The sequence below is a fragment of the Chryseobacterium sp. MFBS3-17 genome, from assembly GCF_020687745.1.
GTDB lineage: Bacteria > Bacteroidota > Bacteroidia > Flavobacteriales > Weeksellaceae > Marnyiella.
The window spans coordinates 115,343-173,013 of the sequence record NZ_JAJEWK010000009.1 but is presented as its reverse complement, the minus strand read 5'-3'; the positions used below and the strand labels follow the sequence as shown (position 1 = coordinate 173,013).

Genomic DNA, 57,671 nt, shown 5'->3' with positions numbered 1-57,671 from the left:
TCCTATAAATCCGGTGCGTGGATTTTTATTGTGTCCCGGCTGGTAGGAGCCACCGCAAGATTATACCTGGTAGTCAATATTTTACAAATTTCTATACTGGACAGTCTGGGCGTTCCGTTCATTGTGACCACGCTGGTTATTCTGGCCATGATCATCCTCTATACCTATGAAGGCGGGGTGAAAACCATCGTATGGACAGACACGCTGCAAACCACGTGTATGCTGCTGGGTCTTATTATCTGCTCCGCATATATGCTGAATCATCTGGATCTGGGCTTTATGGAAAGTCTGCAGGAGATGAACCGCCTGGGATATACAGAGGTGTTTAATACTGATGTAAACAGCAAGGCATTCTTCTTTAAGCAGATTCTGGCAGGAGCCTTTATCACGATTACCATGACGGGAATAGATCAGGAAATGATGCAGAAATCCCTGTCCGTAACCAAACTGAAAGACTCTCAGAAAAACATGGTGACCCTGGGCTTTATTCTGGTAGGGGTGATTTCTCTTTTCCTTTTCATGGGCGGATTGCTGCACCTGTATGGGAATACAGAGCACGTAACCAGCGCCGGCGACCAGCTTTTCCCGGATATTGCCTTGAATCACATGCCGCCGTTTATTTCCATTATATTCATCATCGCCCTTATTTCTGCGCTGTTTCCCAGTGCCGATGGTGCGATGACAGCGCTTACTTCTTCGCTTTGTATTGATATTTTCGGACTGAAGGATAAAAACATTTCGCAGAAAGAGCAGGAAAAATTCAGAAAAAGAGTGCATCTGGTAGTCGCTTTTGCCTTTTTGGTCATGGTGATTATCTTTAAAATCATCAATGACAATTCCATGATCGGACTGATTCTGAAACTGGCAGGATTCACCTACGGACCACTGCTGGGACTGTTTGCATTCGGTATTTTCACAAAATTCCGGGTAAAAGACCATCTGGTTCCTTACGTGTGTATTGCTGCACCGGTGATTTCCTATTTCATAGACAAATATCAGTCGGCGATTTTCGGGGAATTCCAGATTGGTCTGGAGTTGCTGATCATCAACGGCATGCTCACTTTCCTCGGACTGTGGCTGATCCGCAAAAAATAATCGCCACAATCATTTAGATTTACGGCATTTCCCATCCGGTTTACCGTGAATGGAAGTCCGGAGCATGCAAAGTTCCTGAGTTTTCCCTGATGTCTTTTGCTCTCAGGACAAGCCGATCTGCCGCCTGCAGTACATAAAGCCAGTTCCCCAGTCACGTGGGGTATTGGCATGGCCGGTGATTCCCGAAACAACAAAAGCCGGAAACGGTTTTGAACTTGACCCGCTGAAGTTTCCCTAACCCGTCAAAAATTTGTAATTTTGCGCGCAAATAAATCCAATAAAATGAGTAAAAGTATTGAAGAGCTGAAATCTCTTACAACACAAATCAGAAGAGACATTCTCCGGATGGTTCACGCGGTAAACTCCGGCCATCCGGGCGGCAGTCTGGGCTGTACAGAGTACTTCGCTGCGCTGTACGGCAGGGTCATGAACTACAGTCTGCCCTTCACCATGGAGGGAAAAAATGAAGATCTTTTCTTCCTTTCAAACGGACATATTTCACCGGTTTTCTACTCTACCCTGGCCAGATCCGGATTTTTCCCGGTGTCTGAACTGGCTACCTTCAGAAAGCTGGATTCCAGATTACAGGGTCACCCTACCACCCACGAAGGACTGCCGGGCGTACGCATTGCCTCCGGTTCCCTGGGACAAGGATTGTCTGTAGCCATCGGTGCTGCACTGGCCAAAAAAATGGACGGCGACCAGAGCCTGGTGTACACCCTGCACGGAGACGGCGAACTTCAGGAAGGCCAGATCTGGGAAGCACTCATGTTTGCCGCGCACAATAAAGTGGATAATCTGATTGCGACCATAGACTATAACAACCGCCAGATAGACGGTGATGTGGATGATGTGCTGAGTCTGGGCAACCTGCACGCCAAGCTGGAGGCTTTCGGATGGCATGTAATGAATGAGAAGAATGGCAATGATCTGGAAGCGGTGATTTCTATTCTGGAAAGAGCCAAAGCAGAATCCGGAAACGGAAAACCAATCGTGATTATTCTGCATACAGAAATGGGTCAGGGTGTGGACTATATGATGGGCACTCACGCATGGCACGGAAAAGCGCCAAATGATGAGCAGCTTACATTGGGCATTAAGCAACTTTATCTGGAAGCTCCGGAAGATTACTAATTTTTTTTGGGCAGCTGTTTCCGCCCTCCGTTCCCGCTTTTTCTTTTTTCAGAAAAAAAAGAAAAGAGCTCCACTCAGGTCGGGCTGCTGAAGACTTATAAACATTCACCTTTCAAATTACATTATGAAATATCAAATTATAGATAAAAAAGATACCCGGTCGGGTTTCGGAGCCGGACTGGCAGAGCTGGCAGATAAAAACCCCAATGTGGTTGCCCTTTGCGCAGACCTCATCGGTTCCCTGAAGATGGAAAAATTCATCGAAAAAGCACCGGAACGCTTCATCCAGGTTGGAATTGCCGAAGCCAATATGATGGGCATTGCGGCAGGCCTCACCATTAACGGAAAAATTCCGTTTACCGGAACATTTGCTAACTTTTCCACATCCCGGGTGTACGATCAGATTCGCCAGAGCATTGCGTACTCGGGAAAAAATGTAAAAATATGTGCTTCCCATGCCGGCCTTACCCTGGGTGAAGACGGAGCCACACACCAGGTACTGGAAGATATCGGAATGATGAAAATGCTGCCGGGAATGACGGTCATCAATCCGTGTGATTACAACCAGACCAAAGCAGCAACCCTAGCGATTGCGGATTTTGAAGGACCTGTATATCTGCGTTTCGGAAGACCGGTAGTTCCCAATTTTATACCGGAGGATATGCCGTTTGAAATTGGCAAAGGAATTCTGCTGCAGGAAGGAACAGATGTGACCATTGTAGCCACCGGACACCTGGTATGGGAATCACTGGTGGCTGCAGAAGAACTTGCCAAAGAGGGCATTTCATGTGAAGTGATCAACATACACACCATCAAACCGCTGGATGAGGAAATCATTCTGAAATCCGTAGAAAAAACCGGTAAGATTGTGACGGCAGAAGAGCACAACTATCTGGGCGGACTGGGAGAATCGGTAGCTGGACTTCTGGCCAGAAAAAGACCTACCAGACAGGAATTTGTAGCGGTAAATGACACCTTCGGGGAATCTGCTACTCCTGCAGAACTGATGAAGAAGTACAAGATTGATGCTGCCGCTGTACAGGAAGCTGTGAAGCGCATTCTTGAAAAATAAAACTCAGCTTCATACCAAAAAGAACACGCTTTCGGGCGTGTTTTTTTGTATATTTGAATCAGGAACGGATGATCAATTACATTCTTATGAAACCCATTCTCTTTCTTATACTTCTGATGGCAGTATCCTGCAGTACCGGCAAAACAGTGACCGGTAAAGAGCGCACTGCCATAGTTGCGGATCATAAATCTTATGGTGAATATGACCAGATGTTCCACATCAACCGTGCCATACAGCAGCAGGAAGAGGCCACCATTTATCTGCTGAACGGTAAAAAGATTTCGCCGGAAAAATTCCGGAAACAGCTGAGCCGCAAAAACACTTACTCCATGGAAGAAATCACCGCTCCCGGGCTCATCCGAACACGGGGCTATGACGCTGATGTGGTGAAGCGCATCATCAGCATCAGCCGGTGATTATTTTTTAAACACAAAAAATACCGCCATAATGAGGCAGACAGCGGCATACAGGTGGTTCATGCCCAATTTTACATTTTTGAAAAACAGTACTGCAAAGATTACAAATACGACCAGAGTGATTACTTCCTGAAGGACCTTGAGCTGAAACAGACTGAATGGCCCGCCGTTTCCGTCAAAACCGATGCGGTTTGCCGGGACCTGAAACAGATATTCGAACAAAGCGAGACCCCAGCTGAGCATGATGATGGTGAAGATGCCCGATTTCTTGAGCCAGCCCATTTCTTCAAATTTTAAATGTCCGTACCATGCCAGGGTCATAAACGCGTTAGAGATGATCAGGAATACGATGGTGAAAACAGCTTTGCTCATTTCCGTTCATTTTGTAAAAACTGAGCAAAAATACAGAAAATAAAAAACCGTTTCAGAAAAATATCTGAAACGGAATCCAAATTAAACAAACCAGTCACAACATTCCTATAAAGTTTTCTCCAGCGCTACTGCTTTGGGGAAGAGGATGTTATTCTCTATATGAATATGCTTGTGAAGATCTTTCTCAAAATCCTCCAGCATCTGATAGGTTACGCGATAAGTGTTACAGGCATCATCCGGATACTGATAATCATTGGTAAGTGCGGCAATTTTCCGGAACCGCTCGCCTTCCTGCTCGTGATCATGCATCATCATATTGACCGGGTTTTCTACCGTACCGAAGTTCGGGTGGTCCAGCGGCGTACCACTGCGTTGTACTGTGACCATTTTGCGGATGAACGGAAACAGAATTAATTCCTCCTTTTTCATATGCGCGGCCAGTTCCTGTGCGCTTTCCATGAAAAGTTCTGAAATTTCAAATAATTCCGGATGTCTGCCTCCGTGAACTTTGCACAGTTTATCCAGAAACTGAAGCAGCACTGCAGATTTTTCTTCCACATAACGGTGATGGGTTTTCTCCACATAATCTGCCAGCAAATCCAGCGGCCAGGAATTGAAGTCAATCTCCGCAGAATTACCTGCCTCCAGGTTATTAATTTCAGCGTAGATTTCTCCGGCATTCAGCCCCTTTCCTTCGCAGGCTTCCTCTAGTGTGCGTCCGCCTTTGCAGCAGAAATCTATTTTATGTTTCCGAAAAATAGCAGCCGTTCTGAAGTCTTCGGCCACGAAATCGCCTATGGTTTTTACTTGGGTCAGCATTTCAATCTGTTTTTAAATTACAGTTCAAAAGTACACAAAAATTTAATTCGGACAAAATTATCTTCTTTAAAATTAAATGAGAGAAATCAGTTTTCCAAACATCCGGCTATGATATTCTAATTGAATGTATCAATGAATGGGTGAGTGAATGACTGCCCCACAGCGTAAGCAGAGGTGTAAACCCGTTGTGCATACCACATCCGCCACATGGTGGTGAAAGCAAACTTACTGCAGGACAGGTAATGGATAAAATTTTACTTCAGCCAGGCAAGGCCGTGCTCGGTTTTCTGAGCCAGTTCGTAGAAGGAATATTTCTGCGTCATGAGAATGAGATTTTCCCGAACGATTTTAAAATCATCATGAACAGGGCACGGATTATCCCCGGAACATTCATGCAGTCCCAGTCCGCACTTGGTAAAAACGCCCAGACCATCTATAATGCGTACCACATCATAGATTTTAAAATGTTTCTGCTTTTCCTCATCTATAAAAAACCCGCCCATTTTTCCCCGGGCAGATTCCATAATTCCCTCCCGGCACAACTGCTGCAATATTTTGGCAGTAAAAGCCACCGGTGCTGCCACAGAAGCCGCTACCTCCTTTACATTGACACGGTTTCCTGCATAGCTCTGCTGAGCGATGTATATGGTAGCTTTTATGGCATACTCACAGGCTTTGGAAAACATGGTCATTACTTAAAAAACTGCCATTTCGGGATAAATGCCACCAGGCCGATTCCGGTATATATAAATAATGAAGTGACATCTGTGTACAGGAACGTATCCAGATAGTAAATGTGGAAATAGAAATGCAACGCCACCAGTAACGGGAAAAGGATGACTCCGATTTTCCGGTAAAAATAAATCAGAATAAGTGATGCGAACAACAGTACATCTACCGAAAAAATAAGATAGAAATACCAGCCCGGAATCTCTAGCAAGTCATGCTGCAGGTACTGATCCAGATCTACCCCGGCACCCATAATGGTAAAAACTAGCAGCGCCGCTAAAGAAATCATGAAACCGAGATCTTTTTTGGGGCTTTCATTGGCAAATTGGTTGCGTTCCATAGGTACAAAAATAAAGAAAACTTATGAATAACAATCATAAGTTTTCTTGTGATGGGGAATCAGCGTATGCGCGATTAAATCTTTACTGCGTCAATCAGTCTGTTCTTGTCACTCAGGTACTCTTCCATAGAGATCATACTTTCGGTTCTCATGACATCCTGAATGTCATCTATCATATAGATGATTCTCTTGGCATCCTCTGTGTTTTTTGCTCTTACCTTGCAGAAGATATTATATTTACCGGAGATGACACTGGCTTCTACTACATTAGGAATGGTAGAAAGTTCCTTCAAAACTTCCTGAGTTCTGTTGGACTTGGTTAAAAGAATTCCGATGAAAGCGGTGAAGTGATAGTCTAATTTACCGTAATCAATATTGAGAGATGATCCTAAAATAATCCCTGCATCTTCCATTTTCTTTACTCTTACGTGGATGGTCCCGGCAGATACGTCCATTTGCTTGGCAATTTCTGTAAAAGGCATTCTTGTGTTCTTCACCAGGAAATCCAGAATTTTCTTGTCTATTTCGTCTAACTGATAGTTCATTATGTTGATTATATAATTATTAATAAATTGCTTAATTTTTTGCAAATTTACAAAAATTTATTAAACCGACAATTTCCTGCAAAATATTAACGATAATTTAACCTCATAATCTTATTATGACAAAAGTCATAAACTAAGAGTGTCTTTTACTTGCGAATTAGTGTTTACTGAATCCGGCTTGTCTCCGGATTTATTTTCCTTTTTTTTCCTTTTAAGGATATTATTAAAACTTTTACTCCATACAACTCCTCCGCCATAGGTCTGGTTTGCAGCACCATTGGAGCCGCCGCCAATTCCCATCCCGATGTTCATAGGTTTGGAATAACCCCGCAGCACCAGAGTTCCGTCATTCTTTTTGGAGATATCTATCTCCACGGTTCCTTCGCCGGAAAGCAAATCGGTATCCGTGCCTTCGGCACCTCTGGAGAGCGGAATCCCTACGCCGGTCTTCACTTTCACCCGTGGCGACAAGTCAAAATTAACACCGGCATTAGCGCGGTCACCGGTATTGGAGGCTTCATCACCCCGCACATAATTCAGGTCAATCTGAAATTCGTTGCTGATGGTATTGAGTACGGATCCCAGTTGCTTGAAAAGCAGATTATATCCTGTATCTTCTGCGATATTGCCTACGTCCATTCCGGAAGAGGTGGTATTGAAACGGTTCAGCAGGAGTACGGAGCCGAACTGAATTACTTTTTCATCTTCCTGTGCCATTCGTGAGGCCAGCGTTTCCTTAATCTGACTGGATACGTCCATGGCCGATACCCCCAGTTCAATGCGCGGATTATTTAAAGTCTGGGTAATGCGCGTCTGAAGCAGCACATTAATCGGCTGCAGCTGGCCTACGCCCAGATAATCCCCGGCATTGGAAACCGTCCGCACATAATTTGCCGTAATATCCAGTGCGGGAGTCATGGCATTGCCGTCCCAGCGGATGCTGCTGCCCTGTACAATCTGGAAAGTCCGGTTCAGTACCGCCTTGGAAGTAAAGGTTCCGGTATCTACACTATAGGTTCCGTTGAGTTCTATATTTCCGGATCTGGACATTACAAAGCGCAGATCATTAGACTCGCCCCGCACCGAAATATCTCCGATATCATCTCCTACTAGCACATTCACCGTAGTACCTCTGTCCACGGCCAGATTGAAATCCACATGCATATTAGCGCCGGACTGGGCTTTTTGTTCCACAGAAATAATGCCGTCGTCTTCTTTCAGGAACCTCAGCATTTTAAATTCCTCTACCGAGGAAGTAGAATTGGAATTAAAAGTAAACACCGAATTGCTGAGGGCGCGCATATTGGGCGTCTGAATACTTAATGCCTTTACCGGCCCCGAGACGTACAGATCACCTTGCCCGTACACCCTTCCCCAGAACAGGTCATAGTCACTCTGACTGGTGTTCAGCATCAGCAGGTTGTCTGCACGCATAATGAGTTCCACAGCCATAGAAGACAGCGTTTCAAAATAAATAGCTCCCGAAATGGATCCCTGCGAATTGGAGCGGCCATCGCGCACCCCAATATTGTTCAGAATGGCTCTTCCGCGGGAGAGCGGCACCACCGTATCTTCGAAAGAATAATCCACACCGGTAAAATCCAGCTTCAAGCCAAACTGGTTCAGCGCAATATCACCACTGTAGTCCAAATCTTTCATGGTTCCGGTAACCAGCAAATCACCATTAGCCTTCCCTCTCATATTACTGAAGATTCCGGTGACAAACTGATTGGCAAACCGGAGATCAAAATCTTTCATCTCTGCTTTAATGTCCACCGTAGGCGATGCGGTATTATTATCTACCGTACCGCTCACCAATAAGTTATTACCGCCTAAAATTCCGGAGGAAATGACCTGAGCATTGATATCAAAGACATTCGGCACGGGACTGTTTTTGGCACTCAACACTATAGTGCCCATGCTTTCATCACTCATATATATATCCTCTACACGAAGATCTACCAGCGGCTCCAGATTGCTCTGATTCTTTACAATATTAAATTTACCTTGTGCAATACCCCTCAGATCCAGGGTATTCCCACCGGACTGCATTTCCAGCAACTTGGCAATCTGCAAATTCTTCACTTCGCCTTCTATCCGGAAATCATCTCCGGATTTTACCACTGCATTTTGTACCAGCAACTCACTATCCTCCGAAAAAATCCGCAGATTATTGATTTCTATATCTTTGGTTTGTTTCCGGTAAACTACCGAATGATTGAGCAAGGGACTGGTATCCACGCTCCAGGTCACGTCATTGAACTGCACGGAAGTGGGATCAAACCGCACCACGTAATCGCCAAATTCATTAGTACTCTGGTTGATATTGATGGCGTAGCTTTTCAGCTCTTCGCGGACTTCTTCTTTCGGGGTACCGTGCCGGAAACTGGTAGCAATACGCAGCAATTCGTTATTTTCTTTACGCCCGGTAACGGTAAAATCTCTGAGGACGTGTTCCTGATACTGTGCACGGTCTACTTTGGCAAAAATCTGCTCATCCAGATTGGCGGTATTGATCCGCAATGCCAGGGTGCTCACCATCACACTGTCTCTGGTGAGTGCAGGCTTTTCATCCAGAGCATAATCCGGATTTACGGCCGCAAGAGCCTGATCGGCCAGCGTGATTTCTTCCTGTGTGGTGATATAATATTTTAACTCTTCCGCATCTGCATTCAGAACCAGATTATTGGCATTTCCGTCATAGGAGCCGTTTACGAAAGCACCTCTGGGTATTCTGACATCCGGCACAAAATAATTGACCAGATCTTGTCTTACGTCAAACTCCATATTGAAGTGCTGCCCGCGGTATAATTTCCGGGGTGCAGGTCCTACCAGAATTTTATTAAGTCCGTTTTCTATCATCCCCGGCAAATCCCCCAGATTGTATTTCCCGGTAATTCTGCCGGTTACCGCTCCGGGCGCATCTACAGAAACCACCCTGTTTCCGTTTTCCAGGAATGCCTTCAACTGTGCATTGGGGATATAAAACTTCTGGCCGCCAGAAGCGAAGTTGATGTTATTAAACTGCGCATCCAGATTCAGATCATGCAGGGATGTCATGGCAATTTTCCCGTCCATTTGTCCGCTGACAATCTGATTTCCTTTGCCCCCCGTAAAATAATTGATATTCAGATGCCTGATGTCGGCCTTCACATCCGCAGCAATTCTGGAAGAGCGGAAATCTATAAAACCATTGACATCTGCACGCGCCTGTTCATCATTGACGGTAATGATTCCTCTATATGTACGTCGATCCAGTAATCCGTCCAGATGAACATTATTGATGACTTTGTCCATAATTTCAATACTGGCGATCTGGGACCGGGTTTGCAAACGCATGGTATTGACATCAAAACTCTGTCCGTCTATATTAAATTTTCCGGTAATAAGCCCAACCTCCCTGCTTTTGGTAATTGCGGTGGTGTTCAGGTCGTAGACTTCAGCATAACCTTTGTACCGGGGCATATCTGTACTGTAACCGGTGAGGTAAAAATCATGAATATTGGCCCGTCCGATCCCGGTGAGCAAATTGCCTTTCGGGATGTAAATCTGATCCGGGGTCACACGTGCACCTCCGGTATATCGTAAACGTCCGAAATCATCCGCAAAATTTTTCATTTTGGATGATATGAATTCCGGAAGCATGTCTTTGAGTCCTGCATACGTGAAATCTGTGGAAATATCATTGGTTTCTATCAGGAAATCACCTTTCAGCAGATTGGCAAATTTAATATTGCCCGAGCGGATGCTGACATCTTGGTTCCCGATGACAAAATTCCGCAGATGAAAATTATTCAGCGGCCCCTCCATGGTACCAAAAAGATTCACAGGTTTATGATTATCCCAGTCGGTTACAAAATAACTGATGTCATAACCACTGACATAACTGCCCTGTTTCAGGTTCATATCCCAGCGCACCTTGTCTGTAAAGTCTGACCATGAGCCATTGTTGAGATTGAATTTCAGATTTCCCTGCAGCAGGGTATGATCTGTGAAGAGTGTTAAATCCTGCAACTCAAGTGCTTTCCCGGTCAATGCCACGTTGGTGGAGAACGTATCTACAAAATGTCTTTTTCCCCAGCGGGTGGTAGCAAAACTCAGATTATTGACCTGAGCATATACATCACCCCCTTTCACTTTAATGCGGGGCGCATGCAGGTTAAACTGATCCGCATACAGCCATTTCCCCTGGTCGCCTTCACTGTTCTGATTAATGATGGACACTTTGGAATTGATGATATCTACTCTGGAATTCAATTCAAAGGGAGGTTTATTGGGATCCGGCGTTTTACCGGTATCAAAATTCCCCACATACCGGATGAAATTGGAGATACTGTCGCCTTTGTAGGTAATCACTTTGATATCCGCTTCTTTCAAGGTAAGTCCGTCAAAGCTTAAAGAATTGCTTTTGCCGGAAATGGCATTCCGGGCCAGCTCCAGCCAGTTGGAATTGGCCCGGAACTCCCGCACTTTGATGAACTCCAGACCGCGATAATCCTTGATGGTGAGGCCTTTGATGAGTACATCTCCGAAATAATCCACCCGTACATCTTCCGTGGACATCTCTGCTTTAAAATCCTGATTCAGTATCTGAAGTGCCTGATTGGCAGCCCATCGCTTGGTTACCGGCAAATTCACCGCTACGAGTGCCGCGGTGACAATGAATAAACCCAGCCAGAATATAATAAGCAACAGTTTCGCCCACCACTTATAACTGGTCACATCTTTTGCCGCCTGCTGTGCCAGTTCACCTGCGGTTTCTACCGGCCGGTTGATGGCGTCTGAGGCCAGATCTGCAGCACCCTTCACGGCCTCTTTTACAGAATCCTGCACGTTTTCCACGCCCTTCTGCACAGAGTCGGTGATATTCTCTGCTACAGATTTTTTATTTTCATTATCGTTATTATTCTCTAAATTTGCCATTGTATGATGAGCGACAAAATAATTTTAGCGATAGAATCGTCCTGCGATGACACTTCAGCTGCAGTAATCTGCGGGAACAAAATCCTGTCGAATATTGCAGCCAGCCAGGCGATACATAACGACTACGGCGGTGTGGTCCCCGAGCTGGCCTCACGCGCCCACCAGCAAAATCTGATTCCTGTGGTAGAAAAATCTGTCAGCCAAGCAAAGATACAACAAAAAGACATTTCTGCTATCGGTTTTACGCGGGGTCCCGGACTTTTAGGTTCACTGTTGGTAGGAACATCTTTCGCCAAGTCTTTATCCATGAGCCTGAACGTTCCATTAATTGAGGTAAACCACCTGCAGGCACATATTTTAGCGCATTTTATTGCAGATGCAAATCCTGTGCCGCCCAAATTCCCCTTTCTGTGTCTTACGGTCTCCGGCGGACACACCATGATTGTGCTGGTCCGGGATTATTTCGACATGGAAATCATCGGCAAAACCATAGATGATGCTGCGGGCGAAGCCTTTGATAAAATCGGTAAAATTTTTAATCTGGATTATCCGGCCGGACCCATCGTGGACAAACTCGCAGCCAAGGGTAATCCCGATGCTTTCTCCTTTAACAAACCGAAAATGGCGGGGTACGATTACTCCTTCAGCGGCATCAAAACTTCGGTATTATATTTCATCCAGAAAGAACTGCGCAAGAATCCCGACTTCATCAAAGAAAATCTGGAAGACTTGTGTGCATCAGTACAAAAATCCATTGTGGAAATCCTGATGGACAAACTGGAAAAATCTGCCACAGAACTGCAGATTGATGAAATCGCTATTGCCGGCGGCGTTTCTGCCAATTCGGAGTTGCGTTCTGCCATGAAAAAAAATGAAAAACAACGCAACTGGAAGATTTACATTCCCAAATTTGAATATACTACAGACAATGCCGCCATGATTGCCATGGTGGCGCAACTGAAGTATGAGCGCGGTGAATTTTCCGATCTTTCCGTTTCGGCTACAGCACGTTATGATCTGGAAGAAAGTTTTAAATAACCCGTCATTTTCAAGCAAACCATTCATGAAATTATTCTACGGAACCATCAGCAAGGGAACAGCAGAAATCCATCCGGAAGAACAACAGCATATTGTGAAAGTGCTGCGCATGCGTGAAGGAGAAGAAATATATGTGACCGACGGCAGCGGCAACCTCGTAAAAGGCCACCTTGTTTTTGAGGGCAAAAAAGTACATCTGGAGGTCACCGAAATCCCTGAAGTGGCAGCGCCATTTTCACCGAAACTTCACATAGCCATTGCGCCGACAAAAAATATAGACCGTACAGAGTTTCTTCTGGAGAAAGCTACCGAAATGGCTGTTTCCGAAATCACTTTTCTGCTGACCGAAAAAACAGAACGGCGGAACCTGAATATTGAGAAACTGAGAAAGCAGAGTATAGCCGCATCCAAACAAAGTCTGCGAACACACTTCCCTACCATCAATGAACTGACCCGGCTTTCAGACTTTGTACCATCCATCAATCCGGAGCATACCTTTGTAGCGCATTGTCATGAAAATCTGGCAAGAAAAGAACTCTCCACACTCTCAGATCTGGAAGAGATCACGTTTCTGATTGGTCCTGAGGGTGATTTTTCTGAAAAGGAAATTGCCATGCTGGCGGAGCGGGGCGTACGTGCAGTTTCATTAGGGCATCAGCGTCTGCGTACCGAAACTGCAGGAATCTTTGTCGCCGCATGGAATTACGAAAAAATGAAATAATTACTCTTGTGCATTTTGCAGGTAATGGCTTAAAATCCGTTCTCCGGCCGGAATCGAATTTGCCGCCCACCGTACCATCATTTCCCATCGTTGCGCCTCCGGCAGTTTATAGTCCAGTCCGGAACTGATGAGTTTTTGTTTGAGGTCATACATGCAAATGGCTGCAGCTACAGATACGTTAAAACTTTTGGTAAATCCATACATGGGGATTGCAATGGTTTCATCGGCAAAATTCAGAATATCTTCTGTTACCCCTTCCTTTTCCGTACCGAATACCAGAGCCACGGGTTTCGTAATTTGATAATCGGGCAGTAAAGTGGCATTATTTTCCGGAGAAACCGCCAGAATCTGATAACCCTCGTTGCGGATTTCCTGCAAAGTTTCCAGGGTATGCGGTTTTTTAACCACCTCTACCCATGTTTCTGCACCCTTTGTAACGCGCAGATTAGGATTGAAAACATTCACGCTTTCCATGGCCACGATCCGGTGAAAACCACACGCTTCCACAGAGCGCACTATAGCAGCTGCATTCCGGAACTGAAAAATATCTTCCATCACCGGGAGCACAAATGCGGAACTTTCCTGCGCATAATGTTCAATTTTAGCCAGTCTTTCTTCCGTAAGAAACTGTTTCAGATACTGAAATGCATGTTCATAATTCATTGGCCAAAAATACGGATTTTGACCAAGGAACTCAAACTGGGAAAACCATTCAGCTATCCGTTGACCACCTCGCCGCCGTTTACATGTAGCACCTGACCGCTTACGAAAGAAGAATCCTTACTGGCCAGATATAGAAAGGCAGGTGCCAGTTCATTGGGCATTCCGGCCCGTTTCATGGGCGAATCACTGCCAAATTCTGAGTTCTTTTTCGGGTCAAAGGAAGAAGCAATAAGGGGAGTCCACACCGGACCCGGAGCCACAGCATTCACCCGGATACCTTTGTCCACCAGGTTGGCCGCCATACTGCGGGTAAAAGATATAATAGCACCTTTGGTCGCGGAATAGTCAATCAGTTTCGGGCTGCCACGGTATGCTGTAACCGAAGAAGTATTGATGATGCTGGCTCCTTTTTTCAAATGGGGCATGGCATATTTCGTGATCCAGAAATACGAGAAAAAATCACTGTGAAAAGTGCGCATCAATTGCTCCGTGGAAATATCTTCTATGGAATCTGCTTCCCAGTGCAAACCGGCATTATTCACAATAACATCAATCTTACCATAGGTATCCAATGTTTTGGAAATCACCTTTTTACAATGATTTTCCTTACCGAGATCGCCCTTGATCAGCGTGCATTTTCGGGAAAATGCTTCCACTTCTTTTTTGGTAGCTTTAGCATCACTGGTTTCACTGAGGTAAGCAATGACCACATCTGCACCTTCTTTTGCAAACAGAACAGCGACTGCCTTGCCAATGCCGCTGTCTCCGCCCGTAATGACCGCCACTTTTCCTTTCAGTTTTCCTTCTGCAGGATACTCAATGGGGTTTGTTTCAGGAACCGGTTTCATTTTTTGCCCGCTTCCGGGCCGGTTCTGGGACTGTTTTGATCTGATTTTTTTTGGAGTTTGCTTTTTCATAATGTAACATTTTCTCAAAAATATGCAAATATCATACTCTTGCGAACGCTTAAATTTAACATTTCAAAAAAATGACAAAATATGAATATCATCTGTTTTAAAAAATGAAAACCAGCCATAATCCATTTTGATTATGATTTTTTTCAAATATCAAGCTTTGTACTACAAATAAACCAAAAAAAACTGGCAGTTAATTTGCTGCTGCATTTTACAAACTCCCCCGATTATGATTATTGAGAATTCTTACTTAGCAGAATATGGTGCCGAGCGCATTTTCTACGAAACCGGAGATTATATTTTCCGCGAACATCAGAATCCGAAATATTACATACAAATCCTGAGCGGCATTGTGAAAATGAATAATTATGATGAGGAAGGTGCAGAAGGAGACCATCCCGCCTTTAATCCCTTTGCCAAAACAGCTTATTATAAAGTATTAAAGGAAGAAACAGACCTGCATACCCTGCTCGGAAAAATTTCCTCCATGCGCAGTGATGAGCCGGATACCTTTGGCATTCTAAACAATAAAAACTATGGAATTCCAAAATAATTTACTGTGCCACATCAGCAAAGTGATGCAAGCAGAAGGGCTAACGATAGCTGTTGCCGAAAGTGTAACCTCGGGCGGCCTGCAGTTGGCTTTTTCACAAATGCCTGATGCTTCCCGCATATTCAAAGGAGGCATTACGGCATATACCCTGCCGGAAAAAGTACGCCTGCTAAAAGTGGATGAAGCCGAAGCCGGTCTCCACGATTGCGTATCGCCGCATATTGCAGAAACCATGGCACAAAACGCGTGCAAACTGTTTAATTCTGACTGGGCAGTAGCGACCACCGGATACTGCACTCCTACAGAAGAATCTGGGCAACATTTGTTTGTTTATTTTTCATTCTGTTTTCAGGGAGAGATTGTACTGACTAAAAAACTGGAGCTATCACCCGAAACAGAAGGAGCCGACGCGCAGTTGTATTACACGAAATTCATTTTGGGCTGTTTTCTGACCGAAATGAATAAACTTGAGTTTTTAACCTCATAGTTCCATCATGGCTGACACCAAAAAACTACCTCACAAATCTGTGATAATTACCGGTGGTGACAGCGGCATCGGTAAAGCTGTAGCGGTGCTCTTTGCAAAACATGGTGCTGATATTGCCATCCTCTACTACGACCAGGAAGACAGCGCAGGCGAAACACGCAACGAAATTGAAGCGTTGGGTGTGAGATGCAAACTATTTTATGGTGACGTAAATGACGCAGACTTCTGTGAGTCTGCAGTCATGGACATCGTGGCAGATTTCGGGAAAATTGACATCCTCATCAACAATGCAGGCACGCAGTTTCGGGTAAGCGATATTGAACAAATGGAAGAACTGAACATCAGAAAAACATTCAATTCCAACATTATCGGCCTGATTCTGCTTACCAAAACCGTATTTCCTTATTTGCAGCAAGGCAGCAGCATTATCAACACCACCTCCTCTACCGCATATGAAGGTCACCCGGAACTCCTGGACTATGCTGCCACCAAGGGCGCAGTGGTATCCTTCACCCGCTCACTGGCCTTACAGGCCAAAGAAAAAGGAATCCGCGTAAACGCCGTTGCACCCGGCCCGGTAGCCACACCCCTCACGGAAAAAACCTTTGGCGACCAACCGGATGATCCGGACAAGCCTCCGCTGGAGCGGAATGCCACACCAGAAGAAGTGGCTCCGACATTTCTTTTTTTGGCCAGTGATGATGCTGCACAGTTTACCGGGCAAGTTCTGCATCCCAATGGCGGCATTATTCTGAATGGTTGACGGTGAATACTCTCCGGCACATAAACTTCCGGCATTTCCACCAGGCGTACCGGATTAAAATATAAACGTCATGGCTCAACACAATCTTTTCTATCGTAATGGTCTTTCCATAGCCTTGTTTCTCCTGATGATTTTCAGCATGGCTGGGCAATTCTACACCGGCTGGAAGACCGAAAACAAGGAACTGGCAGACGAAGGTGCCGCATTGCTTTCTGCTGTGGAGTATCTGCAGAGTGGCCATTTCATTCAGGCACTTTTCGAAAACCGGGAAAGTGAATTTCTACAGATGATGCTGTTCATCCTGCTCACGGTGCCATTCAGAAAACACGACACCGGGTCATCGCGTTGACCCTCCTGATCTGCTGTGCACTTCTTGCAGCTGCAGAAAGTTATTACAGCATTGCCGGACATATTTCGTTCGTTTACCTTGCGGATGCCTCGGTACAATTACTTTTTGGCGCCTATTGGCTCTACTATCTTACTTTTATGAAATTTCCCGGTCCTGAAGCGGAAAAGGAACTTTGACAATATGTTTTTTTATAGAGGCAGAAACCAGTTCTGATTACCGGAACCACGACCGGATGTTGCACTTAGGATATGAATTATGTGATTCAACCAAACAAAATAAGTTATGGAGTTCCTCCAGGAATCGAACCAGGGACACACGGATTTTTATTACTGATGGAATTTTATCACTGAAGACAAAAAACAAAAAATCTCCCGGTTTCCTGAGAGATTTTTGCGATCCGGACGGGACTCGAACCCGCGACCTCCGCCGTGACAGGGCGGCATTCTAACCAGCTGAACTACCGGATCAATTTCTTTTGAAAGTAATTGTAAACTTTTTGCGATCCGGACGGGACTCGAACCCGCGACCTCCGCCGTGACAGGGCGGCATTCTAACCAGCTGAACTACCGGATCTCAAATCAAGAAGAAATCTTCTTTTTTCGTGACTGCAAAAATACAACTATTATGCTATCCTGCAAACATTTTGATAAAAAAAATGCTTCCCGATTTAGAAAGCATTCATTTTCAATACCATTAATTTTTATAAATGGGCAGATAATTTCTCGGCAATGGTCTCTTTCGGAGCTACCCCCACAATTTTATCCACCACTTCGCCGTTTTTGAAAATCAGCACCGTAGGAATGCTTCTGATGCCGTACTGTGCAGAAACCTCCTGGTTGTTATCTACATCTACTTTTCCTACCACTGCTTTTCCTTCGAAATCTGCAGCGACTTCTTCAATAATGGGTCCCAGCATACGGCAGGGTCCGCACCATACGGCCCAAAAATCTACCAAAACGGGTTTATCTGAATTCAGCACGGTGTCTTTGAACGAGCTGTCTGTTATTTCTAATGCCATGTTTTTTATATTTTATGAGTTATGTTATAATATGTTTCGCAAACTTACAATTTTCCCTTCAGAACGCCAATGGATTCTGCCCTATTTTAACCATTTACATTTTCTATCAGATGCCCGGAAGCAATTTTCTTCAACACCTCGCACAGATCATCAATTTCCTCGCGTGTGGTAAGATGACTGAATGAAACCCGCAATGGCGTGGTGGCATTCAGCTCTTCATCATCCAGCAACATCAGCATGACCATAGAAGGTTTGGATGCTCCCGAAGAACAGGCGCTCCCCTGTGAAACAGCAATTCCCTGCATATCCAGCTTCATCCCGATCATAGGATCCTTAAACGGCAGCAAAACACTCAGTACTGTATAGAGACTGGCTCCGGCTTCTGCACTTCGGCCATTAAACCGCACTCCGGGTACTGATTCTGTAATCCGGGCAATGGTATAATCTTTAATTTCCTGAATATGCTTTGAATAAGCGTCCAGATTCGTCATCGCCAGTTCCATAGCCTTGCCAAGTCCCACAATCCCGGCTACATTTTCTGTGCCGGCACGCAGACTGCGCTCCTGAGGTCCGCCCGTAATCAGTGACTTGAGGCCAGAAGATTTACGGATAAACGCAAAGCCACTGCCTTTAGGTCCGTGAAATTTATGGGCACTGCAGGAGGCAAAATCCACCGGAATTTCAGAAAAATCAATATCCATGTGTGCAATGGTCTGTACGGTATCTGAATGAAACAGCGCACCATTTTCCTTGCAGATGGTAGCCACCTTTTTAATGTCCAGCAGGTTTCCGATTTCATTATTGGCATGCATCAGCGAAACCAGTGTTTTCACATCAGAACTTTTCAGCGTTTTTTCCAGTTCATCCAGGCTGATGTCTCCTGTTTTATCCGGCTTCAGATACACCACTTCCACGTTCTTGCGCGTTCTCATTTCGGTAATGGTTTCGGCCACACATTTATGCTCTATGGGCGATGTAATGATGCGCTGTACACCGAGATTCCGAACACAGGATTTAATGATCATATTATTACTCTCGGTCCCGCACGAGGTGAAGATAATCTCTGCCGGTGTCACCTTCAGATCATCTGCCACCTGTCTTCTTACATTTTCGATAAGAATCTTGGCTTCCTGTCCGTAACTGTGTGTAGACGAAGGGTTTCCGAAATTTTTCATCGCAGAAACCATTTCGGTAATCACCTCATCAGCAAGCGGCGTGGTAGCAGCATTATCCAGATAAATTTTCTTCATTTTTATATTCAAAATTGTGTTGCAAAATTAGTGAAAAAATCGGAAATGACTTTCCGATGCCCAGTTCAGCATGGCCTTATCTCCGGAGGAATCCCCGAAAGCAATTGATTTATCGTATGTTTTGCCTTTGAGAGCAGATTTAATGCGCACCAGCTTCTCCGGACCGTTACAGTTTTTTCCGATGAAATTTCCGGTAAATATGTCGTCCCGGAATTCAGCCTGTGTGGCGATAAGCCGCATGCCGAACTGGTCTGCAAAAGGTTTTGCCCAGATGTCCATAGAAGCGGTCACCAGGTAACTTTCGGTTTTGTCAGGATCACGACTCTTCAGAAAATCCAGCGCATTGCGACGCATGATAACCGGTGAGAACTGATCAAAAAAGGCTCTGGACACCGATTCTATTTTGTGCTTTTTTTCACCTTTTAATAAGGCTGACACAAAACTTTTCTTCACCTTCTCCGCATCCAGCAATCTCATTTTCAACAAAATAAACAGGGGAATATGTTTGGCAAACTGCAGATAAAACCGGGAAGGGTTATAAAATTTCAAAAAAAGAAACATGGTATCCTTGTGGGTGAGCGTTCCGTCAAAATCAAATAAATACAGTTTTTTCATAATACAAATGCATTCCGGCTTTACATTTTAAACAATAATTTTCTTCCGGAAGCAAGCCTTTTTTAAGTACGCTTACAGTTTCAGTTTTTTAAAGATAAATTCCGGAATATTTCTGATGATCATCATAATAACGCCCCAAACCGGTAAAACGTATGCCACGTTCCTTTGTTTTTTATACGCTTTGAAAATAGCTGTGGCAGCCTGCTGTGGCGTGGCGGTCAGTTTAGGATTCAGCGGGAGTCCTTCGGTCATTTTGGTGGCCATAAAGCCTGGTTTCACCGTCATCACATGAACTTTCTTATCATACAGATAATTGCGGAGACCACTCAGATAGGCGGTAAGTCCGGCTTTGGCACTGCCGTAGATGAAATTGCTTTGTCTGCCGCGGTCTCCTGCTACGGAAGAAAGCACAATCATGGTTCCGGATCGTTGTCTTTCCATTTTGGATGCAAAATAATTGAGCAGCGGAATCAATTTGGCATAATTGATATCAATAATGCGAGCGGTATTTTGATGATTATACAAACCTTCTGCGGTGCCTGCGCCCAGATATCCGGCAGCACAAAACAGGAGTCCCGGCTGTATTTTGTCCAGTTTGCTGTAATCTGCCTCCTGCAGCAGATCAAGCTCAATAACTTCGCAGGGCTGAAAGTATTTCACATCCAGGTGACGGGCAAATTTTTCTGCGGTTTCACGGTCCGAGGTGAACAGATATACTACCGGAAATCGGGTTCCGGATTCCAGGACGGCTTCTACAAATGCCCGGGCTACTTCTGAATTGCTTCCTAATACAATCATGCTGAGAGTGAGGTTATGGGTTTAAAATCAGTTAAATATTGCGCTTTGTTTCATTTAATGGTGGTTGTTCAAGATACGCTTGTGCTGCAAGGATACGAACTTGGGATTGTGTACATTCTTCAGATAACCGGTGAGCGAAGATTTGCTCATGCTGTCTTTGGTAAGATAGATGCGGCCACCATACTGTTCTACAATCCCGTCCAGTTGGGCCACCAGCTTTTTCAGCCCCGAATTCACTTTAAAATCCAGTGCCAGGGTATAGCCTTCTACCGGGAAAGAATTGTAGGCTTCCAGATTATTTTTCCCGAAAAGTTTCAGAACCGCCAGAAAGGAACCATTGCCACTGGCAGCTATGGTCTCCAGGATTTTCTTCATACCGGCCTTTCCATGTTCCCGGGGAATCACCATCTGATACTGAATGAATCCATTTTTGCCATAAATTTTATTCCAGTTATTCACCATATCCAGCGGATAAAAAAATGTTTCGTAGTCCACAATGCTGTTCACCTGTTTCCGGCTCTGTCTGTGATAGTACAGGGCATTGAACAGGCGCACGGTAAAGCGATTCAGCACAAATCCCGGGAAATAAAACGGGACAGACGGGTTCATTTTTTTTGGAATATGCAGCGGTTTTTTAGAGTATTTAGACGGCAGCTCACCCTTCAGGGCGTGTTCACCTCTCATCAGAATACTTTTGCCCAGTTTACCACCGTTCTGCAAACAGTCTATCCATGCTACATTATAGGTCCAATTTACGCTTTCATCAAACAAATTAAAGATTTCATCTAAATTTTCTGCCTTGATGCTTTCCTGCCGGATGTATGCTGTTTCAATATTTTTCAGTTGAAACTTGGCCGAAAGTATAATCCCTGTAAGACCCATGCCGCCAATGGTAGCCCAGAATTTATCTTGATTTTCCCCGCGGGAGCAGGTGAGCACATCTCCGTGTTCATTCATGAGCGAAAATTCCTGCACATACTCTGAAAAACACCCTTCGGAGTGGTGATTTTTCCCATGCACATCAGAGGCTATGGCCCCGCCCACCGTGACAAATTTGGTGCCGGGTGTGACATTCAGGAAATATCCCTGTGGAACAATGACGGAAAGAACATCTGCAAGCAGTACACCCGCTTCGCATTCCAAAATTCCGTTTATGCGGTCAAATGAAATAAATTTATTGAGTCTCAAAGTAGAGAAAACATGTTCACCCAGTGATGCATCGCCATAACAACGACCGTTTCCTCTGGCAATTACTTCATTATTAGTCCTGATGAATTCCCTGATTTTATCCAAAGACTCCTCAGTTTTCATCTCTTTCTCAACCATCGGAAAATTTCCCCAGTTTGCTATTTTTCGTACAAAATTCGGCTTCATATTAACTCAGAAATTTTTGGTCATAAATCAGGAGGAGGAAGGTGATGATCCAGATGATTACAGTACCCTGAATCCAGCGGTCACGGTATATAATTTTAGTAGGAGATTCGGTTTTATTATAGACCAAAGTCTGCTGCAGATAGCGCAAAAATGCAAAAACCACGAAAATAAAAGTATAGAAAACACGTCCGCCGAACCGGTTTTGCACCTCGGGCTGCACGGTAAACATCAGATAGGCAATGATGGCGAGGGTAATGGAAATAGAAAGCGTAATATCTGCAAACTGCACATTATACCCATCCAGCGCTTTTCTGGTGCGTCCGGAAATCTGGGCATTGATCAGCTCTCCCCGTCTTTTGCCCACAGCCAGTACCAGTGCCAGGAGGAACGTAAGCAGAATAGCCCACTGCGAGATGGGAATATCGGCCATAAAACCACCGGCGAGCACCCGGAGCACAAATCCTGTGGCGATGATGCACACATCTACGATGGCCACATGCTTCAGCCGGAACGTATAGGCCAGATTCATCACGATGTAAATGCCTATTACGATAGCAAAGCGCTTCACAGGCAAACCATAAACCTCTGACAGCACATATATAATTCCGGCAATGAGTACCGCCATCAGCCCCAAAAGAAACTTTGCGGTGTTCTTGGAAACGGCACCGCTGGCCAGAGGTCTGTTCTTTTTCTCAGGATGTTTACGATCTGACGCTATATCTGAATAGTCATTGATGACATAAATAAAACTGGCTGCCAGTGAGAATACGGTAAACGCGATCACACTCAGAAAAAAAAGATCAGGATTGGCAATATTTCCGGAGAAGAACAGCGGCAGGAATACGAAAAGGTTTTTCACCCACTGCTCTACCCGTAAGAGTTTCAGATATTTCGTCATTTGTTTTTAAAATCAGCACAAAAATAGTGATTTTAAAATAATGCGTGTGTAATTGCCGTTTATTGCTTTTGCACTATTACGTTTCCTTCATTCTGTTTATCCGTGATGACCATCAGGAAGGGACGACTGGTAAAACCTGCTTCCTCGCCTTCTGCCGCTGTATAAGAAATACAAGATCATCTCCGGCTTTCTCCAGACTCACGGGACGCATATCTACGCTCCGGGAGGTCTCACCAAAATCTGCCACAATCACAAACTCTTTGGAAAAATCTACAGGGGTAGGCAACCCATTTTCTGCCATGGTTGTAGCTTTTCCAAAGTACATGTCAAATGCTTCCTGAGTGGTGATTTTTTCAGGAACGGTTTCCTGCACGGTATTGTTGATAAAATAGTTTTCGGCAGACTTGTACGTCAGTGAAACACGCTGCACCGTATCTGTGGCAGCCACAGACTGAGGAGCAATTTCTGCAGCCGTTTTGGTTTCCGGTTTACATGCGGCGAGTGACAAAGAAACAGCAAGCACACTCATTTTAAAGATTTTATTTTTCATAACTCCATATTGATTAAGGTTTAAATATACAAAAGTGGATTTTTAAAAACAGGAAAAGAATACCACACAGGTACAACATTGCGGTTCAACAAGGAAACACAGCATATAAAAAGCCACCGGAGCATACCCGATGGCTTTATATAATCATAGGTTCATCCCGGAATTACTGACCCTGCTGAGCCTCATTAATCATTTCCTCATTGGCAGTGATGGCAAATTCCACCCTTCTGTTTTCGGCTCTTCCTGCTTCAGTTTCGTTAGAAGCTTTTGGTTCGCTTTCACCCATACCCATCGGGAACAGTCTGCTGGAAGCAACACCTTTGGCTACCAGATAATTTTTTACTGAGGTTGCTCTTCTTTCAGAAAGACCCTGGTTATACGCATCTGTACCTTTGCTGTCTGTGTGTCCGTACACGTTGATATTGGTATCCGGATTTTTCACCAGAATTTCAGCCAGTTTATCCAGGTTGGATTTTGATGCGGCAGTAAGATCAGATGAATCAAATCCAAAGTTCACCATTCTTTCGGGAAGGGTCACTTTAATTCCTTCATTTACACGTTCTACTTCTGCACCGGGCAATGTTTCCTTGATGTCTTTGGCCTGCTGGTCCATTTTTCTGCCAATCACATTACCGGCTACACCCCCAATGATGCCTCCCAGCACAGCGCCCGCCGGAGCATTTCCTCCTTTACCGACATTGTTTCCTAAAATACCACCGATTACAGCACCTGAACTGGCACCGACTACGGTACCTCTCTGCTGGTGATTAGAATTCTGAATGGTTTCACAACTGGTAAGCATCAATGCCGAAGCAAATCCTGCTACATATATATTTTTTAGTTTCATCTTGAGTATATTTAATGTTGAATAATTACTGAATTTTTGAAAAACGGTAGATTACATTGACCATTTCTCCTTCAAAAGGAACAGATTGCTGAAGTGAGAAGCTGTTTTCTGTCTGTCCTACCAGTGTAAGGCTGTACCCCACTTCATTTTGTTTGGCTTTGGTTCCGTCCATAATTTTCTTGAACTGAAAAGTATTTCCGTTTAGGACTTCAAATTTAATAGGCTGGTTGACCACGGGGCAATCGCCGCCTCCGTTTAAGGAATAGGAGCCGCTGTAGTTATTGGGCACCAATTTCCAGTTACTTCCTACGAAGCACTGGGCATCTGCGCCTTCATCAAAAGGTTTGATGCTAAAACTTTTGTCATAATCTACGCTGGTCACCTGCCAGTCGCCTTTTAACTTCAGAAATTCGGCTCTGTTATCCTGAGCTGTTTTTGCGGTTGAACAGGAAATCAGAAGTCCCGCTGCTGCAAATCCTGTTAATAATAGATTTTTCATGTGGTTGTACTTTGAGTTGTATAATAAAAACGAAAATTATGCCAGCAACCTTTATAAAAGCAAAAAAGGTTAAACGAATTTAACCTTTTTTTTAATCAATAACAATATGAGCAGGATTTATTTACTTTTCGCTGCTTTTCTTGTTGCTTTCTTAGCAGGAGTTTTTCTGGCGCCGGTGTCTGCTTTGTAGAAGTTGTTATAAGCATATTCAGCTGCTTTTCTAAGGTCAATAACCCCTCCGGATCTGGACAGTTGATCAAAAGTAGTCCCTGCACCTCCGGTAACGGTAGTCGCTACCTGAGAAGGATTCACAGATTTCACCAGTGATTCGATTACCTCATGCGGTTTCAGGTTGGGCATATACGCGAAAAGAACTGCGGCTGCCCCCGCCACTACAGGTGATGCCATAGACGTTCCCTGGCTGTATTCATACTTATAATCCGGAACGGTAGAATAGATTTGAGTTCCAGGCGCAAACACATCAACCAGTTTCTCGTTATAGTTGGAGAATCCGGCTCTCAGTTTTTCGGCATCTTTGGTACTGGCACCTACGGTAAGGACGTTATTGACGAATGGTTTTTCATCTTCCACCTTTTTAAAGTTCGTAGGATAGTGCAGGTAAGTACCGAGGTTCTGATTATCGTTTCCTGCGGCTTTTACCAGCAAAACGCCTTTATCTTCGGCATATTTAAATGCGTCCCATACCACGTTTTTGCCCGGAGAAACAGGTTTTCCGAAGCTCATGTTCAAAACCTTTGCACCGTTATCTACCGCATAGCGGATGGAGTTGGCTACATCTTTATCTCTTTCATCTCCATTGGGAACGGTTCTCACATTCATAATTTTTGCTACGCGGGAAGCCACGCCGTACTGAACCTCGTTGCCATGAGGCAATCCTGCAATAATACCTGCCACGTGTGTGCCGTGCATGGCATCTGCCCCTTCATAGTTGTTGTTTCCATAAAATTTCTCGGAATAATCCTCATAATTATCGCCTACGATCGCGCGGGGATCAAAATCAAGATTATAATGCTTGGTTGCCTGAGATTCAAAATAATCCAGCGCTTCCTTCATTTGTCCCTGAAGACCGGCCTGAACCTCTGCCGGAGTCTTCCCGGTAAGTTCCGGGTCTGCTACCAGTCCGGACAATACCTGTACAGACATCATCTCATCCGGTGTAGAGGGCTTGATGGCCGATACTGCTTCCTGGGTAAGGTTATTCCCTTTCAGAAGAGCCACCATGGTAGGAATCATCTCGTTCAGTTTGCTGTACATCTGATAATTTTGCTTGGCTTTGGAACCTTTCTCCTCGAAAATTTTCTTGGACTGCACGTACATATCAAATTCTTCTTTCATCTTCGCCTGGTTCTCCTTATTCTTTGCAGAATCCGGACCTTCAAATACCGACTGGTATTTTTTTACCACGCGGGTCACTTCCAGGTTATCATCATTAATATCTCCTGCCTTACCGCCCATGAAATTCCACCCGTGGACATCATCTACATAGCCGTTACCATCATCATCTTTACCATTTCCCGGAACTTCGTTCGGGTTTTTCCACATATTGGCAATCAGTCCCGGATGATCCACTTCTACCCCACTGTCTAAAACACCTACAATGACTGTTTTCGGTTTCAAACCTTTGGATTCCAGAAATTTGTACGCATTCTCTGTATTCACACCATGCACACCGGTGGTGGCAAAATCCTTGTGATACCAGGTCATTAAATCTTTGTCCTGCATAGGATCCAGAACAGACTGATCTGCCTGGGCAAAAGCCGCAAAACCTGTCATGAACAAGGCTGCAATAAGTATTTTCTTCATTTTAATTATTATTTTTTTGAATTTCTTTTAAATAAGTAAGCGTTTCCGGACCTTTGTTACAAATCAAATCCAAAATGGATAAATCTTTCTGAAAACCAAGCTTATCCGAAAAGGTCTGATAGTATTCTTCCAGCTGAAACGGCGAATCTTTTTTTGCCGAAAACATATCCCGATAATCTTTCCCGTCCGGAACTTTCGCATACCCTGCATTCAAAACGTATGCCTTTTCTGTTTTCAGAATCTTTTGGAAAACATCTATTGAATGGAGATTCAGGTCCAGCAATGAATCACTTTCAAAAGTAAATATTTCCTTCAGGCGGTCTTCATAGAACTCAAAATAAGGCGAACTCTGGTAAGCGGTTTTAATGGATTTCCAGTGCAGACCCTTCCAATTTTCTGCAGTAGAAACCTCTATATCCTTCATGGCACGCTGACCGTTATGACGAATCGGAATAAAGAGCGGCAACCTGCCATTTGCCCCATAAATATGCGCCCGGTTGCGGTACGTCTGCTTCGGGAAATGCTCATGCTGCTCCAGTGTAACTTCGTTTTCTTCATTTAAAAATACAGACATCCAGGAAACGGGCGGCAGGTAAAAAACAGGTAAAAGGACCTTCATAAATCAAAAAATTAAATCCTGTGAGGGGTATGAATAAAAAAACGGGCATCCGTCTCCGGTATAAAAGAGGCCACCCGTAATTTATATTTTAAGTTAAAATCTGTACAGGCTATTCATCTTCTTTTTTCTTTCTGAAAAACTTCGTGAAGAAATCCCAGCCGAAGAACACTACCAGAATAAGGATGGCCAGCCACCAGTACGAAGTTTTGTGCAGGTCTCCGGTATTGGTACCTTTAAACATTCTGTCCCAGCGAATTTTTTTGCCATTGGCCTGATAGGAGGATCCTGCATCTGCAAAGAGCCCTTCTACACTAAGCCAGGTAAACATGGGTTTCCCTACAATATGAGTTTCCGGAACGTAGCCGAAGAACCGGCCATCCAGCGAGGCATCGCGGTTATCCCCAATCATCATAAAATAATCATATTTCACGGTATAAGTACCGGTCTCTGTACCATTAATGCTGATTTTACCATGGTCATTCTGCAGCGTATTGCCCTCATATTTTACAATGAGTTTTTCATAATCCCCGATATTCTCCGGGGTAAGGGTCAGGACATCTCCTTTTTTAGGAATCTGCAGCGGACCATACCAGTCTGTATTCCAATTTTTATTATTGGGAAAAATGGTGGCAGAGGTATTTACTTTATCAGACCAGACCATTTCCTGTCTTTCTATAGAGGCCTGTACATTGGGGTAATAGGTAATATCCTTCTTGCCCTGCGGCTCCACCTCTTCGTTCATTCTCACCACCTGTGGCAGTTGCCCGATTTCTTTGGCGGTCTTGTCTGTAAGTCCCTGAAATCTGTAGTAAAATCCGGAGCCACTGCGCTGCTCCGTCACAGGCAAAAAGCCGTAAATATTGTACAGCGAAGGAATATCCAGCTGGCTGCTCGTCAGTACTTCATATGCGTGCTGCACCTGGGCATCGCCCATGCGGACTTCGGGTTTCCCGTTGACATAAAGTTTACCCGCTCTCATTTCAATTACATCTCCGGGCTGACCCACCAGTCGTTTTACATACGGATCTTTACGGTCTATGGCTACGTGTACGGAATCATCCGGATAGTTGAATACCACAATATCATTGCGTTCGGGCTTTTCCCAACCCGGAAGTCGCAGGTAGGGCAAATCTACCGCTTCCACATACGATTTCGGATCATCTTTTGGATTACCTTTTTCGCCCACATCTTTGATGGTTCCCTGAATGAAAGGAATAGCCACCGGCCGCATCGGCATCCTGAAGCCGTAATTCAGTTTATTGACAAAAAGAAAATCGCCTACCAGCAGGGTTCTTTCCATGGAACCGGTAGGAATACCAAACGGCTGGGTAATGAAGACATGTATAATGGTGGCAAACACCACGGCAAAAGTAATAGATCCCAAAAAAGTGTCTTTCTTTTTACCTTGGTCTTCTTCCCCGGTCAGGTAAAGTTCCTCCTCTTTCTCTACTTCCGGATTGCCGGCATAATTGACAAATGCCATATAAACAAAGGGCAGAATCACGGTAAGCAATTGCTGAGAGAATTTTGTTTTTCCGAAGTGCTTCATCAGAAACAAATGGAACACCGTCATCATTATAGGACCTACAATGGGTAAATATGCCATAACGACCCACCATTTCGGGTGTCCGGTTTCCTTTTGAATAATGAGATAATTGTAAAAAGGAATAAAGGCAAAAAGTGGATTGTGTCCCATTTTCCTGAACAGTTTCCAGGTAGAAAGTCCCATCAGGACAGACAGAATCAGGACATATACGGTGTAAGTAATAAAATAATTCATTATTGATATTGCTTAATGCTATTAGTTTCTCTAAAATCTGTTTTGTTACGATTTTAAATATTTATCCATTCAGAACGTCATTCATGGTGAAATTTCCGGATTTCCCTATGATCCACTCGGCGGCAATAACCGCACCCAGAGCGAATCCTTTTCTGCTGAACGCGGTGTGTACAATTTCTATTTCGTCTTCTTCAGAAGTATAGAACACTTTGTGAGTGCCGGGCACTTCATCTTCACGGAAGGAGGTGATGCCCAGTTCCGCATCGCCGGTTTTATCTGGGTTCCAGGATTCAAAACGGTCGTGATGCCGGATAACTCCTTCGGCCAGCGTAATGGCGGTACCGCTTGGAGCATCCTTTTTATGGGTATGATGGGTTTCTTCCATGCGCACGTCATACTCCGGAAAGCGGTTCATGAGTTCAGCCAGTTTCTCATTGAGTGCAAAAAACAGGTTCACGCCCAGACTAAAATTAGACCCATATAAAAAAGCTCCCTGGCCTGCCAGGACCATTCCTTCAATTTCCGGTCTGCGTGCCAGCCATCCGGTCGTTCCGCATACTACGGGTATTCCCAGTTCCAGGCAATTGCTGATGTTCTGAAAAGCGGCTTCGGGATTAGAAAACTCGATGACCACATCAGGATTATTCAGATTTCCGGCCGTGGGTGTCTCGCGCAGTCTGGCCACTACTTCATGGCCTCTTTCTACGGCAATCTCATCAATGATTTTCCCCATTTTTCCGTAACCCACCAGTGCTATTTTCATCAAAAATGTAATTAAAAGTTATAATGTAATGTAAATCCTACTGCAGAGCTTGTCTGTCCATATTCCTGAAACAGCACTGCAGGTCTCACCGCAAGATCCGGATCATTTCTTCCTTCGTACAGATGGGCATCTACCACCGCATCTACAATATTCAGAATATACACCAGTCCGGTAATGGCAATCGCATAATCCCGGTTTCGCTTCCAGCGGTCCTGCTCCCGGCCCAGGGCTTCCTTCAGATTGGAAATATTATAATCTGAGAATTCGTGCGGCACACCGTTGATCTCGGCCACAAAAGCATTGCGGTAGCGCTTGTAACGCTTATCTACCCACAGCGTATATCCTACACCAGCGCCTATTCCGCCCCACGCCAGAGGAATTTTCCAGTATTTCTTATTATAATACTGCCCCAATCCCGGCAAAACTGCAGAATATAAGCCTGCTTTGGTAGGGCTGTACTGAGGTCTCACTCCGGCGGGCGCATTACTCCGCTCAATCTCAGAAACAATTTCGGTTTCTGATTTCGGCGTTACCGCAGAGATGGAATCCCGGGGATGATACTCTGTACGAATGGTATCATTGCGGTTTACCTGTGCAAAGGCAATCAGAGAGAGTAAACATGCTATGAACGCGATGAGTTTTTTCATATTCTGAAATGCGAAAGGATATGTTCCAGCTCCTCCTGATTTTTAAAATCCAGGACAATCTTGCCTTTATTTCCTTTACCTGCTGCTTTGATTTCCACTTCTATATCCAGCGCATCAGCAAGCGTTTTCTGTGCTTTTTTCAAATGATTCGGTAGTGCGGGCTTCGCTTTTGGTGCCGCTTTTTGTGGGTTTTTCAGTTGTGCAGATGCCAGTTCGGCCTGTCGGACATTGAGTCCTTCGTTGATGATTTTTCTGAAAAGAATATTCTGAGCTTCGGCATCTTCCAGGCTGATGATGGCACGGCCATGTCCGGCACTGATTTCACCACTGCGGATGGCATTCTGCACCTCGGGAGTAAGCCTCAGCAGGCGTATGGAGTTGGTAATGGTACTTCTTTCTTTTCCTACCCGCTGACTCAGATTTTCCTGAGTAAGTCCTATTTCGTCCAAAAGCCGCTGGTAGGTAAGCGCCACTTCTATGGCATCCAGATCTTCCCTTTGGATGTTCTCTACCAGAGCCATTTCCAGCAATTCCTGGTCATTCACCAGACGCATATAAGCAGGAATGGTTTTCAGTCCGGCCATTTTGGAAGCGCGGTAGCGGCGTTCACCGGAGATGATTTCAAATTTATCTCCGTCCTTCCGTACTGTAATGGGTTGTATTACGCCCAGATTTTTGATGGACTGCGCCAGGTCTGCCAATGCTTTTTCATCAAAATAGGTTCGGGGCTGGGAGGCGTTCGGGTAAATATCATCCAGTTGTACTTCTACGATATTACCCACAAATTTTTCTGCTCCTTCATCTGTTGCGGAATTGATACTTGCCTTGGATTCTGCACTCAGTATCGCGCCCAATCCACGGCCCATCGCTCTTTTCTTATCTTTCATATTGACAATGGCAATTTTCTTTCTGCATGCCTCATTTCCATGATGGATGCAATCCCGAAAACCGCACTCTTTTTTTTAATTCTTTACTAAATGTTCGTTCTTCAGCAGCACTTCTTCTGCCAGTTGCAGATACTGAATGGCACCTTTACTTTCCGCATCGTAATTCAGAATGCTTTCTCCGAAACTCGGCGCTTCACTTAACCTTACATTCCGGCTGATAATGGTTTCAAAAACCATTTCCGGGAAATGGCTGTTCACTTCTTCCACCACCTGATTAGACAATCTCAGTCGGGAATCGTACATGGTGAGCAGCAGTCCCTCAATATCCAGATTTTTATTGTGAATATTCTGAACATTTTTAATGGTATTGAGGAGTTTTCCCAGACCTTCCAGTGCGAAATACTCACACTGAATCGGGATAATGACCGAATCTGAGGCCGTGAGGGCATTGATGGTAATGAGTCCCAGGCTGGGTGCGCAGTCTATGATGATGAAATCATAATCCTCTTTGAGTTCCTGCAGTGCCTCTTTCAGCATATACTCCCGGTTATCACGGTCTACCAGTTCTATTTCTGCAGCTACCAGATCGATGTGTGACGGAATGATATCAAGATTGGGCGATGCCGTTTTCTGCACGCAGTCTCTGGATTTTATACTGTGCTCCAGCAGGTTATAGGTAGAGTATTTCACTTCTTCCACACCCAGTCCGGAAGTGGCATTGGCCTGCGGATCTGCATCAATAAGAAGTATCTTCTTCTCTAAAACACCCAGTGCTGCGGCCAGATTTACTGCCGTAGTGGTTTTCCCTACTCCCCCTTTCTGGTTCGCTACTCCTATTATTTTTGCCATTATTTTTCTTTAAACCACAAAAGTACATTTTTTTTATTGTTGCTCCACACCGATTCAGGACCGCATTCGTAATTTATTGAATACAAGCACCATAGCATTAAAAAAATTATCCACAAAAATAAAATAATGTGGATAATTTAATTATGAAAGAGACTTTTTTCAGTTGAACTGCATGGCAATCGGAATTCTGAAATAAGACCGGACCGGCTCGCCGTTCAGGATGGCTGGTTTCCATTTTCCTTTTACGGATTTTACCGTCCGTTCTGCTTCTTTGTTGAACTGCGCATCGGAACCCGCAGCCTTTATTTGAGAAATGGTACCGTCTTTTTCAACAATAAATGTTACGGTAGCAGAAATTCGTTCGCCGGAACCTTCAAAGCGGTCCCCATTGAAATTCTGACCTACCTTTTTCCGGAAAGATTCTATACCTCCTACAAATCCTGCTTCTACATCCACTTCTGCTACCACAGCGTTCGGATCGGTCTGTGGCACAGTGGGCGTAACTGCGGGCGGACCGGTGGTTACAGGGCCCGGATTAACTACCGGTGGCACATACGGAGCTACCGGCGCTTCACCGGGTGCATCCTGCGTTCCGGCAACTGCTTTGGATTTATCTACCACCACGGCAGGTTTATCCACGGCGGTACGGCTAGGTTCGGGAACCACATCTTTATAAGTAGCGACCGGTTTTTGTGTGGGCGCCACGGTCACTTTTATCTCAGGCTCCGCCGGATTTTCGCGCTCCGGCGGAAGCACCCATTCCGGTTTCAGTCCTTCGGGAACAAACGGCACTTCCGGAGTTTTGAAACTGTTTACAACCAGTGGTACTACGACCAGTGCTGCAAAGAGGGAAACACCTATCAGTAAAGATTTGGCCAGGAAATCACCTTCCTGAGTTCTGAGGGCATAGGCACCATAATTTTTATTGCGTCCTTCAAACAAAATTTCTTCGAAGCGCAGATCCTGACGTGATTTTTGAAAGAATTTCAACATTGCTACAAATTGTATTAAGTTCAACCACTATTAAAAAACAAATCTTGAAGCATTTATAAACATTATTCAAGATTAACATCAGATAAACAATATCTGTGCCGATTTTTTAAATATTATGCACTACATTTTAAAATATGATTAAAATAAAATAATCAACCAAACTTACACTCAGAAATCCGGATCCAAAAAAGCCGGCTCTGCAGAACCGGCCTCGTTATTTTGAAATACTGTTGTTTAGAATAATTCCTTACGGATGATATTCTGGCTCCGCTCCGGGCCTACAGATACCAGATACACATTGATTCCGAGATATTGCTCAATGAACTCGATGTATTTTTTGGCATTGGCCGGAAGCTCGTCATAAGATCTCGCTTTGGTAATGTCTTCTTCCCATCCAGGAAGTTCTTCATACAGAGGTTCATAATCATACAATTTTGTGGTGGAGGAAGTAAAATAATCAATGATTTTACCGTCCTCTGTTTTGTATTTTGTAGCAATTTTCAGGGTCGGGATTCCGGACAGCACGTCCAGTTTGGTAATCACCAGATTATTGATTCCATTAATCATGGTGGCGTGTTTGAGTGACACCAGATCCAGCCAGCCGGTTCTTCTGGGTCTGCCGGTAGTCGCTCCGAATTCAAAGCCCACTTGTCTTATCTTTTCACCCAGTTCATCATTCAGTTCTGTAGGAAACGGCCCTTCGCCCACTCTCGTGGTGTAGGCTTTGGCCACCCCGATCAGATTTTCCAGACTGGTAGGTGGCACCCCGGCACCGGCACATACTCCGCCTGTGGTAGGCGAAGAGGAAGTCACATAAGGATACGTCCCGAAATCAATATCCAGCATTGCGGCCTGAGCCCCTTCGAACAGGATATTTTTGCCATCGTGAATAGCCTGGTTCAGTTCTGCTTCGGTATCCACAATTCTGTCTTTGAGCAGCTGCCCCAGTTCCAGGAATTCATTATATATTTCGTCAAATTCCAGTGCAGGTTTTTCAAAATACTTTTCGAAAAGGGAATTTTTAATTTTAAGATTTTTTCGGATTTTCTCTGCCAGCACTTCCGGATTCAGCAGATCTACCATCCGGATTCCCACCCGGGCAATTTTATCTTCGTAGCACGGTCCGATGCCTTTTTTGGTAGTTCCGATATGCGTACCCCCGGCTTCTTCCTCACGGTAGGTATCCAGCAGAATATGGTACGGCATGATGACATGCGCTCTGCGGCTGATGAATACATGATCTGTTTTCATGCCTTTGCTTTCTATCTGACCAATTTCTTTCAGAAAAGCCTTGGGATTCACCACTACCCCATTGGCAATCACGCATTTTCCGCGGCACTGAAGCACCCCGGAAGGCAGCAGGTGAAGCACAAATTTTTCATCGCCCACATAGACCGTGTGTCCGGCATTATCACCGCCCTGAAAGCGGACTACATAATCAGATTTTGCCGAGAGGACGTCTGTAATTTTACCTTTGCCTTCATCACCATACTGAAGACCAACCACCACATAAGTTGACATATTTTTACTTTTATTTAGATTGCTACAAAAATAGATTTATTAAAAGTTTTGGGCAAAGTTTTAACCAAAATAATTTGAGAGGCACAGTCCCGCAAAGGTTATTTTCCATGGTTCCGGAAAAATAAAACGCAATTGTCTAAAAAACCGTAAATTTGCGCTTTGTTAATCATCTATGGAATCCATACAAGTTCATGACAAATCTTTCGTTCCCTATCTGAAAGATGCCGAAATTCAGGAAATCGTAAAAGACACCGCCCTGAGAATTTACGAAGATTATAAAGACGAAGTACCCGTATTCATAGGGGTACTGAACGGTGTCATTATGTTTTTTTCTGATTTGCTGAAGCATTATCCCGGTGAATGTGAAATTGCCTTTATCCAGATGAGTTCTTATGTAGGCACGCAGACCACGGGAATTGTGTACCAGAAAATGGAGCTCACCAAGGACATCAAGGACCGCCACATCATTCTGGTAGAAGATATTGTGGATACGGGAAACACGGTAGAGAGTCTGTTCCGATATTTCCAGGAAACCCAGCGTCCCAAATCGGTGAAGCTGGCTTCTTTTCTGCTGAAACCGGAAGTGTATAAAAAAGATTTCAAACTGGATTATATCGGGAAAGAGATCCCGAACAAATTTGTACTGGGTTACGGTCTGGACTATGATGAACTGGGCCGCAATCTCAAAGATTTGTATCAGCTGGAAGAAGGCCGGATTAATTCTTAATACCTTAGCAAAACAAAAAATTTTTATCAATAATAGCCCAAGGCAGTTGCCGGAAGCTGTAAGTTATCACATCATGATCAATATCGTTCTCTTTGGCCCTCCGGGAAGCGGAAAAGGCACACAGGCACAACACCTGATTGAAAAGTTTAATCTGAAACAAATCTCCACCGGCGATTTGTTCCGTTACAACATGAAAAATGAGACGGAACTGGGCAAACTGGCCAAATCCTATATAGACAAAGGCGAACTGGTGCCGGATCAGGTAACTACAGATATGCTGATTGATGAAGTAAAAAAACCAACGGACACCCGTGGCTTTATTTTTGACGGCTATCCCAGAACGGCTATCCAAACCCAATCACTGGAAAAAATAGTAAAGGAAATTCTGAATGACGACATATCAGTATGCCTTTCTCTGGTGGTAGATGATGAAGTACTGGTAGAAAGACTGCTGAAACGCGGTGAAACCAGCGGCCGCACAGATGATTCCAATGAGGAAATCATCCGCAACAGAATTACCGAATACTATACCAAAACAGCAGAGGTAGCCGAACTGTACAAACAACAGGGCAAATATGCAGAAGTAAACGGTGTAGGTGAAATAGAAGAAATTGCACAGAAACTTTTTGCGGAAGTAGAAAAAGTGCAGAAATAAATTTTTGACCCCGGAACTCCGCAGGAGTCCGAAAAGGATCAGAGAACCCGAATAAATCATTATGTCAAACTTCGTAGATTACGTAAAAATACATTGTAAAAGCGGCCACGGAGGTGCAGGATCTGCCCATCTTCGCCGTGAAAAATATATTCCCAAGGGCGGACCCGATGGTGGCGACGGCGGCCGTGGCGGTCACGTAATCATGCGGGGCAACGCACATGAGTGGACCCTGCTCCCGCTGCGCTATACCCGCCACGTAAAGGCAGAGCGGGGCGAAAATGGTGGCAAAAACCAACTGACCGGAGGCTATGGCGCTGATGTGTATATAGACGTACCCATCGGGACCATTGCTAAAAATGAAGAAGGCGAGATCATTGGTGAGATTATGGAGGACGGTCAGGAAATCATCCTGATGCAGGGCGGCAAAGGCGGTCTGGGAAATGAACATTTCAAATCATCTACCAACCAGACGCCCCGATATGCGCAGCCCGGGCTTCCGGGTGAGGAAGGTTACGTGGTTTTTGAACTGAAGCTGCTGGCCGATGTAGGACTGGTAGGTTTCCCCAATGCCGGAAAATCTACCTTGCTTGCTGCGGTCTCTGCAGCCAAACCCAAGATTGCCGATTATGCCTTTACCACACTGACCCCCAATCTGGGCATTGTAGATTACCGGAATTACAAATCCTTTGTAATGGCTGATATTCCCGGAATTATAGAAGGTGCGGCCGAGGGCAAAGGTCTGGGACACCGCTTCCTGAGGCATATAGAACGAAATTCTATTTTGCTGTTTCTGATTCCGGCAGATTCTGAAGATCACTTTCAGGAGTTTAAAATTCTGGAAAACGAACTGCAGGAATACAACCCCGAATTGCTGGACAAGGATTTCATTGTATCGGTATCCAAAGCAGATTTACTGGATGACGAACTGAAGCGTGAAATCTCTGCAGAATTCCCTGAGAACCGGCAGCCCCTGTTCTTCTCCGGTGTCACGCAGGAAGGCCTCACAGAGCTTAAGGACGCCATCTGGAAGAAACTGCACGGGTAGTGTTTTTTTGCTTTAGCCCCGGTTGCGGTCTGGTCATTAAAAGCCGGGGCGGCTATTCCTCACCAATTCTGAATCACCGTTCATTTCAGGAAAATTTATTCCCCCACAAATAAGGTGCCGACCATTTGTTGGAGGAAGTAACCTAATGCTATCCAATTTTCGGCAGGACTTAAACTGCCTGCCAGCACTACAATCTCTTCGGAATAATTCTTGGAAGAATCCCTTTAAAAAAATGAAATTTCTTTTCAGTATCTTCGCTTTGTTCATTTTAAATTCCTGTGCCATGCAAAATTCCGTTACTTACAGCAAAATAGAATACGAGGCAGGTGCCTGTTTCGGGTTTTGTCCGATATTTAAAATAACCATTCTCCCCGACCGCTCGGCCGTTATTGAGGCAGAACATTTTACTTTTTCGGAAGGCAGATCCAAAGATGACCTTAGTAATGAACGTGAGGGAACTTTTACGGCTACCCTCAGTCCGGAGGACTATCAGCAACTCCTCACGCTGCTGGAAGCTGCAAATCCGCATACCTTACAATCCCGTTATGGAAACCGGCAAATCACCGATTTGCCCACCGCCACGCTCCGCCTTTTTTACAAAGATGGCACCCAAAAAGAAATTGAAGACTACGGCAAGCACGGTACCGAAGAACTTGCCGCTATTTACCGGCATATTGAAAACCTGCGCAAAACCCGGCAGTGGACCAAAACTGACGGTTAGTATCCGTCGTAATGCACATCGTGTACTTTTCAGTATAAATGGGCTGAGTCTTATTTTTTTGACCTATCTTTGCCGCATGACTCCTTCTGTGCAGAAGGATTTTCTATGAACGTTGTCATTCTGAAATGAATCTGCCCCCTCCGGCAGGAAACCGCCACTTGTGTTTCTTCTCATTTTTCTGCGTTACATCTATAAAAGAATGACGATTAATCTTTTATTTAACTTAAAACATTTCTTTTGAAATTTACAGAACTAAAACTGATAGAGCCCATCCTGAAATCTTTGCAGGAAGAGGGTTACGAAAACCCGACACCCATACAGCAACAATCTATTCCCAATATTCTGCAGGGCAGAGACCTGCTGGGAACCGCCCAGACGGGAACCGGAAAAACGGCAGCTTTTGCCATTCCCATCCTCCAGAATCTTACCGAAAAGAATCTGCGCAACCCGCACATCAAAGCACTGGTACTGACGCCCACCCGCGAACTCGCCATCCAGATTGAAGAAAGTTTCAACGCTTATGGCAGACACCTGAAACTGAAAAACCTAGTCATCTTTGGCGGAGTAAAACAAGGCGCTCAGGAAGCTGCTCTGAAAAAAGGTGTGGACATTCTGATTGCCACTCCCGGCCGCTTGCTGGATTTTATTGGCCAGGGAATTATTTCCCTCAAAAATCTGGAAATCTTTGTGCTGGATGAGGCAGACCGGATGCTGGATATGGGTTTTGTGCACGATGTGAAGCGTGTGGTAAAATTACTCCCTCCTAAAAGACAAACGCTGTTTTTCTCGGCTACATTTCCTGCTGAAATTGAAAATCTGGCAGATTCCATGCTCACCAAACCCGTTCGGGTAGAAGTGGCGCCGGTATCTTCTACCGCCGAAACCATTCAGCAGAAAGTATATTTTGTGGAACGGGATGACAAACTGGATTTGCTGACCCATATCCTGCAAAATGACATTCATGAATCGGTACTCGTTTTTGCACGGACCAAACACGGAGCCGATAAAATTGCCCGCAAACTACAGAAAAGCAAAATTTCTGCAGAAGCCATTCACGGAAACAAATCACAGAATCAGCGGCAAAATGCGCTGAGCAACTTCAAGTCCGGGAAAACCAGAGTATTGGTCGCCACCGATATTGCCGCAAGGGGCATTGACATTGACGAGCTGAAATATGTGGTGAATTTTGAGCTGTCAGATGTGTCCGAAACCTACGTGCACCGCATCGGGCGTACCGGAAGAGCCGGTGCAGAGGGAAAATCCATCTCGTTTGTGGACGGTCTGGATCTCATTAACCTGAAAAATACCGAAAAGCTCATTGGCAAGAAAATCCCGGTGGAAAAAGACCATCCGTATCACACGGACGATCTGGTGGTACAGAAACGGGACAGCAACAACCGCTCTTTCACCCCGAAACCTACCCCGCAGGCAAAAGAGAACATTGGCTTCAAGAAGGTGAAAAATAAAAATTTCTTCAGAAAGAAGTAATTTCCACCGCATTATCATCCAAAGAAGCCGTCTCATAACTTAATGAAACGGCTTTTATAATGATTTTCTCACAGACTCCTATCAGAGAATGGTGCCCAAATATTAAAATCTCAAGCAATTAATTGAGTATTGAGACAGTTTCTTTTTTATGAAGTCAAAACAGGCAAATCTCCGAACCCGGGGACTTATCGGGCTTTACTTCCCGAACATCCTCAGTGCATTTTCCGTGGTTCTGCAGTCTATTTCGGCATAGTCCACGCCATAAATATCTACCAGTTTGCCTGCTACCAGTGCAACATAGGAACTTTCGTTTCTTTTGCCGCGGAACGGTACCGGTGCCAGGTAGGGTGAGTCGGTTTCCAGTACAATATGATCTAGCGGAATTTCATGCAGAAACTGATCTATTTTTCCGTTTTTAAAGGTCACCACCCCCCCAATTCCCAGCATAAAGCCGAGACTGATGGCATGATGTGCCTGCTCCAGTGTGCCGGAAAAACAATGAAAAACACCCCGCAATTTCGGATGTTTCTTTCGCTCTAAAACGGCAAAGACCTCATCAAAACTCTCACGCGTATGGATGACGATGGGTAAATCATGCTCAATCGCCCAGTCAATTTGCCGCTCAAACGCCTTAATCTGAATATCCAGAGTAGTTTTGTCCCAGTACAGATCTATTCCAATTTCACCGATGGCCGGGAAATCTCTTTGGTTCAGGTATTTTTCAACCATCTCCAGCTCCTGCTCCCACGTTTCCGGCTTCACGGAACAGGGATGCAGCCCCATCATCGCAAAAATCGCATCCGGATATTTTGCTTCCAGGTCCAGCATTTTTTCATGGGTTTCTGAGTCTATGGCCGGCAGGTAAAAGCGGTTCACCCCTTTGTCCAGCGCCCGCTGGTACACTTCCGGAAAATCGGAGTCGAATTCTGAGGAATAGAGATGGGTATGGGTATCGATCATGTTGTTTTGTCTTTAAATTTGCAGCCCGACTTGAACGGAGCTCTTTTTGTGATGCGCAGCGGCACAAAAAAGCGGGAGTGGAAGGCGGATACAGCTGCCATAAAAAAAATAAAGTACGGCAGTTTCCCGCGGTTCCGCACACAATTTCCGTATCTGTGCTGCTAAAATATTTTATGCTTGACCCTGGTCTGCTGTGTGGCAATCCTGCTGTTCAGTTTTTCCAGAAATTCCTGATGTTTCGGGTGGGTGTGGTCTTCGGGTTTGTGATTCAGCGCTTTGGAGATATTGAAATTTTCTTCTATAAAATCCATGGTTTCATCTGAAAAATAAGCATTTCCGAATTTTTCAAAAATATAGTTCACCGCCTGCGCACTGGGATGAATCATGTCTTCTTTGTAGAAGCGGTAATCCCGCAGATCATCCATCATCAGTTCATATACCGGCAGATAGGTGCAGTTTTCGTATTGGGCTACGGTCTGGTGCAATGCGGTAATGAGCAGTGCCTTGCTGAGCTGATTTTCTGCCATACCGTCTTTGGTATGCCGCACGGGAGAGACGGTGAACAGAATCTGCACCTCCTGCGGGCAGATGTCCGTAAGATTTTCTATGGTTTCTGCTATGGATGCCGTAATTTCGTCCAGGGTAAGCAGCCGTTTGCTGAAAAATTTACCGGGAATTTTATGACAATTGGCCACCAGCTTTTTTCCGGGTAAAAACTCGTAAATAAAAGAGGTGCCGTAGGTGATGATGACCCAATGGCTTTTTTGCAGAAACTGACTGGCCTGTTCTATTTTCGCATTGATTTTTTCCAGCGTCTGATGCGGAAAACGGGCATTGAAACTACTATGGTGATCCAGAGAAATGGCTTGCTGATCAAAGGAAATTAAATCCTCCTGAGTATATAAAGCCGAGTCATGAATTCTGCGCAGGGCATGGTTTATGGAATACGGATTAAACAAGGTTCCATAGGGATTGTTCAGGGTCTGGATCTGCCCTTTGGCCAGGAGTTCTGAAATCTCCGCAGAGAAGCAGGAACCCATGGTAAACACGCAGTCTTCCACCTGTATTTTCTGCCGGGACTCCGGGATATTGATTTCTGTACGGAATTTCATCATGCTACTCGCTACAATGACTAAGACTCTCTTCTGAGCAGGTAATTGGCCAGTTCTATAAATGGTTTTTTCTTCTCGTCACTCACCTCAATTTTCATAAGGTAATCATGTGCAATTTCGTTATGTTTTTCTACCAGGCGCAGGGTTTTCTCATCTACCTTGGTACGACGCAGGATTTTCTCTACGCCGTAGATTTTATCTACATTATCGGTTTTTTTGGAATACCAGAAGTCCAGTTCTTCCAGCTCTGCCGGTGTGGCATGCTCACGGGCCAGCAGGTAGAGTACGGTTTTTTTGTTCTCGTAAATGTCGCCAGCGTGTTTTTTACCGAAATCTTTCTGATTGCCAAACACATCCAGATAATCATCCATAATCTGAAATGCAATCCCGATATGCTTTCCGAAGTTAAAGATATTTTTGGCATCTTTGAAAGGAGCTCCGGCAATAAGGGCACCAATTTCGAATGAGGAAGCGCTGAGCACTCCTGTTTTATAGGTAATCATCCGGATATATTCCTCATAGGTGACATTCGGCTGGGTTTCGAAATTAATATCATACTGCTGTCCCTCGCACAGCAACAAACCGGTATGGGTGAAGACGCGCACACAGGCTTTGTACAATTCCGGTTCCAGGTCTTCAAAGAATTTATAGGCTTTCAGGAGCAGGCCGTCTCCGGAGAGGATTCCGGTATTGAGGCCATACACGGTATGGATGGTGGGTACATTTCTGCGCAGGGGCGCTTCGTCCATAATATCATCATGAATCAGGGTGAAGTTATGAAAATATTCTATGGCCAAAGCCGGTTTGATGGCTTTTTTAAGATCACCGCCAAACAGATCACACGCCAGCAATACCATGATAGGCCGCAGTCTTTTCCCGCCATGAGAGATGATATAGTTCATAGGCTCATAGAGCTCTTCGGGCTTATCCCTGAAGGTATATTTCTCTATAGCTTTTGCGATGATTTCCTGATATTGGTCTATAAATTCCATAAAAAAAACTGCTTTCCTGCAAAAATACGATTATTAAACATTTTATGCGCTACTGCACACAAAAAAAACCATCTCAGATTGAAATGGTTTATGCTTTTTTAATAATGGTAAAATTATCTGATAACCAGGTAGATGACGGCCGCAATAATGGCGCTTACAGGAATGGTAAGAATCCATGCCCAAAGCAGGCTCACCGTAATCCCCCACCGTACCGCAGATACTCTTTTTGTAAGTCCCACCCCAATAATGGAACCTGTAATGGTGTGGGTGGTAGAAACCGGCACTCCCAGGTGGTCTGTAAGGAACAGGGTTAATGCCCCGGCTGTTTCTGCACTCACGCCTTCCAGTGGTGTCACTTTGGTAATTCTGGTTCCCATGGTTTTCACAATCTTCCAGCCTCCGCTCATGGTTCCCAAACCGATAGCCAGGAAGGATACAAACGGTACCCAGATATAATCTGTGGTAAAATATGCGAAACGATCGGCAGAATCCATCACCGCGTACGGATCATTACCGCCTACCATAGTGACGTGGTAATAAATAACTGCCGCTCCAATGATTCCCATTACCTTCTGCGCATCATTCAGACCATGTCCCAGACTGAACAGTGCGGAAGAAAACAACTGCCATTTCTTGAACTGCTGATCTGCTTTATGAGGATTGGTATTCTTTGCTGCATTCACAATAATCAGGGTAATGATGACGGAAACCAACATCCCCACCAGCGGTGCCAGGAAGATGAACAGGAAAATAGGAATAACCTTTTCATACTTAATGACGCTCTGGGTAAAGACCTGTGCCAGGGCTTCCTTCACCTTGGCAAAAACAGACAGATCCGGACTGGCAAGGTTTACCGCCTGATAATCGATAACAAAGGCATGCATAAGCGCAGCTCCCAGGAATCCCCCGATGAGCGTATGCGAGGACGAAGAAGGAATCCCGAACCACCAGGTCAGCAAATTCCAGAAAATAGCAGCTACAAGACCGGCCAGAATCACCTCCAGATTAATGAAGTCTTCGTTTACAGTTTTGGCGATCGTGTTCCCGATTTTAAATTCACCGATGATATACATGGCCACAAAGAATGCGGCGAAGTTCCACACTGCAGCCCACAGTACCGCCTGAAACGGCGTGAGAACCTTGGTGGAAACAATAGTTGCAATAGAATTGGCAGCATCATGAAACCCGTTGATGTAATCAAATATAAGGGCGAGTACGATGATGACAATCAGAAGAATTGGTAATTCCATTCTTGTTGAGAAGTAATAAAAATTAATAATCAGTTAGGCGTACTTGATGATGATGTTTTCAATGGTATTGGCTACATCTTCCGCTTTATCTGTCACGATTTCCAGATGATCCAGAACGTGCTTGGTTTTGATTACCAGAATGGCATCATTGCTTTCAAATATCTTCAGAATACCCTGGCTCAGCACATCGTCTGCAAGGTTTTCGAAGGAGTTAATTTTAATACAGGATTCTTTTACCTCGGCCATATTAGAGAAATTATTCAGATGCTTCATGGCGTTCTGAATCTCGACACACGATTTATGAATCAGCAGTGAAAATTCAGAATATTCTTTGGCAAAAGGAGTTTTATACAGGTAGATGTATTTGGCAGAGGAATACAGGTAATCTGCAATATCATCCAGACCGGCAGCCAGTGCGCTGATATCTTCACGGTCAAAAGGGGTGATAAAGTTTTCTCCCAGCTGTACGAAGATTTCATGGGTCAGATCATCCATTTTGTGTTCGTAATCGCTCATTTTCTTCAGAAGCGCATCATCATTCAGGTCAAAATCCAGCATTCCTTCATGAAACTCACGAGACATGTTCACTAAAGTGTCTGCTACTTTTTCAAAAATCACATGAAACACTTTATCTTTTGGCTGAAAAGCCTTGAAAATATTACCAATTCCCATTTCTAAAATTTGTTTTTTTGAGTTTGCAAATATCCGTAATATCTGACAAACGATTTTTTATTTACTATTAAGTTTTGTTAACATACATTTAATCAATCACCGGATAAGACTGCGGATAATCTTTCAGACGGTCTATGGTGAAGTTCAGGGCAAAATACATGAAATGCAGATTACGCTGTCCGGACGCCGAGAACTCGCGCTGCCACATATACCCCAGGTTGGCACTCACATTGCGGCTGTACACATATCCTACCCCGCCGAAGAGTCTGTTCCGCTTGAAAGCGGGCAGTTCCGGACCGAAGAAAAGCTCCTCAAAAGCATTGACATAAAATGTGTTGGCCTGCATTTTTTCATTGTTCAGCGGTACAGAAGCCGTAAGTCTGTAGCGGTAACGTTCGGTATTTTCTTCCGTATCGGTCTGCGGATAACTGAAGAATCTTTTTTCTGCGCGCACCCGGTGATCCAGCTTCAGGCGGTCTATATTATGTGAATAAATATACTGAAGCCACAAGCGCATTTCACGCTGATAAAATTTACTGTTCCGGTAGGTTCCATAAGTTCCGATTCCGACAAACGGCTGGTGGTTTCCGATATTGTACCCGATGCCTCCCTTCACTTCGTAATAGTCAATTTTCACAAAGTCTTCTATGCCGCGGGACTGCAACTCCAGCAGTGCCTGCCAGTTTTCATCATGCTTATAGGTGAGGGTCGCCACGTTGAAAGAGGAAATATGCTCCCGGGGATTCGTCTGAGCAAAAATCCACTGAACCGCAAAGATTCCAATTAAAAAAAGTATTCTTTTCATTAAACTTTATAGTATTCTTTTCATTAAACTTTATTGAGACTGCAAAGGTACGGTTTGCTTATTTTAACAATGTTAATTTAATATTAAGTTAATAGTAACTTAACATGATTTTTATCTGGCACAGCATGGCACAAAAAAAGCACAAACCCGCCAAGTTTGTGCTTTCAATAATTTGCATCAGAAAAATCAGTTTGCCTCTTCGGCGCGCATGGGTTTTCCTTTGAATTTCTGTGTCTGCAGACCACGGATCACCTCATCTTTATATGATTTTTCTACCTCGAAGAAAGAAAATTTCTCCAGGATTTCTATATCACCAATGTTCGGACGCTTCCTGGATTTGGACGTGGCTTTATTCAGAATTTCCAGCATATCCATTTTTTTCAGCTGATCTCTTTTTCCCAGATTGAAGAAGAACCGTACCATATCACCGTGTGCTTTCCTTCCTTTTCTGTCCCGGCCGCCGTCACGTTTGCCATCGCGCTCTCTTCTGTCCCCATCTCTACGGGAACGTTCCCTTCTGCTTTCGCGGCCGTCATCTGCATTGAACTTCTGATCTGCCAGATCCTGTCTTCCGTTATAGAAGAGTGCAAGATCACGCAACTGCAGTTGCAGCAACTGGTGCACCAGTTCTTCTTTGCTGAACGCAGAGAGATCCGGAATCAAGGCATCATCAAATGTGAAAAGTTCTTCGTGCTCGGTAAACAGTTTTTCAAAAACTCCTGCCACCTGCGATTTCATAATTTCTGAACCGGTCGGGATTTTCTTTTCGGAAATTTCAATTTTAGTGGAGGTGCGGATTTGCTTTAACTTTCTCTGCTCTTCCGGCTTAATCAAGGCCATGGAAATCCCGTCTTTACCGGCACGGCCTGTTCTTCCACTGCGGTGTACAAATACCTCGGGATCATCCGGCAGTGAATAGTGAATGACGTGGGTCAGTGAGTTTACATCCAGACCGCGGGCTGCCACGTCTGTAGCTACCAGAATATCGATGTTTTTCAGTCTGAATTTTTTCATCACGGTATCCCTTTGCGCCTGGGAGAGGTCACCATGAAGCGCATCGGCAGCATAACCGTTCTGCATCAGGAAGTCTGCAATTTCCTGCGTTTCCATTCTGGTTCTGCAGAAAATAATGGAATATTGGTTTGGGTTGGCATCAATCAAGCGTTTCAGTGCTTCTTTTTTCTGACGGTAACCCACCACGTAATATTCATGCTTGATATTTTTCTTCACCTCATTAATGGATCCTACCGAAATTCTGTGAGGCTTGGTCAGGTAATTTTTAGAAATACGCTCTACCTCTTTGTTCATGGTGGCACTGAAGAGGAAGGTCTGTTTCGTCTCCGGTGTTTCGCTCATGATGGTTTCCAGGTCATCTTTGAATCCCATAGACAGCATTTCATCTGCTTCATCCAGCACCAGCCAATGGATTTCAGAAAAATCCAGGGCTTTTCTGTTAATGAGGTCAATCACCCGACCCGGCGTGCCCACAATGATCTGTGGCTTTTCACGCAGCGAGCGGATTTGATCCATAATGCTGCTTCCTCCATAAACCGCAGTGGTTTTGATGTTGGGCAGGTATTTCGAATAGTTTTTAATGTCTTTGGTAATCTGCAAACAAAGTTCTCTTGTAGGACACAGCACCAATAATTGGATTTTGCGACTCCCGTCGTCAATCATATCCAAAATCGGAAGCGAAAATGCTGCTGTTTTGCCTGTTCCTGTTTGCGCAAGTGCGATGAGATCGCGAATATCTGAAGAGATAAAAGGAATAGTCTGTTTTTGGATTTCTGTAGGGCTTACAAAGCCCAGTTCGCCAACTGCCTTCAGTATTTCAGGACTTAGGTTGGTCTCCGTAAATAAATTCATGTAAATGATCGTCTATAATTCGGGGGCAAAGATACGATTTTATTTTCGGCAACGAAAGGCCATTTTTTTTATGAATTTTTTGAAGTAATTTTTCTACAGTTCAGTCTTTGTGGTTTATGGCCGGGGGTAATTTACAGTTTGGAAATGCGACACTCTCCCGTCATTATTTATTGTTCAAATGGATGAGAGAAAACCGCCAAAAGAAGTTCGTTTCATTTTTATTTGAATAAATTTGTATCAAAGTAATCCTATGAAGTCTTCTACCCTCCTCTTTCTGAAACACCTGGCACAAAACAATAACCGCGAATGGTTTATGGAAAATAAATCCCGCTATACCGAAGCGCAGGAAGATGTCATTCACTTCGTGCAGGAACTTATAGAAGAAACGTCGGTTTTTGATGAAGAAACAGGCCGACTGGATGCCCGGAAAGCCATTTTCCGGATTTACCGTGATGTCCGGTTTTCTGCTGATAAATCTCCGTACAAAACCAATTTCGGCGCAAGCCTGGGCATGGGAAAAAGCGGCCGGGTTTCCGGTTATTATCTGCACATCGAGCCGGGAAAATCTTTTCTGGCAGGTGGCGTGTACAGGCCAGAGCCGGCGGTATTAAAGGAAATACGGAAGGAAATTTCCAATAATGGTACAGAATTTCTAAGCATTCTGAACTCGGGTAAATTTCGCAATAACTTTCGCGGACTGAGTGTGGAAGGCAAACTGCAAAGGGTTCCCGCAGGATTCGAAAAGGACGATCCCATGGCAGAATATCTGAAACTGAAAAATTTCAATGTATCCCTTCCCGTCTCTGATGAAGAACTGCTGAATCCCGGTGCTGCAAAAAAATTTGCGGAGATCTTCAGGTCCATCAAACCAATGAACGATTTTCTGGAATCACCATTCCGGTAAGGTTACTTCAAAAGATCCGGTCTGCGTTCTGTGGTAATGCGCACCGCTTCATCATGCCGCCACTCTTCAATTTTCTTAAAATTACCGCTCAGGAGCACCTCCGGCACACGCAATCCTTTGTACTCTTCGGGGCGTGTGTAAATGGGTGGCGATAGAAGTCCATCCTGAAAACTGTCTGTGAGCGCACTTTGTTCATCATTCAGAACACCGGGCAAAAGCCGGATCACCGAATCTGCCAGTACGCAGGCCGCCAACTCGCCACCGGTAAGCACAAAATCCCCGATGGAAATTTCCCGGGTCACGTGCAAATCCCGCACCCGCTGATCAATTCCCTTGTAATGCCCGCAGATGAGCATCAGATTATTTCTAATGGAAAGCGTATTGGCAATTTTCTGATTCAGGGTTTCGCCTTCGGGAGTCAGATAAATAATTTCATCATATTCCCGCTGAGATGTCAGCTCTGAGATACACTGGTCCAGCGGCTCCACCATCATCACCATTCCGGCACCCCCGCCATAAGGCTCATCGTCCAGTTTACGGTATTTCCCGATTCCGTATTCCCTGAGTGCATGAAAGTGCACTTCTGCAAGGCCTTTTTCTACAGCTCTTTTCAATATAGAGGCCTGAAACGGACTCTCCATCAGTTCCGGGAGCACGCTTATGATGTCAATTCTCATTGTTCGGTATTGTTTTTCTTATTGGGCAGAATAATGAGTCGAAGGGAGGAATCCTTGTTGAAATAGCTCCACATCCAGTTAAAGAATATGGCAATTTTATTCCGCACACTCAAAATGAGCATCAGGTGCAGAAACATCCAGAAATACCAGGCAAAGACGCCCTGGAATTTCCACTTCGGCAGATCTACCACTGCTCTGTGTTTCCCGATGGTGGCCATACTTCCCTGGTCCACATACTCATACTCCACCCAGTCTTTTTGTGAATTTTTCAGGATGTTTTTACCCAGATTTTTTCCCTGGTTTATGGCTACATTGGCAACCTGCGGATGTCCCTGCGGATAATTAGGGGTTTCCATATAGGCAATATCGCCTATGGCATAAATATTTTCGGTACCGATGACTTTGTTATAACGGTCTACCACATATCGGTTGCGCATCATCTGTTCCTCATTCAGTCCGCTGATGATATTTCCGGTAACACCGGCTGCCCAGATGACATTATTGGCAGCTATTTCCTGGCCGCTGGCCAGAAAAACTTTCTCTCCGTCATAATCCACAACGCGCTCGCCGCTCATAAAATTCACCCCGAAATCTTTCAGATACTCGGCAGATTTTTCCTGCGATTCTTTACTCATGGTATCCAGCGGAGCATCTGAGGCACTGATGAGGATGATATTGAGATCATCAAAATTCATGTGCGGATAATCCCTGGGCAGGACAAATTCTTTCATTTCCGCGAAAGCACCGGCCAGTTCCACACCGGTAGGACCACTGCCTACGATGACAATGTTCCAGTTGCCGTCATCACTGCGCCTGCGTTCTATAATGAGTTTTTCAAAAGTGAGCAACACCTGATTCCGGATGGCGATGGCTTCCTGGGTATTTTTCATCCCGAAGGTGAGCGATTCCATTTTGTCATTGCCAAAGAAATTGGTTTTACAACCGGTAGCAATCACCAGTTTATCATAGGAAAATTCGGCATCATCTGTGATGACTTTATTTTCTTCCGGTAAAATTTCCCGTACTTTGGTCATGCGGAACTGAATATTGTGCGATCGCTGAAAGATTTTGCGAAAGGGGAAAGAAATATTACTGGGTTCTATACGCCCGCAGGCCACCTGATAAAACAAAGGCTGAAACATATGGTGGTTTACCTTGTCCAGTACAAAGACTTTTTTTCTTTTATTGTTCAGGGTTCTTGCCAATTGCAGTCCCGCAAACCCGCCGCCTATAATGACTATTTTTTCCCGTGCTTCCATACGCTTACAAAGTTACCGAAAATTTGGCAGAAGATGAATGCCTGCCGCCTGTGAAATTTGCGGCAATTATCTGACCATTATGAGACCTGAAGGGGTAAAACTCTTGATTATTAGAAAAAAACACCTTTCCTTCGCCGGGTTTCAGACAGCATTATGGCTAAAAACGAAAGTATTTTGAATTTTGAAACAAATCAGTATGTGATTGACCGATCATTATTTCCCTTTTCGATTTTTAATTTTCATAAATGATGAAAGAAAGAAAAAGGATAAAATGAAATTAATAATGATACCAAATATATGTAAATAGGATACGTTTTTGGTTGGGGTAATCCATTTTTATAACACCCCAGGTTTCTATTCCAGCCAATATTGCCAACAAGCAAAATAGTAACCACTAAATGAGGGGATGCTTTTTCAGAATTTCATTCATAAAAATACCGTGTTATCTGATGTGTTATTCACCTTATTCTCAATCCTTTAATCAAAGATACCAAACCTGATATTTAATACAATTCTTCAGATGCTAAGTTTAAAGCAAAATTTCGACAAATGGTTTCCTGTCAAAAGTATCTGCGGAACCAATAAAAAACTATTTTTGCAGCATCATGGCAGTGAAAAAGAAGAAGCGGCAAACGCGAAGGAAAATTCATAAAAAACGAAAACGGCACTTTCTGCTCCGGCGCGGGATGTTGCTTTTTATTCTGTGTGTAGCACTGGCCGGTACGGGACTGTATCTGAAGCAGAAAATTTCTTTTTACTATGCCATGTATTTTGACAAATTTGAGCACAAGAAACTGACCAACAGTGCCGCCGAAGAGGAGCGGATTCACAAAATCATCGGAGCCAATACCGACAAGACTTTTGGCATTGATATTTCTCATTACCAGCGCAAGGAAGACTTGCAGTGGGACAGCCTTTCTGTGGGCAACCGCTCTGTTCCTATAGAATTTGCAGTACTGCGGGCCACCATGGGCAATCACAGCAAAGACCGCCATTTTGAGGAGTTCTGGGCACTGGCCAAAAAGCACAATCTGGTGCGTGGCGCCTACCATTTTTACCGTGCCGATGAAGATCCGGTGAAGCAGGCCAATAATTTCCTGGAACAGGTTCCGCTGGAGAGCGGCGATTTGCCACCGGTTCTGGATATTGAAAAAATCCCGAGGCGCAAAACGAAGGAAAAACTGATTGAGGATCTGAAAATTTGGTGTAAAATTGTGGAAGACCGCTACGGCAGGAAACCCATTATTTATACCTATTACCATTATCACAAAGATTACCTGGAGGGGGAGTTTGACGATTACCCGCTTTGGCTGGCAAATTATAATGATGTGCCGCAGCCCTCCCCTCATAGCGACTGGAATTTCTGGCAATTTACGGAGAACGGTATTGTGTACGGCATCAATACCAAGGTAGATGTGAACATCTACAACGGCAGTTTGTGGAGTCTGAAGCGGATGACGCTGGAGTAATAAACCCTACCCTGACTAAATAATATTATCTTGTACTGTCAACCAGAAAACATTTCATGAAAACGGCCCTCTACCTTTTTTCCGCTGTAATTTCCGTCCTGTACGCTGCATGGATGATTGTACTGTTCCTGTACAGTGGTTTTAACCAGACGTTCATATGGGCACTTGCCATTCCCACAGGCATTCTGATTTGGTTACTCAGGTCTTTTCATCAAAATTCAAAAAGCACAAAGCTTAAAGTTTACATCGTAATTATCTGGCTGTCAATGATCTTAATTTCCTACCTGTTTCTGCGTGAATTCCTGATTGCAGATTACAAATAGCGCTTATTCCTGTGGAAAGCAGCACTGAATTCACTTCCTGATCGTACACCGTCACTGCCAATACAATCCAATTCCGTATTTTCGCAGAAATTTGAACAGCCGCCAGCGGCTGCTCCACTTAGATTGTCATCATGAACTACGTTACGGCTGAAAATTTATCCAAATCCTACGGGCTGAAATCACTCTTCGAAAACATCACCTTCCATGTGAATGAAGGCGATAAAATAGCCATTGTGGCCAAAAACGGCAGCGGAAAATCTACCCTGCTCAAGATTCTGATGGGTAAAGAAATCGCCGATTCAGGCACAGTTACTGTCAACAAGGACATTCAGGTGGTGCTCTTTGATCAGGAAATTGACTTTGACCCGCAGCTGAGCATCGAAGCGTATATGATGACGCTGGATTCTGCTCCTATTGCCGCGGTGAAAAACTACCACCATGCCCTGCACACCGGCAATCCGGAAGATATGGAAAAAGCCATGACCGAAATGGAAATGCACAAAGCCTGGGATCTGGAAAATGAGATGAAACAAATTCTTTCTCAACTGAAAATCACCGATCTGGAGGCCAAAATGGGAACCCTCTCCGGCGGACAGGTAAAACGGGTGGCCCTGGCCAAACTCCTCACTGAAACCCGTGCCGAGCACCGCCACATCCTCCTGATCATGGACGAACCTACCAACCACCTGGACGTGGACATGGTAGAATGGCTGGAAAACTATCTGAACAAAGCAAAAATCACCCTCTTGCTGGTCACCCACGACCGCTATTTTCTGGATGCTGTATGTGACACCATCTGGGAAATGGAAGACGGAAACCTCTACCTGCACCGCGGGAGCTACGCCACCTATCTGGAAAATAAAATGATCCGTGAGGAAAATCTGAACGCCACCATAGACAAAGCCAACAACCTGTACCGCAAGGAACTGGAATGGATGCGCCGCCAACCCAAGGCCCGCACCACCAAATCCAAATCCCGCATCGATGCATTCTATGAAACCGAAAAAACCGCCAAGACAGACACCCGGAAAGAAAGCCTGGAACTGGACTTCGAAATGAAACGCCTGGGCAGGAAGATTCTGGAACTGCACCATATTGACAAAAGCTATGGCGATAAAGTATTGTTGAAGGATTTCAGCTATCAGTTTCAGCGGGGAGATAAAATCGGGATTGTAGGAAAAAACGGCGCCGGGAAATCAACACTCCTCAATATCATTCAGGGGCTGGAACCGGCAGACAGGGGCACCATAGAAACCGGTGAAACCATTCAATTCGGTTATTTTTCGCAGAAAGGCCTGCATTATAATGAAGATGAACGGGTCATCGACTTCATCCGCGAAATCTCAGAAAACTTTCCGCTGGCCAATGGCCGTACCATTTCGGCATCCCAGTTCCTCCGGCTCTTTTTGTTTGATGACCAGACCCAGTATTCGCCTATCTCTAAACTTTCGGGTGGCGAAAAAAGAAGGCTACACCTCATGTACGTGCTGTATCAGAATCCCAATTTCCTGATTTTTGATGAACCCACAAACGACCTGGACCTGCCTACCCTCACCGTACTGGAGAATTTCCTGCAGAATTTTCAGGGCAGTCTGATTATTGTCTCACACGACCGCTATTTCATGGACCGCATTGTAGATCATGTGCTGGCTTTTGAAGGCAATGGCAAAATCCGCGACTTTACCGGAAACTTTTCAGAATACCGCGAGCGGCAAAAGCAGGAAGAAGCCGGCCAGAAGGAAGAAAAAACAAAAAGCACGGAAGTACCGGCAGCGAAAGCCGCTGAGCCAAAAAATCAGCTAAAAAAGAAACTCACCTTCAAAGAACAGCGTGAACTGGAACAAATAGAAAAAGAAATGCCGGAAACAGAATCTGCGCGGGATGAAATTCTGAAACAACTGAACAATGAAACCGACTACCAGATTATTGCGGACCTTTCTACCAGACTGGAAGTACTGACCGAAAGACTGGAAGAAATGGAAATGCGCTGGCTACAACTACAGGATTAAGAAATACCGCACATATTAGCATTTTTTAACGCTGAATAAACTTCGATTTGGCAGAGTTTTGGAAGCCATTTTTATTTAAATTCGCACAAATTCTCCGTCATGATTCTTGAAATTGATGTTACCCAACTGAAATATGTAGATATTGTATATGAAGTGATGCAGCGCTGGTATACCAAATTTGCTGCAGCCACACCAAAAATTCTGGTCGGGATTCTGGTTTTCGTAATTATTCTGATGCTCAGCTCCTACCTCAGCAAACTCTCGGTTTCACTGTTTCATAAACTTTTTCCTAAAAGCAAAACCAACTCGGTAGTGGCGCTTATCGGATTTTTTAAATTTCTGATTATCCTGATTGGTGCCTTTATTTCATTTGAAATTATGGGTCTGGGCGGGCTGGTGCTGAAGTTCATTGGTTCACTGGGTGTAGCCGGGGTCATAGCCGGTGTTGCGCTGAAAGATCTGGTTTCATCTGCCTTTTCCGGGATGCTCATTGGCCTGGACAAAGCTTTTGCAGCGGGAGATTATGTAACCATTAATAATGTATCCGGGGTGGTGGAAGACATTGGTTTTCTGACCACAAAAATCATTACAGACGAGGGAAAAAAGGTCTATGTGCCCAATCAGCTGATTTTCAGCGCACCTTTTGTAAACTATTCCGCATCCGCCCAAAGAAAAATTTTCATTGAATTTGAAATCGCCAATAAAGAAAATCTGGCCAATGTAAAAAAGGTAATCATGGACGAACTGCAGAAATTCAGTTTTGTAGATCAGCCGGAGCAGTCTGAAGTGATTTTTAAAAATCAGAATCTTGGCATCTTTCATCTGGAAGTCCGTTTTAAAATGAAAACCGGCGAGAATTTGCTGGCCGTACGCAGCGAAGCCATTATGCAGATTAAAAAACGCCTGGATGATGAAGGCATTGAAATGCCTCTGCCCGCATTCCCGATAGATTCTCAATCCTGATACAGGAAAACTCTTTTAACCCCGCAATTTCCCGTTTATACGCTGAAATTATTTATATTTGAAATTCAAAATCAATTCAATGAATCATCAGCCGGTAGAAGGTTTTTCTAAACTTACAAAACAGGGAAAAATAGAATGGATCATCAGCGAATATCTGAATAATGACCATCAGTATGAAGAAGTTCTGAGGCAATACTGGAACCAGAATCCGGAGCTGCAGCAACTCCACGAGGAATTCTCTGAAAACACCATTTCCAATTTCTACATGCCCTACGGCATTGCGCCCAATTTCCTGATAGACGGAAAACTGCTGGCTCTGCCTATGGCGGTAGAAGAAAGTTCGGTAGTAGCCGCTGCATCCAAATCTGCCAAATTCTGGCTGGACAAAGGCGGTTTCAGAACCACCATCATCAATACCAAAAAACTGGGACACACCCATTTCATTCTGGATGTGGAACCGCATAAACTGCAGCATTTCTTCAACTTTAAACTCAAAAAAAGACTGTTTGAAGCCACCGAAGACATTACAAAAAATATGCGCAACCGTGGCGGCGGAATTCTGAACATCCGACTGATTGATAAAACCGCTGATCTGGAAAATTATTTCCAGCTGAAGGCCAGTTTTGACACGGTGGATTCCATGGGAGCCAATTTCATCAATTCTTGTCTGGAGCAGTTTGGGAAAACATTGAAAGAAGAAATTGATCTGGATAATGATTTCACCCCCGAAGAGAAAAACTCTCTGCAAATCGTGATGAACATTTTGTCCAATTTCACCCCGGACTGCATTGTACGTGCCGAAGTTTCCTGTCCTATTGAAGATTTAAAAGACGACAGCGGAATTTCCAATGAAGAATTTGCGTCCAAATTCAAGCGTGCCGTTACCATTGCAGAGATAGAACCCTTCCGTGCGACCACGCACAACAAAGGCATTATGAATGGTGTGGATGCGGTAGTCATTGCCACCGGAAACGATTTCCGGGCTACTGAAGCGTGTGCACATGCGTATGCAGCCAAAGACGGAAAATACACCAGCCTCACGCATTGTACCATAGACAACGGAATTTTCAGATTCTGGATAGACCTGCCCATTTCTGTAGGGGTGGTAGGCGGACTGACGAACCTGCACCCGCTGGTAAAATTTTCTCTGGCACTGCTGGGCAAGCCCTCTTCACAGGAACTGATGAGTATTCTGGCCGTTTCCGGACTGGCCCAGAACTTTGCAGCCCTTCGTTCTCTGGTCACCACAGGAATCCAGAAAGGTCATATGAAAATGCATTTGTTCAATATCCTGAATCAGTTTAAAGCAACTGAGGAAGAAAAGCAACATTTTGTACACTATTTCAAAGACAAAACGGTAAGCCACCACGAGGTGATTACCGAACTGGAAAAACTGCGCGCAGCCAAATAACCCTACAAATCAACAGATATGAAAAAAATTCTTCTTCTGCTGACCACTTTTTTATTGATGATTCCACTGAACGCCCAAAAGACCAATACCGGCTGGCTGAATTCGGTGCGTCACATTTACAAGAAGTACGACAGTGCACTGCAATCCATCAACATGCCAGAAGAGGATGTGGAAGCTTCTAAAATTAAGGCAAAAGAACAAAGAACAGCGTCTTTAAAGGAAATACACCAGCGCATTATTGCCAATGAAGTATTCATCGGTTCCGAGAAAAATGGAAAACCGGACCGCAGCGCAGAAGATGAACAAACGTCTGCAATACCAGAGACTTCTATGGTACAACTGCGGGCACTTCAGCAGAAATTTGCCCAGATTTTTCCGGCAGATGCCCTGGCAGAAACCGGCAATCATTCGGCAATGCTGACCTTCACGCTTGATACCGACGGCAAAATAAAAAAAGTGCAGGCCCAAGGTGCAGACGAAGCCTTCAACCTGGTAAGCATCATCACCCTTTACAGCCTGAACTCTACCATAGACCCCATTTTATTTAACGGCCAGAAAGTAGCCACCAATTTCACCATTCCGGTGAAATTCAAGGTACAATAGCAGGTGACTATACCGAAAGTCAGGATTAGATTTTGTACCTTCGGCACGCAAATTACGCTAAACAATTATGAAAACATTCACATTAGTTTTTGGTGCCGTTTACGGTCTTCTTTCGGTAATTCTAGGAGCATTCGGAGCACATGCTTTCCGGAAAATCCTGACTCCTGAAAAGCTGGAAAGTTTTGAAACAGGAGTAAAGTATCAGATGTACTCCGCACTTTTTCTGCTGATAGTGGGCTATATTCTGAAATTTGAATCACCCTCAGAAAAATGGATTTCTATTTTAATGATTGTGGGCACGTTTCTGTTCTCAGTAAGCATTTATTTTCTGTCATTTCAGGAACACTGGAACATCAAACTCAGTTTTCTGGGTCCCGTCACACCGCTTGGCGGTCTGCTGATGATCATCAGCTGGGCGATGCTGATCTGGTATTTTGCGAAAGCGAAATTATCCTGAAACATGACGTAAATTCAAAGATTACGGAATGAAAAAAAAGTTCTGATTTTCGAGGGAAATAAAGTGACAGGTTCCGCACTGAATTCAATACTGGAAGATCAAGGCTACCGTGTTCATCTGGAACCGGATACCGATCGCATTCTGGAAATACTCACTTTATTCGAGCCTGATCTTATTTTGATAGCGAGAAGATTTAAAACCATGGGAGTGGTGCCTGCTCTGGAGTTTATAAAACAAAAACCTTTTCACCATAATATTCCTGTAATCCATTTGACTACAAGCAATGACAATGAGAAAGAAGCCCTTGCTTTAGGCGTTTATTCGGTGATTTAAAACCGATTGATCTGAATAGATTATTAAATGAGATTGACTTCTTAACAAAAAATAGCTAAATGTTTTTCATCTTCGGACTCAACAGAAAACCGCTGGGCAAAGAAAACCGGCAAATTCAGCGCAACGGGCAACTGGTGAACGCCATCATCACGGTGTACAAAAACTATTTTGAATTGTTCTTCATCCCGCTGATTCCTTTAGGAAAGAAATACAGCATTTATATCCCGCATACCGATGAATATTTTGAAGATGGTTATTTCTCAAAAATACCGGATGATTTAAGGGAAACCTGCAAAGACGCAGGA

General features: G+C 44.5%; 59 protein-coding genes and 2 tRNA genes (2 of these 61 running past the window's edge). 24 read left to right on the top strand and 37 right to left on the bottom strand.

What is annotated here, in order from left to right:
- The 4 genes from LKO26_RS07385 to LKO26_RS07370 form a co-directional block, all read left to right on the top strand.
- Positions 1-1,095, top strand: partial view of a sodium:solute symporter gene (locus tag LKO26_RS07385; protein WP_227587212.1) — the 3' portion only. 342 nt of this gene lie to the left of the window's left edge; the window shows 1,095 of its 1,437 coding nt (coding positions 343-1,437); its start codon lies beyond the left edge, outside the window; the stop codon is at positions 1,093-1,095.
- 282 nt (positions 1,096-1,377) lie between these two features.
- The gene (locus LKO26_RS07380) at positions 1,378-2,229 is read left to right on the top strand and encodes a transketolase (protein ID WP_227587211.1); all 852 of its coding nucleotides are present in this window, start codon (positions 1,378-1,380) and stop codon (positions 2,227-2,229) included.
- A gap of 124 nt (positions 2,230-2,353) precedes the next feature.
- A complete protein-coding gene (locus LKO26_RS07375; RefSeq protein ID WP_227587210.1) occupies positions 2,354-3,301 on the top strand; it encodes a transketolase family protein in 948 nt (315 codons plus the stop codon).
- An 86-nt stretch (positions 3,302-3,387) separates the two neighbouring features.
- Positions 3,388-3,717 (top strand): hypothetical protein, encoded by a 330-nt coding sequence (locus LKO26_RS07370; protein ID WP_227587209.1) that lies wholly within the window; start codon positions 3,388-3,390, stop codon positions 3,715-3,717.
- Here LKO26_RS07370 and LKO26_RS07365 read toward each other — a convergent pair whose 3' ends face one another.
- The 6 genes from LKO26_RS07365 to LKO26_RS07340 all read right to left on the bottom strand — a co-directional run bounded on the left by LKO26_RS07365 (position 3,718) and on the right by LKO26_RS07340 (position 11,445).
- Positions 3,718-4,089, bottom strand: coding sequence for a DMT family protein (locus tag LKO26_RS07365; RefSeq protein WP_227587208.1), 372 nt, complete (start codon positions 4,087-4,089; stop codon positions 3,718-3,720). It abuts the gene before it with no gap.
- Positions 4,090-4,194: 105 nt separating this feature from the next.
- A complete protein-coding gene (ric, locus tag LKO26_RS07360) occupies positions 4,195-4,908 on the bottom strand; it encodes an iron-sulfur cluster repair di-iron protein (protein WP_227587207.1) in 714 nt (237 codons plus the stop codon).
- 254 nt (positions 4,909-5,162) lie between these two features.
- Positions 5,163-5,594 carry an RrF2 family transcriptional regulator gene (locus LKO26_RS07355; RefSeq protein WP_227587206.1) on the bottom strand — a complete coding sequence of 144 codons (432 nt, stop codon included), beginning with the start codon at positions 5,592-5,594 and terminating at the stop codon, positions 5,163-5,165.
- A gap of 5 nt (positions 5,595-5,599) precedes the next feature.
- Positions 5,600-5,977, bottom strand: coding sequence for a hypothetical protein (locus tag LKO26_RS07350; RefSeq protein WP_227587205.1), 378 nt, complete (start codon positions 5,975-5,977; stop codon positions 5,600-5,602).
- 74 nt (positions 5,978-6,051) lie between these two features.
- Positions 6,052-6,522, bottom strand: coding sequence for an Lrp/AsnC family transcriptional regulator (locus tag LKO26_RS07345; RefSeq protein WP_227587204.1), 471 nt, complete (start codon positions 6,520-6,522; stop codon positions 6,052-6,054).
- Between the two features lie 126 nt (positions 6,523-6,648).
- Positions 6,649-11,445 carry a translocation/assembly module TamB domain-containing protein gene (locus LKO26_RS07340; RefSeq protein ID WP_227587203.1) on the bottom strand — a complete coding sequence of 1,599 codons (4,797 nt, stop codon included), beginning with the start codon at positions 11,443-11,445 and terminating at the stop codon, positions 6,649-6,651.
- A gap of 6 nt (positions 11,446-11,451) precedes the next feature.
- Here LKO26_RS07340 and tsaD point away from each other — a divergent pair, with 6 nt between their 5' ends.
- Both tsaD and LKO26_RS07330 read left to right on the top strand, forming a co-directional pair.
- Positions 11,452-12,483: a tRNA (adenosine(37)-N6)-threonylcarbamoyltransferase complex transferase subunit TsaD gene (gene tsaD, locus LKO26_RS07335; RefSeq protein ID WP_227587280.1), complete on the top strand. Its 1,032-nt coding sequence runs from the start codon at positions 11,452-11,454 to the stop codon at positions 12,481-12,483.
- 25 nt (positions 12,484-12,508) lie between these two features.
- Positions 12,509-13,204: an RsmE family RNA methyltransferase gene (locus tag LKO26_RS07330; RefSeq protein WP_227587202.1), complete on the top strand. Its 696-nt coding sequence runs from the start codon at positions 12,509-12,511 to the stop codon at positions 13,202-13,204.
- On the opposite strand, the gene LKO26_RS07325 is transcribed toward LKO26_RS07330, so the two are convergent.
- Both LKO26_RS07325 and LKO26_RS07320 read right to left on the bottom strand, forming a co-directional pair.
- The gene (locus LKO26_RS07325; RefSeq protein ID WP_227587201.1) at positions 13,205-13,867 is read right to left on the bottom strand and encodes a TrmH family RNA methyltransferase; all 663 of its coding nucleotides are present in this window, start codon (positions 13,865-13,867) and stop codon (positions 13,205-13,207) included.
- 53 nt (positions 13,868-13,920) lie between these two features.
- Complete coding sequence (locus tag LKO26_RS07320; protein WP_227587200.1) at positions 13,921-14,715, bottom strand: glucose 1-dehydrogenase; 795 nt, start codon at positions 14,713-14,715, stop codon at positions 13,921-13,923.
- Between the two features lie 295 nt (positions 14,716-15,010).
- Here LKO26_RS07320 and LKO26_RS07315 point away from each other — a divergent pair, with 295 nt between their 5' ends.
- From LKO26_RS07315 to LKO26_RS07300, 4 genes are all read left to right on the top strand, one after another.
- Positions 15,011-15,334 carry a hypothetical protein gene (locus LKO26_RS07315; RefSeq protein ID WP_227587199.1) on the top strand — a complete coding sequence of 108 codons (324 nt, stop codon included), beginning with the start codon at positions 15,011-15,013 and terminating at the stop codon, positions 15,332-15,334.
- Positions 15,318-15,821 carry a CinA family protein gene (locus LKO26_RS07310; protein ID WP_227587198.1) on the top strand — a complete coding sequence of 168 codons (504 nt, stop codon included), beginning with the start codon at positions 15,318-15,320 and terminating at the stop codon, positions 15,819-15,821. Before LKO26_RS07315 ends, LKO26_RS07310 begins: the two co-directional genes overlap by 17 nt.
- Before the next feature lie 7 nt (positions 15,822-15,828).
- Positions 15,829-16,584, top strand: a complete 756-nt coding sequence (locus LKO26_RS07305) for an SDR family oxidoreductase (RefSeq protein WP_227587197.1) — start codon at positions 15,829-15,831, stop codon at positions 16,582-16,584.
- Positions 16,585-16,654: 70 nt separating this feature from the next.
- The gene (locus LKO26_RS07300; protein ID WP_227587196.1) at positions 16,655-16,933 is read left to right on the top strand and encodes a DUF6766 family protein; all 279 of its coding nucleotides are present in this window, start codon (positions 16,655-16,657) and stop codon (positions 16,931-16,933) included.
- 393 nt (positions 16,934-17,326) lie between these two features.
- On the opposite strand, the gene LKO26_RS07295 is transcribed toward LKO26_RS07300, so the two are convergent.
- The 20 genes from LKO26_RS07295 to LKO26_RS07200 form a co-directional block, all read right to left on the bottom strand.
- Positions 17,327-17,400, bottom strand: a tRNA-Asp gene (locus LKO26_RS07295).
- Between the two features lie 32 nt (positions 17,401-17,432).
- Positions 17,433-17,506 (bottom strand) — tRNA-Asp (locus LKO26_RS07290).
- Positions 17,507-17,633: 127 nt separating this feature from the next.
- Positions 17,634-17,951: a thioredoxin gene (gene trxA, locus LKO26_RS07285; RefSeq protein WP_227587195.1), complete on the bottom strand. Its 318-nt coding sequence runs from the start codon at positions 17,949-17,951 to the stop codon at positions 17,634-17,636.
- 86 nt (positions 17,952-18,037) lie between these two features.
- On the bottom strand, positions 18,038-19,201 hold the full coding sequence (locus LKO26_RS07280; RefSeq protein ID WP_227587194.1) for a cysteine desulfurase family protein: 1,164 nt from the start codon (positions 19,199-19,201) through the stop codon (positions 18,038-18,040).
- Between the two features lie 27 nt (positions 19,202-19,228).
- Positions 19,229-19,816: an HAD family hydrolase gene (locus LKO26_RS07275; RefSeq protein WP_227587193.1), complete on the bottom strand. Its 588-nt coding sequence runs from the start codon at positions 19,814-19,816 to the stop codon at positions 19,229-19,231.
- Between the two features lie 72 nt (positions 19,817-19,888).
- Positions 19,889-20,614 (bottom strand): SDR family NAD(P)-dependent oxidoreductase, encoded by a 726-nt coding sequence (locus LKO26_RS07270; protein WP_227587192.1) that lies wholly within the window; start codon positions 20,612-20,614, stop codon positions 19,889-19,891.
- 54 nt (positions 20,615-20,668) lie between these two features.
- The gene (locus tag LKO26_RS07265; protein WP_227587191.1) at positions 20,669-21,988 is read right to left on the bottom strand and encodes an FAD-binding oxidoreductase; all 1,320 of its coding nucleotides are present in this window, start codon (positions 21,986-21,988) and stop codon (positions 20,669-20,671) included.
- 1 nt (position 21,989) lies between these two features.
- Entirely contained in the window at positions 21,990-22,886 is an 897-nt protein-coding gene (locus LKO26_RS07260; protein WP_227587190.1) for a decaprenyl-phosphate phosphoribosyltransferase, read from the bottom strand.
- 112 nt (positions 22,887-22,998) lie between these two features.
- Entirely contained in the window at positions 22,999-23,436 is a 438-nt protein-coding gene (locus LKO26_RS07255) for a hypothetical protein (protein WP_227587189.1), read from the bottom strand.
- Between the two features lie 163 nt (positions 23,437-23,599).
- Positions 23,600-24,283 (bottom strand): OmpA family protein, encoded by a 684-nt coding sequence (locus LKO26_RS07250; protein WP_227587188.1) that lies wholly within the window; start codon positions 24,281-24,283, stop codon positions 23,600-23,602.
- Between the two features lie 25 nt (positions 24,284-24,308).
- A complete protein-coding gene (locus tag LKO26_RS07245; RefSeq protein ID WP_227587187.1) occupies positions 24,309-24,782 on the bottom strand; it encodes a lipocalin family protein in 474 nt (157 codons plus the stop codon).
- Positions 24,783-24,899: 117 nt separating this feature from the next.
- On the bottom strand, positions 24,900-26,606 hold the full coding sequence (locus LKO26_RS07240) for a S8 family serine peptidase (RefSeq protein WP_227587186.1): 1,707 nt from the start codon (positions 26,604-26,606) through the stop codon (positions 24,900-24,902).
- Between the two features lies 1 nt (position 26,607).
- Positions 26,608-27,225 carry a WbqC family protein gene (locus LKO26_RS07235; protein WP_227587185.1) on the bottom strand — a complete coding sequence of 206 codons (618 nt, stop codon included), beginning with the start codon at positions 27,223-27,225 and terminating at the stop codon, positions 26,608-26,610.
- Between the two features lie 109 nt (positions 27,226-27,334).
- Complete coding sequence (gene lepB / locus LKO26_RS07230; protein WP_227587184.1) at positions 27,335-29,005, bottom strand: signal peptidase I; 1,671 nt, start codon at positions 29,003-29,005, stop codon at positions 27,335-27,337.
- A 61-nt stretch (positions 29,006-29,066) separates the two neighbouring features.
- A complete protein-coding gene (gene dapB, locus LKO26_RS07225; RefSeq protein ID WP_227587183.1) occupies positions 29,067-29,768 on the bottom strand; it encodes a 4-hydroxy-tetrahydrodipicolinate reductase in 702 nt (233 codons plus the stop codon).
- 11 nt (positions 29,769-29,779) lie between these two features.
- Complete coding sequence (locus tag LKO26_RS07220) at positions 29,780-30,415, bottom strand: DUF5683 domain-containing protein (protein WP_227587182.1); 636 nt, start codon at positions 30,413-30,415, stop codon at positions 29,780-29,782.
- Positions 30,412-31,302 carry a ParB/RepB/Spo0J family partition protein gene (locus LKO26_RS07215; RefSeq protein ID WP_227587181.1) on the bottom strand — a complete coding sequence of 297 codons (891 nt, stop codon included), beginning with the start codon at positions 31,300-31,302 and terminating at the stop codon, positions 30,412-30,414. Before LKO26_RS07215 ends, LKO26_RS07220 begins: the two co-directional genes overlap by 4 nt.
- A gap of 75 nt (positions 31,303-31,377) precedes the next feature.
- A complete protein-coding gene (locus LKO26_RS07210) occupies positions 31,378-32,151 on the bottom strand; it encodes a ParA family protein (RefSeq protein ID WP_227587180.1) in 774 nt (257 codons plus the stop codon).
- Positions 32,152-32,310: 159 nt separating this feature from the next.
- The gene (locus LKO26_RS07205) at positions 32,311-33,144 is read right to left on the bottom strand and encodes an energy transducer TonB (RefSeq protein ID WP_227587179.1); all 834 of its coding nucleotides are present in this window, start codon (positions 33,142-33,144) and stop codon (positions 32,311-32,313) included.
- 234 nt (positions 33,145-33,378) lie between these two features.
- Complete coding sequence (locus LKO26_RS07200) at positions 33,379-34,665, bottom strand: adenylosuccinate synthase (RefSeq protein WP_227587178.1); 1,287 nt, start codon at positions 34,663-34,665, stop codon at positions 33,379-33,381.
- 172 nt (positions 34,666-34,837) lie between these two features.
- On the opposite strand from LKO26_RS07200, the gene LKO26_RS07195 reads away from it, so the two are divergent.
- The 5 genes from LKO26_RS07195 (at position 34,838) to LKO26_RS07175 (ending at position 39,301) form a co-directional block, all read left to right on the top strand.
- Complete coding sequence (locus LKO26_RS07195) at positions 34,838-35,392, top strand: phosphoribosyltransferase (protein ID WP_227587177.1); 555 nt, start codon at positions 34,838-34,840, stop codon at positions 35,390-35,392.
- A 73-nt stretch (positions 35,393-35,465) separates the two neighbouring features.
- The gene (locus LKO26_RS07190) at positions 35,466-36,047 is read left to right on the top strand and encodes an adenylate kinase (protein WP_227587176.1); all 582 of its coding nucleotides are present in this window, start codon (positions 35,466-35,468) and stop codon (positions 36,045-36,047) included.
- A gap of 61 nt (positions 36,048-36,108) precedes the next feature.
- The gene (obgE, locus tag LKO26_RS07185) at positions 36,109-37,092 is read left to right on the top strand and encodes a GTPase ObgE (RefSeq protein ID WP_227587175.1); all 984 of its coding nucleotides are present in this window, start codon (positions 36,109-36,111) and stop codon (positions 37,090-37,092) included.
- Between the two features lie 283 nt (positions 37,093-37,375).
- Positions 37,376-37,813 carry a DUF6438 domain-containing protein gene (locus tag LKO26_RS07180; protein ID WP_227587174.1) on the top strand — a complete coding sequence of 146 codons (438 nt, stop codon included), beginning with the start codon at positions 37,376-37,378 and terminating at the stop codon, positions 37,811-37,813.
- A gap of 237 nt (positions 37,814-38,050) precedes the next feature.
- Complete coding sequence (locus LKO26_RS07175) at positions 38,051-39,301, top strand: DEAD/DEAH box helicase (protein WP_227587173.1); 1,251 nt, start codon at positions 38,051-38,053, stop codon at positions 39,299-39,301.
- Between the two features lie 195 nt (positions 39,302-39,496).
- Here LKO26_RS07175 and LKO26_RS07170 read toward each other — a convergent pair whose 3' ends face one another.
- The 7 genes from LKO26_RS07170 to LKO26_RS07140 all read right to left on the bottom strand — a co-directional run bounded on the left by LKO26_RS07170 (position 39,497) and on the right by LKO26_RS07140 (position 46,958).
- Complete coding sequence (locus LKO26_RS07170; RefSeq protein ID WP_227587172.1) at positions 39,497-40,261, bottom strand: TatD family hydrolase; 765 nt, start codon at positions 40,259-40,261, stop codon at positions 39,497-39,499.
- A gap of 161 nt (positions 40,262-40,422) precedes the next feature.
- Positions 40,423-41,373, bottom strand: coding sequence for a GSCFA domain-containing protein (locus LKO26_RS07165; RefSeq protein WP_227587279.1), 951 nt, complete (start codon positions 41,371-41,373; stop codon positions 40,423-40,425).
- Between the two features lie 20 nt (positions 41,374-41,393).
- Positions 41,394-42,365, bottom strand: coding sequence for a polyprenyl synthetase family protein (locus tag LKO26_RS07160; protein ID WP_227587171.1), 972 nt, complete (start codon positions 42,363-42,365; stop codon positions 41,394-41,396).
- Positions 42,366-42,478: 113 nt separating this feature from the next.
- Complete coding sequence (locus LKO26_RS07155) at positions 42,479-43,615, bottom strand: inorganic phosphate transporter (RefSeq protein WP_227587170.1); 1,137 nt, start codon at positions 43,613-43,615, stop codon at positions 42,479-42,481.
- Between the two features lie 33 nt (positions 43,616-43,648).
- Positions 43,649-44,287, bottom strand: a complete 639-nt coding sequence (locus LKO26_RS07150) for a DUF47 domain-containing protein (RefSeq protein ID WP_227587169.1) — start codon at positions 44,285-44,287, stop codon at positions 43,649-43,651.
- A gap of 88 nt (positions 44,288-44,375) precedes the next feature.
- Positions 44,376-45,092, bottom strand: coding sequence for a DUF2490 domain-containing protein (locus tag LKO26_RS07145; RefSeq protein WP_227587168.1), 717 nt, complete (start codon positions 45,090-45,092; stop codon positions 44,376-44,378).
- Between the two features lie 186 nt (positions 45,093-45,278).
- Positions 45,279-46,958, bottom strand: coding sequence for a DEAD/DEAH box helicase (locus tag LKO26_RS07140; RefSeq protein ID WP_227587167.1), 1,680 nt, complete (start codon positions 46,956-46,958; stop codon positions 45,279-45,281).
- A 250-nt stretch (positions 46,959-47,208) separates the two neighbouring features.
- On the opposite strand from LKO26_RS07140, the gene LKO26_RS07135 reads away from it, so the two are divergent.
- Positions 47,209-47,862 (top strand): DUF2461 domain-containing protein, encoded by a 654-nt coding sequence (locus LKO26_RS07135; RefSeq protein ID WP_227587166.1) that lies wholly within the window; start codon positions 47,209-47,211, stop codon positions 47,860-47,862.
- A gap of 2 nt (positions 47,863-47,864) precedes the next feature.
- Here LKO26_RS07135 and trmD read toward each other — a convergent pair whose 3' ends face one another.
- The gene (gene trmD / locus LKO26_RS07130; protein ID WP_227587165.1) at positions 47,865-48,539 is read right to left on the bottom strand and encodes a tRNA (guanosine(37)-N1)-methyltransferase TrmD; all 675 of its coding nucleotides are present in this window, start codon (positions 48,537-48,539) and stop codon (positions 47,865-47,867) included.
- The gene (locus LKO26_RS07125) at positions 48,536-49,798 is read right to left on the bottom strand and encodes an NAD(P)/FAD-dependent oxidoreductase (protein WP_227587164.1); all 1,263 of its coding nucleotides are present in this window, start codon (positions 49,796-49,798) and stop codon (positions 48,536-48,538) included. Before LKO26_RS07125 ends, trmD begins: the two co-directional genes overlap by 4 nt.
- Before the next feature lie 605 nt (positions 49,799-50,403).
- On the opposite strand from LKO26_RS07125, the gene LKO26_RS07120 reads away from it, so the two are divergent.
- The 8 genes from LKO26_RS07120 to LKO26_RS07085 form a co-directional block, all read left to right on the top strand.
- On the top strand, positions 50,404-51,267 hold the full coding sequence (locus tag LKO26_RS07120; protein ID WP_227587163.1) for a glycoside hydrolase family 25 protein: 864 nt from the start codon (positions 50,404-50,406) through the stop codon (positions 51,265-51,267).
- Between the two features lie 454 nt (positions 51,268-51,721).
- Positions 51,722-53,599: an ABC-F family ATP-binding cassette domain-containing protein gene (locus tag LKO26_RS07115; protein ID WP_227587162.1), complete on the top strand. Its 1,878-nt coding sequence runs from the start codon at positions 51,722-51,724 to the stop codon at positions 53,597-53,599.
- A gap of 99 nt (positions 53,600-53,698) precedes the next feature.
- Complete coding sequence (locus LKO26_RS07110) at positions 53,699-54,562, top strand: mechanosensitive ion channel family protein (protein WP_227587161.1); 864 nt, start codon at positions 53,699-53,701, stop codon at positions 54,560-54,562.
- A 58-nt stretch (positions 54,563-54,620) separates the two neighbouring features.
- Positions 54,621-55,973 carry a hydroxymethylglutaryl-CoA reductase, degradative gene (locus tag LKO26_RS07105; RefSeq protein ID WP_227587160.1) on the top strand — a complete coding sequence of 451 codons (1,353 nt, stop codon included), beginning with the start codon at positions 54,621-54,623 and terminating at the stop codon, positions 55,971-55,973.
- Between the two features lie 18 nt (positions 55,974-55,991).
- Positions 55,992-56,576 carry an energy transducer TonB gene (locus LKO26_RS07100; protein WP_227587159.1) on the top strand — a complete coding sequence of 195 codons (585 nt, stop codon included), beginning with the start codon at positions 55,992-55,994 and terminating at the stop codon, positions 56,574-56,576.
- 67 nt (positions 56,577-56,643) lie between these two features.
- On the top strand, positions 56,644-57,033 hold the full coding sequence (locus tag LKO26_RS07095) for a DUF423 domain-containing protein (RefSeq protein WP_227587158.1): 390 nt from the start codon (positions 56,644-56,646) through the stop codon (positions 57,031-57,033).
- A 12-nt stretch (positions 57,034-57,045) separates the two neighbouring features.
- Positions 57,046-57,366 (top strand): response regulator, encoded by a 321-nt coding sequence (locus tag LKO26_RS07090; protein WP_410681581.1) that lies wholly within the window; start codon positions 57,046-57,048, stop codon positions 57,364-57,366.
- Positions 57,367-57,425: 59 nt separating this feature from the next.
- Positions 57,426-57,671, top strand: partial view of a zinc ribbon domain-containing protein gene (locus LKO26_RS07085; RefSeq protein WP_227587156.1) — the 5' portion only. Its footprint extends 12 nt past the window's final position; 246 of the gene's 258 nt are visible here — the first part of the coding sequence; its start codon is at positions 57,426-57,428; the stop codon falls past the right edge of the window.

Excerpts from the sequence above, each read along its gene's own strand:
- LKO26_RS07140 (WP_227587167.1), bottom strand. The coding sequence starts at position 46,958 with ATGAATTTATTTACGGAGACCAACCTAAGTCCTGAAATACTGAAGGCA.
- LKO26_RS07305 (WP_227587197.1), top strand. The coding sequence starts at position 15,829 with ATGGCTGACACCAAAAAACTACCTCACAAATCTGTGATAATTACCGGT.
- LKO26_RS07170 (WP_227587172.1), bottom strand. The coding sequence starts at position 40,261 with ATGATCGATACCCATACCCATCTCTATTCCTCAGAATTCGACTCCGAT.
- LKO26_RS07220 (WP_227587182.1), bottom strand. The coding sequence starts at position 30,415 with ATGAAAAAACTCATCGCGTTCATAGCATGTTTACTCTCTCTGATTGCC.
- LKO26_RS07145 (WP_227587168.1), bottom strand. The coding sequence starts at position 45,092 with ATGAAAAGAATACTTTTTTTAATTGGAATCTTTGCGGTTCAGTGGATT.
- LKO26_RS07315 (WP_227587199.1), top strand. The coding sequence starts at position 15,011 with ATGATTATTGAGAATTCTTACTTAGCAGAATATGGTGCCGAGCGCATT.
- LKO26_RS07365 (WP_227587208.1), bottom strand. The coding sequence starts at position 4,089 with ATGAGCAAAGCTGTTTTCACCATCGTATTCCTGATCATCTCTAACGCG.
- tsaD (WP_227587280.1), top strand. The coding sequence starts at position 11,452 with ATGAGCGACAAAATAATTTTAGCGATAGAATCGTCCTGCGATGACACT.
- LKO26_RS07260 (WP_227587190.1), bottom strand. The coding sequence starts at position 22,886 with ATGACGAAATATCTGAAACTCTTACGGGTAGAGCAGTGGGTGAAAAAC.
- LKO26_RS07155 (WP_227587170.1), bottom strand. The coding sequence starts at position 43,615 with ATGGAATTACCAATTCTTCTGATTGTCATCATCGTACTCGCCCTTATA.
- LKO26_RS07350 (WP_227587205.1), bottom strand. The coding sequence starts at position 5,977 with ATGGAACGCAACCAATTTGCCAATGAAAGCCCCAAAAAAGATCTCGGT.
- LKO26_RS07115 (WP_227587162.1), top strand. The coding sequence starts at position 51,722 with ATGAACTACGTTACGGCTGAAAATTTATCCAAATCCTACGGGCTGAAA.
- LKO26_RS07330 (WP_227587202.1), top strand. The coding sequence starts at position 12,509 with ATGAAATTATTCTACGGAACCATCAGCAAGGGAACAGCAGAAATCCAT.
- ric (WP_227587207.1), bottom strand. The coding sequence starts at position 4,908 with ATGCTGACCCAAGTAAAAACCATAGGCGATTTCGTGGCCGAAGACTTC.
- LKO26_RS07190 (WP_227587176.1), top strand. The coding sequence starts at position 35,466 with ATGATCAATATCGTTCTCTTTGGCCCTCCGGGAAGCGGAAAAGGCACA.
- LKO26_RS07165 (WP_227587279.1), bottom strand. The coding sequence starts at position 41,373 with ATGAAATTCCGTACAGAAATCAATATCCCGGAGTCCCGGCAGAAAATA.
- LKO26_RS07200 (WP_227587178.1), bottom strand. The coding sequence starts at position 34,665 with ATGTCAACTTATGTGGTGGTTGGTCTTCAGTATGGTGATGAAGGCAAA.
- LKO26_RS07245 (WP_227587187.1), bottom strand. The coding sequence starts at position 24,782 with ATGAAAAATCTATTATTAACAGGATTTGCAGCAGCGGGACTTCTGATT.
- LKO26_RS07150 (WP_227587169.1), bottom strand. The coding sequence starts at position 44,287 with ATGGGAATTGGTAATATTTTCAAGGCTTTTCAGCCAAAAGATAAAGTG.
- LKO26_RS07280 (WP_227587194.1), bottom strand. The coding sequence starts at position 19,201 with ATGAAGAAAATTTATCTGGATAATGCTGCTACCACGCCGCTTGCTGAT.
- LKO26_RS07235 (WP_227587185.1), bottom strand. The coding sequence starts at position 27,225 with ATGAAGGTCCTTTTACCTGTTTTTTACCTGCCGCCCGTTTCCTGGATG.
- trmD (WP_227587165.1), bottom strand. The coding sequence starts at position 48,539 with ATGAGAATTGACATCATAAGCGTGCTCCCGGAACTGATGGAGAGTCCG.
- LKO26_RS07325 (WP_227587201.1), bottom strand. The coding sequence starts at position 13,867 with ATGAATTATGAACATGCATTTCAGTATCTGAAACAGTTTCTTACGGAA.
- LKO26_RS07270 (WP_227587192.1), bottom strand. The coding sequence starts at position 20,614 with ATGATTGTATTAGGAAGCAATTCAGAAGTAGCCCGGGCATTTGTAGAA.
- LKO26_RS07215 (WP_227587181.1), bottom strand. The coding sequence starts at position 31,302 with ATGAAAGATAAGAAAAGAGCGATGGGCCGTGGATTGGGCGCGATACTG.
- LKO26_RS07110 (WP_227587161.1), top strand. The coding sequence starts at position 53,699 with ATGATTCTTGAAATTGATGTTACCCAACTGAAATATGTAGATATTGTA.
- LKO26_RS07240 (WP_227587186.1), bottom strand. The coding sequence starts at position 26,606 with ATGAAGAAAATACTTATTGCAGCCTTGTTCATGACAGGTTTTGCGGCT.
- LKO26_RS07275 (WP_227587193.1), bottom strand. The coding sequence starts at position 19,816 with ATGAAAAAACTGTATTTATTTGATTTTGACGGAACGCTCACCCACAAG.
- LKO26_RS07195 (WP_227587177.1), top strand. The coding sequence starts at position 34,838 with ATGGAATCCATACAAGTTCATGACAAATCTTTCGTTCCCTATCTGAAA.
- LKO26_RS07125 (WP_227587164.1), bottom strand. The coding sequence starts at position 49,798 with ATGGAAGCACGGGAAAAAATAGTCATTATAGGCGGCGGGTTTGCGGGA.
- lepB (WP_227587184.1), bottom strand. The coding sequence starts at position 29,005 with ATGAATTATTTTATTACTTACACCGTATATGTCCTGATTCTGTCTGTC.
- LKO26_RS07340 (WP_227587203.1), bottom strand. The coding sequence starts at position 11,445 with ATGGCAAATTTAGAGAATAATAACGATAATGAAAATAAAAAATCTGTA.
- LKO26_RS07100 (WP_227587159.1), top strand. The coding sequence starts at position 55,992 with ATGAAAAAAATTCTTCTTCTGCTGACCACTTTTTTATTGATGATTCCA.
- LKO26_RS07355 (WP_227587206.1), bottom strand. The coding sequence starts at position 5,594 with ATGTTTTCCAAAGCCTGTGAGTATGCCATAAAAGCTACCATATACATC.
- dapB (WP_227587183.1), bottom strand. The coding sequence starts at position 29,768 with ATGAAAATAGCACTGGTGGGTTACGGAAAAATGGGGAAAATCATTGAT.
- LKO26_RS07255 (WP_227587189.1), bottom strand. The coding sequence starts at position 23,436 with ATGAAAAATAAAATCTTTAAAATGAGTGTGCTTGCTGTTTCTTTGTCA.
- LKO26_RS07120 (WP_227587163.1), top strand. The coding sequence starts at position 50,404 with ATGGCAGTGAAAAAGAAGAAGCGGCAAACGCGAAGGAAAATTCATAAA.
- LKO26_RS07210 (WP_227587180.1), bottom strand. The coding sequence starts at position 32,151 with ATGGCAAAAATAATAGGAGTAGCGAACCAGAAAGGGGGAGTAGGGAAA.
- trxA (WP_227587195.1), bottom strand. The coding sequence starts at position 17,951 with ATGGCATTAGAAATAACAGACAGCTCGTTCAAAGACACCGTGCTGAAT.
- LKO26_RS07320 (WP_227587200.1), bottom strand. The coding sequence starts at position 14,715 with ATGAAACCGGTTCCTGAAACAAACCCCATTGAGTATCCTGCAGAAGGA.
- obgE (WP_227587175.1), top strand. The coding sequence starts at position 36,109 with ATGTCAAACTTCGTAGATTACGTAAAAATACATTGTAAAAGCGGCCAC.
- LKO26_RS07250 (WP_227587188.1), bottom strand. The coding sequence starts at position 24,283 with ATGAAACTAAAAAATATATATGTAGCAGGATTTGCTTCGGCATTGATG.
- LKO26_RS07375 (WP_227587210.1), top strand. The coding sequence starts at position 2,354 with ATGAAATATCAAATTATAGATAAAAAAGATACCCGGTCGGGTTTCGGA.
- LKO26_RS07380 (WP_227587211.1), top strand. The coding sequence starts at position 1,378 with ATGAGTAAAAGTATTGAAGAGCTGAAATCTCTTACAACACAAATCAGA.
- LKO26_RS07095 (WP_227587158.1), top strand. The coding sequence starts at position 56,644 with ATGAAAACATTCACATTAGTTTTTGGTGCCGTTTACGGTCTTCTTTCG.
- LKO26_RS07135 (WP_227587166.1), top strand. The coding sequence starts at position 47,209 with ATGAAGTCTTCTACCCTCCTCTTTCTGAAACACCTGGCACAAAACAAT.
- LKO26_RS07310 (WP_227587198.1), top strand. The coding sequence starts at position 15,318 with ATGGAATTCCAAAATAATTTACTGTGCCACATCAGCAAAGTGATGCAA.
- LKO26_RS07300 (WP_227587196.1), top strand. The coding sequence starts at position 16,655 with ATGGCTCAACACAATCTTTTCTATCGTAATGGTCTTTCCATAGCCTTG.
- LKO26_RS07160 (WP_227587171.1), bottom strand. The coding sequence starts at position 42,365 with ATGGAATTTATAGACCAATATCAGGAAATCATCGCAAAAGCTATAGAG.
- LKO26_RS07345 (WP_227587204.1), bottom strand. The coding sequence starts at position 6,522 with ATGAACTATCAGTTAGACGAAATAGACAAGAAAATTCTGGATTTCCTG.
- LKO26_RS07370 (WP_227587209.1), top strand. The coding sequence starts at position 3,388 with ATGAAACCCATTCTCTTTCTTATACTTCTGATGGCAGTATCCTGCAGT.
- LKO26_RS07265 (WP_227587191.1), bottom strand. The coding sequence starts at position 21,988 with ATGAAGCCGAATTTTGTACGAAAAATAGCAAACTGGGGAAATTTTCCG.
- LKO26_RS07180 (WP_227587174.1), top strand. The coding sequence starts at position 37,376 with ATGCAAAATTCCGTTACTTACAGCAAAATAGAATACGAGGCAGGTGCC.
- LKO26_RS07205 (WP_227587179.1), bottom strand. The coding sequence starts at position 33,144 with ATGTTGAAATTCTTTCAAAAATCACGTCAGGATCTGCGCTTCGAAGAA.